Here is a 56,628-nt window from a genome sequence, read left to right as displayed (position 1 = left end):
CGCATCGTCGCCTCGACGCCCGCGAGCGGGCGGGCCACCAGGAAGCGGCGCAGGCCGAACAGCATGGCCTCGGTGAGGCCCACGCACAGCAGGACGATGCCGCCGAGCCACACCCCCGCCGAGTCGCCGTCGGCGACCGGGCCGTCCACGATCCACTTGAGGATCAGCGGCATGGCGAGGCCGAAGGACGACGCGACGATGGCGACGACCGCGGCGCCGAACACGCGGGCGCGGACGGGCCGGACATAGGGCCACAGCCGGAGGAGGGCACGGACGACGGAACGCTTGCGGGCGGGAGGGGGACTGTGGGCGGGGGCGGCGCTGGGTTCGGCTGAGGCAGACATCAGATCGAGAGTACGGACCGCCACTGACACTTTCCTACGGGTTTTCGCCCTACGTCCCAGGTCGTGGGTCCCGTGGTGCGGGTGAGACGCGTCACGCCGGGGCGCCCGCGCGGGGGCGCCCCGGCTGGTGACGCCGGACGTCACCGGCGTGTGGACCATGCCGGAGACGACGTTGCGCCACGCCCCGGCTCCTCGCCGGCGGCAGCCGGTTCGCGCGCTCCCGCGCCGCGGCGTGCCGCTCTGATCGATTCTGGTCAATGGCGCGCGCAGAAGAACAGAAGAAAACACGCCCGGGGCCGCTGTCAGAGGCAGGGCCTAGGGTGGCGGGCATGAGTCAGCAGAGCGAGTTGCGGGATCTCCAGGCGGCCCTGCGGACCGCTTCGGACATCGCCTTCGACCAGGAGATGCCGTCGGGAGAGCAGGCCGACGTCCTCGTGGACGCGCTGCGCCGCGCCCTCTCGGCGGCGCAGGCGCTCGGCGACGGGCCGGGCGAGACCGGCTGCCGGCTGCATCCGCGCGGCGCGGTGGACCCGTTGTACGGCGACAAGGACGACCCCCTGCCGCCCGGCTGGGGCAAGTGCCTGCTGTGCAACGACCGGCGCCGCCGCGCGTCCCGCGGCCTGGCGGGGCGCCGCTGATCCGGCGGGGGGCGTCAGCGCGGCGGCACGCGCATCTCGAACCAGGTGGCCTTGCCGTCCGGCAGCAGATCGACGCCCCACCGGTCCGACAGGTGGTGCACCAGGAACAGTCCCCGCCCGCTGACGTCGAGCTCCCGGACGGGCAGCAGGCACGGCAGGGCGCGTGAGGGGTCGCTGACCTCGACGCGCACCCAGCCTCGCCGGCGGCGGACACGCAGGCCGAACGAGGGCGCGCCCGCGTGCCTGACCGCGTTCCCGACCAGTTCGGAGACGAGCAGCACGGCGTTGTCCGTCAGTTCCGGCGGCAGCAGCCAGCGCCCGCCGAGGAGCCTGCGCGTGAGGCGCCGCGCGTGCCCGGCGGACTCGGGCAGCGAGGGGAAGACCACCTCGCCCGCCGACGGGTCGTCACAGGCGGCAGGTCCCGCCTCCCTGATGTCCCGGGCATCCGCCATCGCTGTCATGCGCCCCATCATGGCGCGCATATGCCGGACGCGTGGGCGCTTCCGGGGTATCGGGGGCGAACGGCACCCCCCGGGGTGACAGGTGCGGCTGTGACGGCCCGCATATGCCCTCGGCCAGGTCCCGCCCCGGACACCCGCCGCACGGCCCGCCTCCCGGCCCGCCGCGTGCGGCCGGCGACCTGGCCGACGGGGCCGCGGCGGGGCCCGGAGCGCCGGAGGGGGCGTCAGGGACGGGGCCAGAAACGGGCGTGGCCGGGACCCTCCGTCATGAAGCTGTCCATGCCGTACGCCCGGTCGTCCGTCGCGAACAGCCCGGCGAACCAGCTGCGTTCCAGCGCGAGCCCCGCGTCCACCCCGGCGTCGAGGCCCACGTCCACGGACTCCTTGGCCGCCCGCAGCGCGATGGCGGGCCCCGCCGCCAGCCGCGCCGCCCACGCGCGTGCGGCGCCGTACACCTCCCCGGCGGGGAGCACGCGGTCCACCAGGCCCATCGCCAGGGCCTCGTCCGCGCCGACCTGCCGCCCGGTGAAGATCAGGTCCTTCGCCCGCGAGGGGCCGATCAGCCGGGGCAGCCGCTGCGTGCCGCCCGCGCCGGGGATCAGGCCGAGCAGGATCTCCGGCTGGCCGAGCCTCGCGTCCGCCGCGGCGAACCGCACGTCCGCGCACAGCGCCAGTTCGCAGCCGCCGCCCAGCGCGTACCCCGTCACGGCCGCGACCACGGGCTTGGGGATGCGGGCGACGGCGGTGAACGCCTCCTGGAGCCCCCGCGCCCGCGTGACCATCGCGGCGTGGTCCATGGCCCGCATCTCCTTGATGTCCGCGCCCGCCGCGAACACCCGCTCACCGCCCCACAGCACGACGGCCCGCACGTCGTCCCGCCCGGCGGCCTCCTGGGCGAGGTCGCGCAGCCGGTCCTGCAAGGCGGCGTCCAGCGCGTTGAGCGGCGGGCGGTCCAGGCGCAGGGTGCCGACGCCGTCGTCGGTCACCTCCAGATGCACAGTCATGCGCGCCAGGTTATGCGGGGATCACTGACCCGCGCCCCACTCGTCCCAGTCCATGTTCCAGCCGTTGAGCCCGTTGTCGGGGGCGATCACGTCGTCGGCGGAGTTGACCACCTCGACCACGTCCCCGATCATCGACTCCCCGAAGAACCAGGCGCCGGGCGTGCCCGGGTCGTCCGCGCCCTGCTCGTCCTCCAGGCCCACGCAGCCGTGGCTCGCGTTGGTCTCGCCGAACGTGGCGGACGGCGCCCAGTAGTTGCCGTGGATGAACGTGCCCGACGTGGACAGCCGCATCGCGTGCGGGACGTCCTCGATGTCGTACTCGCCGTCGAAGCCGACCGTCGCGCCGTCCATGCGGGTCTCGGTGAACTTCTCGGTGATGACCATGCGGCCGTTCCAGGTCGGCGTGTCCGCCGCGCCCGTCGTCACCGGGAGGGTGCGCAGCGTCTCCCCGTCCCTGACGACCTCCATCGTCAGCGTGTCCACGTCCACGGTGCTGATCTGGGAACGCCCGATGGTGAACGTGACGTCCTCGCGCAGTGTGCCGTACACGCCCGGCGCGCCCTCCACGCCGCGCAGCCGGAACGCCACGGACACCTCGGTGCCCGGCTCCCAGTACTCCTCCGGCCTGAAGTCGAGCCGCTGCGTGCCGAACCAGTGCCCGCGCACCTCCACGCCCGGGTCGGCCGTCACTTGTATCGCGTCGCGTACGGCGGCGGTGTCCTCCACGGGGGTGTCGAAGGTGACCGACAGCTCCATGCCGACGCCGACCTCGGCGCCGTCCGGGATGTTCCACTCGGTGCCGAAGGTGTCCCCGGCCTCCACGGTGGTGAACGCGGCTTCCGCCCCGCCCTCCGCGCCCTCGGCGTTCTTCCCGGCGGCGGTGACGGTGTAGCGGGCGCCGTTGGCCAGGTGCTCCCGCGGTGTCCATCCGGTGCCGTCGTCCGACAGCTCGCCGGTGACCTCCTCGCCGTCCTCGCCCGTGACGGTGACCTCGGTGAGGGTGCCGTCCTCCGCGGACACGGCCAGTTCCCCCCAGGTCGCCACGTCCTGCGCGCCGTCACCCGGCGCGATCGCTATGCGGACCGGTGGTGCCTCCGGTTCCTGCACGGCGGCGGCCTCCTCCGGGCGTTCCTCCGCCCCGCCGGCTCCGCTGCACCCGGTCACCGCCAGCGCCAGTACCCCCACCAGCGCCGCTGCCGCCCTGACGGCCCGCCCACGACCCGAACTCGTCGCCACGTCCGGCTCTCTCCCCTCACGCGCGGGCATACCGCGCGGTTTTTGCGGCCAGGTAATCACACCGGTACGGGTGGGGGCCGTGGGAGAACGTCACCGTTCTGCTTCAGTTCGGGCGGGCGTCGCCCGGCCGACCCGCCCCAGGCCGTGCCAAAATGTCAGATTCCCGTCACAGTGACCCACCGTCATGTCATGCGCCTCGGCGCGTGAGCGGAGGCCCGAGCGCGGGAAGCATCAAGCGGAGAAGACTCCAGGGAGGGCGCGTGTCACAGGCACCCGAGCGCGTGAGGACCGAGGTATGGCCCGGTGGCCCCCAGCCGCTCGGCGCCCGCTTCCACGCCGGTCCCGACGGCGTGGAAGGCACCAACTTCGCCCTGTGGGCGGGCGGCGCCGAGGCCGTCGAGGTCTGCCTCTTCGACGACAGCGGCGAGGAGACCCGCTGCGCGCTCGAAGAGCTGACGCACGAGATCTGGCACGGCTTCCTGCCCGGGGTGCGCCCCGGGCAGCGGTACGGCTACCGCGTCCACGGGCGCTGGGACCCGCCGACCGGCGCGCGCTGGAACGCGGCGAAGCTCCTGCTCGACCCGTACGCCCGCGCCGTGGACGGCGACTACGCCACGGACGGCCCGCTGCCGCCCGAGGTGTACGGCCACGTCAGGGACTGGCCCAAGCAGGAACTGGCCGACACCGTCCGCGACGAGCGCGACTCCGCCCCGTTCGTCCCCAAGGGCGTCGTCGTCCACGACACCGAGTCCTGGGCCGACGACATCAGGCCGGGCACCACGTGGGCCGACTCCGTGATCTACGAGCTGCACGTCCGCGGCTTCACCATGCGCCATCCCGGCATCCCGCCCGAACTGCGCGGCACGTACGCCGGTCTCGGCCACCCGGCCGCCATCGAGCACCTCACCAGCCTCGGCGTCACCGCCGTCGAGCTGCTGCCCGTCCACCAGTTCGCGCACGAGGACCACCTGCTGCGGCGCGGCATGCACAACTACTGGGGCTACAACTCCATCGGCTACTTCGCGCCGCACGCCGCGTACAGCGCGTCCGGCAGCCGGGGCCAGCAGGTCGGCGAGTTCAAGAACATGGTGCGCGCCCTGCACCAGGCCGGACTGGAGGTGATCCTCGACGTCGTCTACAACCACACGGCGGAGGCCAACGAGTTCGGCCCCACCCTGTCCCTGCGCGGCATCGCCAACCCCGGCTACTACCGCCTCACCGACGACCCGCGCCGCTACGCCGACTACACCGGCTGCGGCAACACCCTGCACGTCGTCCAGCCCCAGGTCCTGCGCCTGATCACCGACTCCCTGCGCTACTGGGTGCAGGAGATGGGCGTGGACGGCTTCCGCTTCGACCTGGCCGCCGCGCTGGCCCGCTCGTTCCACGACGTGGACATGCTGTCGCCGTTCCTGGCCGTCATCGCCCAGGACCCGGTGCTGCGCCGCGTGAAACTGATCGCCGAGCCCTGGGACGTCGGCACGGGGGGCTACCAGGTGGGCGCGTTCCCCCCGCTGTGGACCGAGTGGAACGACCGCTACCGCGACACCGTCCGCGACTACTGGCGCGGCGCCCTGCCCGACGTCCGCGACCTCGGCTACCGCCTCTCCGGCTCCAGCGACCTCTACGCCTGGGGCGGCCGCCGCCCGTACGCGTCCGTCAACTTCATCACCGCCCACGACGGCTTCACCCTCCGCGACCTCGTCTCCTACGAGCGCAAGCACAACGAGGCCAACGGCGAGGACAACCGCGACGGCAGCGACGACAACCGCTCGTGGAACTGCGGCGCCGAGGGCGAGACCGACGACCCGGGCGTCAACGCCCTGCGCCGCCGCCAGCTGCGCAACATGCTGACGACCCTGCTGCTGTCCACCGGCGTCCCCATGATCGTCGCCGGTGACGAGACGGGCCGCACCCAGGGCGGCAACAACAACGGCTACTGCCAGGACAACGAGATCGGCTGGATGGACTGGGACCTCGTGTCCGACCCCGCCTGGCGCCCGCTGCTCGACCTGACCCGCCGCCTGATCCGCACCCGCCGCGACCACCCCGTGCTGCGCCGCCGCGCGTTCTTCTCCGGCCGCCGCCAGGGGCCCGAGGGGATAAGGGACCTGGGCTGGTTCGCGGCCGACGGCACGGAGATGACCGAGGAGGACTGGTACGCGCCCAGCCGCACGCTGGGCATGTTCCTGTCCGGCCGGGACATCCCGCAGCGCGACTCCCGGGGCCGCCCGATCGTGGACGACAGCTTCCTGGTGCTGCTGCACGCCGGTGAGGAACCGCTCAGCTTCCCGCTGCCGGGGCCGCCCTGGGCCGACAGCTACGAACTGCTCATCGACACCGCGCTGGAGGACCAGGAGACCGGGCCGGGCACGCTGCACCCGGCCGGCAGCGCCCTGGAGCTGCTGCCGCGTTCCGTCCTGCTGCTGCGGGCGGTGCCCCCGGCCGCCGCGTGACACACCGCCGCGGCGTTTCCCATGGTTGCCTCCTGGCCGAAACGCCTGGCCGGGGGGCGGGTCCCCCGGGATAGGCTCCGGTTCCGCCGAGGCGCGACCGCCCGGTGCCGGGGGGAACCACATCATGCCTATGCACCAGGAGTTGAGCATGTCCGGCAGATCGAAGAGCCCCGGGAACCGGCACCGCGACCAGGGCGTCGGCAACCCCGGCAGGCGCGCCCTGCTGGCCGGCGCGGCCGGTGCGGGCGGCATCGCCGGCGGCCTGGCCATCGGCGGCCAGGCGTCGGCGGCCGACACGAGCGCGTACGCGGTGGACGTCGTCGCCAAGGGCGCGGACCCGACCGGCGCGCGCTCCAGCGACGCGGCGTTCCGCGCGGCGGCCGCCGAGGTCCTCGGCTCGTTCCAGGCGGGGCCGATATCGGGCGCGATCCCGAAGAAGACGATCCTCGTCCCGCCGGGCAACTACCTGCTCGACCAGCCCGACTCGCTGCTGCCGAACGTCAACGGCAACGGGGGCGGCGGCATCGTGGACGGCATCGCGATCGTGGGCTACGGCAAACGGCTGTCCCGCATCACGTACGCCCCGTCCGCCAACGACACGACGCTGTGGACGAACAACCAGCGGTACAAGAACATCCGCATCAGCGGCCTCACGTTCACCAGCACCAACGCCACCTCCAGCTTCAACTACGCCTACTCCTCCGACACCCACGGCGTCCAGGACACCTGGTACACCGACGTCGAGTGGCGCGGCGCGTGGAAGCGCGGCATCGGCCTCGACGGCCCGAGCCCCAACTCGAACCTCAACAGCGAGATGGGCTGGGACCACTGCCAGGTCGGCGGCACGTACTCGGACGCCTTCCTCGTCACCGGCATGACGCCCGGGGTCACGCAGCAGGACCAGTTCCTCAACTACTGGTTCCGTGACTGCAAGGTCGAGTACACGTCCGGGGTCTTCGTGAAGAACCGGCGCGGCGGCTCGATGAACTTCATCGGCGGCTCCTACATCCTCACCAGCACGTCGGCCGCCGGAACGTTCTTCCAGCTCACCGGCGAGGGTTCCGCGAGGTCCAACTCGATGATGCGCCTGTACGCGGCCGGCATCCGCTTCGAACTGCGCAGCGAGGGCGCCAACCAGAAGGTCATCGACAGCGCCTGGCAGCGCGGCAACATCACGTTCGTCTCCTGCGACGACACCGCGCACGCCCACAAGGTCTGGGCCGCGGAGGCCAACTCGCACCTGTACACGTTCAACGGTGGCGGGCCCATGGTCCGTTACCAGGACTGCGCCCTGCTCGGCTACCACAAGGTGGTCACCTCCGGCTCGACCGCGACGGGCAAGGTCCTCTACGACGGCTGCAAGATCATGAACGAGTCGAAGGCGAGCGGCACCGACACCGGCTCGTTCTTCCGCTGGGAGGGCGCGCAGCCCGCGCACGAGCTGCGTGACTGCGTGATCAACAGCGCGCGGGCGGCCGACGTCAAGCGTCCCTGAGGACGGGCCGGGGACCGTGCCGCGCGCCCCGAAGGGCTCCGGTGGACGCGGGCACGGCCCTGGCTCCGGGCGGGGCGGCGGGTCAGCAGCCGCCGCAGTTGTAGTACGTCACGTCCCAGTGGTTGCCCTCGCGCGCGTAGATGTTGCCCGAGGCGGACCGGTACTGTGCCGCGCCGTCGCCGCGCTGCCCGATGTAGGTGAAGGCGCCCGTCACGTAGCTGTTGACGCAGCTGTTGAGGCCGAAGTCGAGCTTGTAGCCGTTCCAGTGGCTGTACGTGCCGCTCGCGTGCCCGGTCTCGGTGCCGCCGGTGATGTTGAGCGCGCAGCCGCTGGCCGAGCGGAGTGTCTGGGCGCCCTGCGCCGACTCCAGGTTGAGCTGGTCGAACGAGGTGCATGTCGCCACGTTGCGGTTCGAACAGCCGCCGGACGACGACCAGGTGATGCCGGACGCGCGGAACATGTCGGTCGCCCGCGCGTGCGTGATCTTGGTGACGGCGGGCGCGTACCCGCCGTCCGCGGACGCGGACGCGGACGCGGACGCGGCTCCGGCCCCGGCGGTCAGCGCGGCGCCGGTCAGCGCGAGCGTGGCGGACGCGGTGAGCGCGGCCCGTATCCGTCCGCGCCGCGCGGTGCGGGACGCGGTGGTGGTGTCGGTCATGCGAGGGGACCCTCCTGCTGATGGCCGGCCCGCGCGGACGGCGAGGGCCGGTCGTGCCTGTGGGGTTGGCCGTGCAGTCGGTGCACGCAGCATGGTGCCGCAACCTCTACGCGCGTCGCCAGAGCGTCCCCCGCTCTGTCGCCACGTCGTTTTTTTCCGGATCTCGCGCAGATTATTGCGCGTGCATGACGGCTTGATTACGCTGCGCCGCGCAGACCGCAACAGCCCCCCACACTGAGAGGTCAGCATGGCGCTATCCCGCCGCGCGTTCGTCGGCACGGCCCTGGCCGCCGCACCGGCCGCCGCCGCGCTCCCGTCGCTCACCACCCCCGCCGTCGCCGCCAGCCCACCGGGCGACGTGGTCGGCAAGATCACCGTCGGCTACCAGGGGTGGTTCGCCTGCGCGGGCGACGGCTCGCCCATGAACGGCAACTGGTGGCACTGGTCGCAGAACTGGGGCCAGCCGCCGTCCCCGTCCAACACCGCGATCATCAGCTGGCCCGACGTGCGCGACTACACCCACACGTACCCCAGCGCGTACCCCGACCTGGGCGGCGGCGGTACGGCCGACCTGTTCTCCTCGTACGACCAGCAGACCATCGACACCCACTTCCGGTGGATGCAGGAGAACGCGATCGACACCGCCGCGCTCCAGCGCTTCAACCCGAACGGCGGCGAGGGCCCCATCCGCGACGCGATGGTCCCGCGCGTCCGCGACGCGGCGGAGCGGTACGGCCGCAAGTTCTACATCATGTACGACGTCACCGCCTGGGTGAACATGCAGCCGGAGACCAAGGCGGACTGGGTGGAGAAGATGCGGCAGTACACCGCGTCGCCCGCCTACGCGCGGCAGAACGGCAAGCCCGTCGTCGGCATCTGGGGCCTCGGCTTCAACGAGCCCAACAAGGCCTGGCCGGCCGACGTCTGCCTCGACGTCGTCAACTGGTTCAAGGCGCAGGGCGTGTACGTCATGGGCGGCGTCCCCACCCACTGGCGGCGCGGCATCGAGGACGCGCGGCCCGGCTACGACGCGGTGTGGCGCGCGCTGGACATGCTCTCGCCGTGGATGGTCGGCCGCATCGGCGACATCGCGGGCGCCGACAACTTCTACCAGAACGTCAACACGCCCGACCAGGCGTGGTGCGACGAGAACGGCGTGGACTACCAGCCCTGCGTCCTGCCGGGCAACCTCCAGGACCGCGACCGCGCGCACGGCGACTTCATGTGGCGGCAGTTCTACAACATGTGCCGCATCGGCGTGCAGGGCATCTACATCTCGATGTTCGACGAGTACAACGAGGGCAACCAGATCGCCAAGACCGCCGAGAACGCCTCCCAGGTCCCGGCCGGTTCCGGCCTGTGGGCGCTCGACGAGGACGGCACGCCCTGCTCGTCCGACTACTACCTGCGCCTCACCGGCGACGGCGGCCGGATGCTGAAGGGACAGATCCCCCTGACGCCCAACCGCCCCACGCCCACCTGGATCTGACCCCCCGGCGCGCCACCGGCCCACCCCGGTGGCGCGCCGCACGGCCTCATGTCCCCGTGCTGGAATACCGGCCATGCCCTCACCCCGGCCGAGCCGACCCCGTTCGGCCTGCTCGCCGAACGACCGCGCCACGGCTGCGAACTGGAGGCCGCGCTCACCGAGCGCGGCATGCGCGAGTGGACGGAGACCGGCTTCAGCTCGATCCACCACCTGCTCAAGAGGCTCCGGGAACGCGGCCCGATCGCCCGCGCCGCCCCCGCGGCGGGCGGCAGGTCCCGCACGGTGTACGCCGCCACCGCCGAGGGCCACCGCGCCTGCGCGGACGCGGCGGAGGCGGCCATCGCCGAGGTGCGCCCCGTCTTCCCGCCGCTCCTCGTGGGCCTGGCCAACCAGCCCGCCCTCGACCACGCACGCCTGCTCGCCGCGCTCGACCGGCGCGCCGAGGCGCTCGCCGAACGCGTCGGGCACGTACGCCGCGCGGCCGAGGCGGACCGGGACGCGCCGCCGTTCGTCCGCGCCATCTTCGACCACGCACTCGGCCAGCTCTCCGCGGAACAGGACTGGCTGACCCGTTACCGCGCGTCACTCGCTCCGGCGCGCGCCCCAGGAAGCGAGAAACCCATGGCGCCCTACGACGTCAAGCGCGAGCGCAAGGAGCTGTACGCGCCGAAGAACACCGCCTGGGGGCTGGTGGACGTACCCGAGCAGCGGTTCCTCGCCATCGACGGCACCGGGAACCCGAACAGCGCCCCCGCCTACGCGAACGCGGTCGAGGCGCTGTACGCCGTCGCGTACACCCTCAAGTTCGCGGCGAAGCGCACGGACGGCGGCGACTTCGTCGTCGGCCCGCTGGAAGGGCTGTGGTGGGCCGACGAGTGGAGCGCCTTCACCGCCCGCGGCAAGGACACGTGGAACTGGACGATGCTCCTGGTCCTGCCGCCCTGGATCACCGGAACGATGGTCGAGGACGCGAAGACCGCCGCGCTGGCCAAGAAGAAGCAGCCCGCCATCTCCCGCGTGGAGCACCGCACGCTGCGCGGGGGCCTCAGCGCGCAGATCCTGCACACCGGCTCCTACGACGGCGAGACCCCGGTCCTCGCCGAACTCCACGACACGTACCTCGCCGCCAACTCCCTGCGCCCGACCGGCAAGCACCACGAGGTCTACCTCAACGACCCCCGCAGGACCGCTCCCGAGAAGCTGAAGACGGTCCTGCGCCAGCCGGTAGAACGCGTCCCGGACTGAGCGCCGCCGCCCGTACCGTGGGGCCCGGTCGCGGGTCACGGGGATGTCATATCCCGCCCGGTCCGGCTCCGTCCCGCCAGCGGTAGAGGTCGCGCAGCAGGGAGATCTCGGCGCCGTGGTGGATCAGCTCCCTGTTGACGTGCAGGACCCGGTTCTCCATCGGGAACCGCTCGGGACCCGCCGCGGGCGGATTCTCCAGGTCGGCGTCCGACAGCCCGCGGACCCCCGCGTTCCATCGCGCGTACATCCCGTCGAGCTGTTCCAGCGCCTCGGCGGCGGTCCCGGCGTAGGCGAACGTCCGGGCATCGACGTCCCCGCCGCCGAAGTACCAACCGACCCGGTAGCCCAGGCACGAGACGATGACGTGCGCCAGCCGCCACGCGATCGTGGTCACCGGCGCGGGCACCGGGTCGGGGGCGGCGAAGTCCATCGTCCACTCCCCGGAACCCGCCGGCATCGGCGCGGCCGACGTGCCGCTGGGGCGGATGCTCCAGCAGCCGCGCACCGGCTCCCAGAAGTACTCCTCGTCGGCAAGCCCGTCCAGCCGCGGCCGCAGATTCCTGTGCCAGTACCAGTCCAGCTGCTCCGCGAGCCGTTCGCTTCTCGTCATCTCCGCACACTACTCACCAGCGGGCGGACCGCATCCGATTGGGGTGGACGGCCCGGATGTGGCAGCCTCGGCCGATGACACGACGGACGCAGAAGAGATCAGCATGAGCACCCCGAGCGAACGCCACACCGGTGATCCCCTCCGCTTCACGGTGCTCGGCAGCGCGACGCCGTACCCGGCCGCCGACAACCCCTGCTCTGGCTACCTGGTGTCGGGCGGCGGCGCCCGCGTGTGGGTGGACGCGGGCAGCGGCACGCTGGGGCCGCTGCAACGGCACGTCCGGCTCGACCGGTTGGACGCCATCTGGATCTCGCACCTGCACGCCGACCACAGCGCCGACCTCCTCACCGCCTACTACGGCCTGCTCTACTCCGACATCCGGCTCGAAGCACCGATCCCCCTGTACGGCCCGCCCGGCATCGCGGACCGGCTGGCCCGCTACCTCACCAACGGTCCGGCCCGCAGCCCCGTCGAATCCGCCTTCGCCGTCGAGGAGTTGCACGACGGGCACCTGGCGCAGGCCGGGGGCCTGACGCTGACCAGCCGCGCCGTGGCGCACGGCATCCCGGCCTTCGCCCTGCGCGTCGAGGGAGGCGGCCGTTCGCTGGTGTACTCCGGGGACACCGCGCCCTGCGACGCCCTGACCGAACTTGCCGAAGGGTGCGACGTGCTGCTGTGCGAGGCGGAGAGCGACCTGGCGCCCGCCGACGGCGGCCAGGTGCACCACACGCCCGAGGACACCGGCGACACCGCGCGCGCCGCCGGGGCGGGACGCCTCGTGGTGACGCATGTCGGGCGCTCCCTCACCCCGGAGCAGGCGGTGGCCCGCGCGTCGGCCCGCTTCGACGGCCCCACCGCCTTCGCCACCCCTGGCACCACGTTCCCGCTCGCCTGACCGCGCCGGGAAAGCGGGGAACGTTCACCCGATGGTGCGTCTCCCGCTTTCATCGGCGACCTGTCGTCGGGCCAGTCGTTAACGTCATGCCTGCATCCGAACCGAGGAGGGCCAGTGAGCGGCGAACCCCTGCGTACCATCACCGGCGACGGCAGGGAGATCACCTTGCCTTCCACGATCCGGGGAATTCGCGACGCGCTCCCTCCCGATCGCCGCGCCGAGTTCACCGACGCGGTGGAAAACGTGAGCCTCCACGACATCCACGAGCTGATGCGTGCCTGGGTGATGGAACTGCTTGAGGCACGCGATCCCCAGATGGCCCGCGACCTTGACGCCCTCGCCCGGCAGGAGCGCGAACGCCGGGAGGGAGCCGGGTGAACAGCTACCGCATCGCTTACGACCCTATCGCCGAGAAGCAGCTCACTGCCGTTCCCGACCGGCGACGCACCCGATTCCTGAAGACGCTCGGGAGTACTGTCGCCCGCGATCCTTACGGTCACCGTTCGACCTCTGTGGGAGGAGACCGCGACCGCCGGGACGCCACTGTCGAAGGCATCATCATCCGTTATTACGTCAGCGGCTCGGTCCTGACCATCACGATCGTTCGGCTCCTGGCCGTCTGACACGCCTCCGCCGGGGCGCCGCCGGTCAGGTGCGCAGGCCCAGGTGGACGCCGCCGGTGGCGTCCAGCGTCCGGCCGGTGATCCAGCGGCCGGCGTCGGATGCGAGGAAGGCGACGGCGTCGGCGACGTCCTCCGCGCGCCCGAGGCGGCCGAGCGCGGTGCCCGCTTCGATGAACTCCCGGAGGCCCGGCGCCTCGAAGACCGCCGCGTTCGCGTCGGTCCTGGTCGCGCCGGGCGCGACCGCGTTGACCGTGATCCCGCGCCCGGCCAGCCCGCGTTCGAGTCCGGTGATCAGGGTGTCCACGTCCCCGGCGGTCCCCAGCTCCGCGTGGACGGCGAACGCGCGGCCGCCCGCCGCCGTGATGCGGGAGACCGTCTCCTCCGCCCCCTCCGCCCCGCCGCCGTAGTGCACCGCCACGTCCGCGCCGTCGGCGGCGAGGCGTTCGGCGATCGCGCGCCCGATGCCGCGCGACGCCCCCGTGACCAGCGCGGTCCTGCCGTTCCGTTCTCCCATGACGCCCACCCTTGGTTGTGTGAGCCACTCGCCAATTGTGAGTGACTACCAGGACGGTACCGTGTCACGTGTGGAGAACGGAAGACCGAACCTGCGCGAGCGCCGCAGGGCGGAGACCCAGCGCATGATCCAGGCGCACGCGATGCGGCTGTTCGGCGAGCGCGGCTACGACGCGACGACGGTCAACGACGTCGCCCACGTGTGCGGCGTCTCGGCCATGACCGTCTACCGCCACTTCCCGACCAAGGAGGACCTGGTCCTGCACGGCCGGTATGACTCCCTGATCGCCGCCCGGGTCGCCGCGCGCCCGGCGGACGAGCCGCCGGTGCGGTGCGTCGGCCTCGCCCTGGTCGAGGCGGCCCGTGTCCTCACCGGGCCCGGCGTGGACCTGCTCCTCGCCCGCCTGCGCCTGATGACCGACACCCCGGCGCTGCGCGCCCGCCACCTGGACGGCCAGCTCGCCACGCAGCGGGCCATCGTCGCCGCCCTGCCCGCCGAACCGGACGACGCGGAGGCCGGGTTCCGCACCTGGGTCGTGGCCGGCGCGTGCCTGGCCGCGCTGCACGCCGCCCTGACGCGCTGGGCCCAGGAGGACGGCCGCCAGGACCTGCCCGGCCTGATCGCCACGGCCCTCACCGCGGCCTTCGGCGGCGACTTCGACCCGGACCCGGACCCGGACCCGGACGCGGACCCGGGCACCGTCGCCTGAGCGCCCCGGGCCGGACAGGTGCGGCCGGGCCGCTCACCCGCCCGGCCCCGTGGCCTGGCTCACGGGCCCGGATCACCGGCGCGCCGCGTGCCGTGGCCGTGCGGTCAGCCGGCGGCGTCGCCGTAGGCGTGACGGGCGCGGACGTTGCCGCCGCTGTCGCGGAGTTCGGCGGTGTCGCCCTTGTCGTTCCAGATCGGACGCCCGCTGCGGAACGTGAGGCCGTACCAGCCGGCCGGCTGCTGCTGGTCGGAGGTGTAGACCCGGATGGTCATGGCGGGGGCGAGGTAGCCGTCCTCCGTGAAGGTGAAGTCCTGGCCCGCGTCACCGGCGTTGATCGTCCAGCCCTTCACCGGGACGATCACGCCGCTGCGGTTGACCAGCTCGACGTACTCGCCGTCCTGGGGGCGGCCGGTCTCGCCCTTGTGGTGCACGGAGCGGATGGCGATGTCGGGCCGGTCGGTGCGCACCAGCATGCCGAGCAGTTCGACCGTGGTCGTCCGGCCCTCGGGGCTGCTCGATGTGTTCCGGAGCGGCCCGTCGTCCACGCCGGGGAAGCCGGCGAGGACCAGGGTGTACGGGACGCCGTCGAGGGTGACGGTCTGGTTGCCGGGGAACGGCAGCGGCACGCTCAGCGTGTCGGGTACGTCGCGGTCCTCGTCGCCGAAGGAGTAGTGGGTGAAGGCGAAGGGGAACTCGGTCTCCGGGCCGTCCTGCACGGACAGCCGGACGGTCAGGTGCAGGGTGCTGGTGTGGTAGCTCAGGCCGCTGCCCGGCTCGCGCAGGTAGTTGTCGTAGGTGATCGTGCCCACCGTGAACTCGTGCCCGTCCAGGCGTGCTTCGGTGGTGTTGCCCGTGAACGTGTAGCCGGTCTCGCGGTTCTCGGCGTCAGGCGCTCCCCAGGCGATGCGGTCGGTGCCCGCCCCCCTCATGTCGCCGAACACCCGGCTCCGGGGCTCGGGCCTCCAGGTGGCGGATGTGGTCACCGTGACCATGGATCTCCGTCCGTCGCAATCGGCTGCGGGTGACTCCCGTAGTGGACCGACCGGTTACTGCCCCGGGGAGGCGAAACCGTGTGTGATCCCCACCGAACGGGCCTGATCCCGCCGGTGCGTGACCGGCGCCCCAGCCTTGCGCCCTGTGTGGCGCTCCCGGTAAGGCCCTGTCACCCCGCGGCCGTTGCCGCGCGGGGCCGGATCACCGGCCGGGTGTGCTCGGCGGCACGGTGACGCTGCGCGGCCTCGGCTGGGCCGCGCCCGCGGCGGCGGCGGACGGGCCGCTGTACCGCCCGGCCGGTGAACCGTGGCCGGACGCGCGGCCGGTGGACGTCACGGCCGTCCCTACTACCTGTGGGCGAACCGCGAGCCCGGTCCCACGCAGGTGTGGCTGCCGCCGGCGGACGGCGTGGACCGCCCGGCGGGGGGCCCACCGATGAGTTCACCGTGGTCGGAGGGTCTACCCGGCGACGCAACCGTTCTCCAGAGGAGTGCCATGTCCACCATCCAGCCGGTGATCGTGACAGCGAAACATGACCTACTGCTCAGCTTCTACACGCAGTTGTTCGGCGCCGAGGAGATCTTCCGGGTACCGGCGGAAGGCCCGGTCTTCTACCGCGGCCTGCGCATCGGCGACTCCGACCTCGGGCTGGTGGCCGATACGGCGCCGCGGACCGGGGCGGCGCCGCGGGTCCTGCTCAGCATCGGCGTGGACGACGTGGACGAAGCGCTCGGCCGGGTGGAGGCGCTGGGCGGCTCGGTCAGCGGCGGTGCCAACGACATGCCGTGGGGTCAGCGCGTCGCCCACATCAAGGACCCCGACGGCAATCCGGTGAACCTCACCCAGCCGATCCCGGCTTCGTGACGCTGGTCCCGGTGCCTGTGCCGGGCGCTGGCCGCGCGTGGCTCGCCACCGGCGTGCCGGTCAGGGCCTCGTCCAGGCGGCCGTGTGCTGGTGATCGAGTCCTGACCTGCGCGTTCAGCCGCGCACGGCGTGGCACGGGCGCCGTGCCACGCCGTGCGTCGGGGCCGAGTGCATCCTCTCCCGGTCCGGCGGCTCGCCGTCCTTGCCGCGGCTGAGGTGGAGGGCCCCGACCAGCGCGGGACGAGCCGAACGCGCTGGTCAGGGCACCTTTCTCAGCACTCGACGATGTTCACCGCCAGGCCGCCGCGTGCCGTCTCCTTGTATTTGACGGACATGTCGGCGCCCGTCTGCTTCATCGTGCGGATCGCCTGGTCCAGGGAGACGTGGTGGCGGCCGTCGCCGCGCAGGGCCATGCGGGCGGCGGTGATCGCCTTGACGGCGGCCATGCCGTTCCGTTCGATGCACGGGATCTGCACCAGGCCGCCGACCGGGTCGCACGTCAGGCCGAGGTTGTGCTCGATGCCGATCTCGGCGGCGTTCTCGACCTGTTCGGGCGTGCCGCCCAGGACCTCCGCGAGGCCGCCCGCGGCCATCGAGCAGGCCGAGCCCACCTCGCCCTGGCAGCCGACCTCGGCGCCGCTGATCGACGCGTTCTCCTTGAAGAGCATCCCCACCGCGCTCGCCGCCAGCAGGAAGCGGACGACGCCGTCCTCGTCGGCGCCTGGCACGAAGTTGACGTAGTAGAGGAGCACCGCCGGGATGATCCCGGCCGCGCCGTTGGTCGGGGCGGTGACGACGCGGCGCCCGGCGGCGTTCTCCTCGTTCACCGCCATCGCGTAGAGCGTCACCCACTCCATGGCCCGCGCCGCCGCGTCGCCCTCGCCGCGCAGTTTCCGCGCCGAGGCCGCCGCCCGGCGGCGCACCTTGAGCCCGCCCGGCAGGATGCCCTCGCGCGCCATGCCGTCCTCGGCACAGCGGCGCATCACCTCCCAGATCCGCAGCAGTCCGGCGCGGATCTCGGCGTCACCGCGCCAGGCCCGTTCGTTCTCCAGCATCAGACCGGAGACCGAGAGGCCCGACTCACTTGCGCGGGCGAGGAGTTCGGCGCCGGTGCGGAACGGGTGGCGCGGCTCGGTGGTGTCGGGCACGATGCGGTCGGCGCCCGCCGCGTCCTCGTCCACGACGAAGCCGCCGCCCACCGAGTAGTACGTCGCCTCCCGCAGCGTGCGCCCGGCCGCGTCGGCGGCGCGGAACGTCATGCCGTTGGGGTGGTACGGCAGCGAGCGCCGCCGGTGCAGCACCAGATCCGTGTCGGGGGCGAACGGCACGGGGTGCCCGCCGTCCGGTTCCGCGCCGAGCAGCCGCAGCGTGCCGGACGCGCGCACGGCGGCCACCTCCGCGCCCGCCCGGTCCACGTCCACCGTGTCCGGCGCGTGCCCGGCGAGGCCGAGCAGGACGGCGTCGGGGCTGCCGTGCCCGTGCCCGGTGGCGCCGAGCGAGCCGAACAGCTCGGCGCGCACCGAGGCGGTCGCGGGGAGCGCCCCCTCGCTCCGCAGCCGCCGCGCGAAGCGGCGCGCGGCGCGCATCGGGCCCACCGTGTGCGAGCTGGACGGGCCGATCCCGATGGAGAACAGGTCGAAGGCGGAGAGGGCCACCGCGGTCAGCCGTTCACTCGTTCGTGAAGGCGGTGTACTCGTCGGCCGTCATCAGGTCCGCCGGTTCGCCCGCCGCCTCGCCGGCGCGTACGCGGAACAGCCAGCCGTCGCCGAACGGTTCGGAATTGACCAGCGACGGATCGTCCACAACCTCCTGGTTCACTTCGGTGATCGTCCCGCTGACCGGGGAGTAGAGGTCACTGACCGACTTTGTCGATTCCAGCTCGCCGCACGGCTCGCCCGCCGTGACGGCCGTGCCGGTCTCGGGCAGCTGGATGTACACGACATCGCCCAGCTGGTTCGCCGCGTACTGCGTGATGCCGACCGTCGCCACGCCGTCATCGGCGGTCGACAGCCACTCGTGCTCCTTGCTGTAGCGGAGCTGCTCGGGGTTGCTCATGGGGTGATTCTCCTGGATCTGGACTACTTCTGGCGCTGGTAGAACGGCAGTGCGACCACGTCGTACGGCTCCCGCGCGCCCCGGATGTCCACATGGACGCCCCCGGTGCCGGGCGCCGCGAACGCGGGGTCGACGTACGCCATCGCGATCGGGCGGCCGAGCGTCGGGGAGGGCGCGCCCGAGGTCACCTCGCCGACGACCGCGCCCGCCGCGTCCACCACCGGGTACCCCGCGCGCGGCACCCGCCGCCCGCGCGCGACGAGGCCCGTCAGCACGCGCGGCGGGCGCGCGGCCGCCTCCTCCGCCGCCCTGGCGAGCGCGGTGCGGCCGACGAAGTCACCGGGCTTCGCGAGCTTCACGACCCGCCCGAGCCCGGCGTCGTACGGGGTGGTGGCGGTCGTCAGCTCGTGCCCGTACAGCGGCATGCCCGCCTCCAGGCGCAGCGTGTCGCGGCAGGCGAGGCCGCAGGGGACGAGGCCGTCCTCGTCGCCCGCCGCGAGCAGCGCGGCCCACAGGGCGGGGGCGTCGGCGGGGTCGCAGAACAGCTCGAAGCCGTCCTCGCCCGTGTAGCCGGTGCGGGCGATCATGACCGGGCGGTCCGCGACCGTGCCGGGCAGCCCGGCGTAGTACTTCAGCCCGGCCAGGTCCGCGTCCGTGCGGCGCGCCAGGATGCCGGGGGAACGGGGGCCCTGGACGGCGATCAGGGCGTACGCGTCGCGGTCGTCCCGTACGGCGGCGTCGAAACCGGCGGTGCGGGCGGTCAGGGCGGCGAGGACCGTCTCGGCGTTCGAGGCGTTGGCGACGACCAGGTAGCGCTCGCCGTCGAGCCGGTAGACGATCAGGTCGTCCAGGATGCCGCCCGCCGCGTCGCAGATCATGGTGTACCGCGCGCGGCCCACCGCCAGCGCCGACAGGTGCCCGACGAGCGCGTGGTCGAGGAACGCGCCCGCCTCCGGCCCCGTCACCGTCAGCTCGCCCATGTGCGACAGGTCGAAGAGTCCGGCGGCCCCGCGCACCGCCGCGTGCTCGGCGCGCTCGCTCCCGTACCGCAGCGGCATGGACCAGCCGGCGAAGTCGGTCATCGTGGCCCCGAGCGCGCGGTGCGCGGCGTCGAGCGCGGTGGTCCTGAGGGGCGCCGGGGAAGGCGCGGCAGAGGTGTCGTCCGTCATGTGCGGGCTCCCGGGGGCGGATGGGGGATGGAGGACGGCGGGACGGCGTACGGCCCGGTCCTCCCCATCTGTCATCTGCACCTGAGAGGTTCGCCGCGGCCGGGGGCCGGTGGCTTGCACCGTGGGTGGGAACGCGCCCGGCGGGGGCGCGGTCCGCTTTTCAGATTCGCCTTCCGCACGCGGTATCGGGGCCTGAGAGATTCAAGGGAGGACTTGCTCCTTCGGCGCCCCGCACGGCGGCGGGAACTCTCCCGCGCGCGGTCGAACGGCTGGTATGCGGTTGTCGGCACATCATCGCACGAACCTGCGGGCACGGCCGGACGGGCGCAGCCGTTAGGGTGCGTGCATGACCGTACCCAGGCAGCAGCCCGGCTTCGGCGGAGGGTGGCCGAGCAACGAGCTGGAAGAGACGCTCGCCGTGTCCCTCGGCGTCGCCGACGCGGGCCCGAGACTGCTGAAGGTCCTCGCGCGCAGCGCCCTGTGGGTGCCGCTGCCCGAGGGCGGCAGCCGCGAGAGCACGCACCTGGACCTGCCCACGGTCCAGCTGAACGGCGGCCCGTACGTCCCCGTCTTCAGCTCCGCCGAGCAGCTGCACCTGGGCGGCGCCTCGCACCTCCCGTTCGCCGTCGCGCCCGCGTGGGAGTTCGCGCGTGGCCTGCCGCCGGGCGTCGGCGTCGCCCTCAACCCGGGCGGGACCGTCGGCGTGCCCGTGCCGCCCGTCGCCGTCGCCGAGCTGTGCCGCGCCACCCCGGGGGAGCGCGCGCCCGGCGTGCCCAGCGGCGCGCGGATGCGCCTTTTCCAGCCGGACTGGCAGGACGACCCCATCGACTTCCTGCGCGCCGTCACGGGCGAGCTGGCCGTCCTGCCCGCCGTACGGTCCGCGCGCCGCGGCCTGGCGAGCGCCGAGGGCGGCGCGCCGGCGCTCTTCGTCGGCATAGAGATGGACACCCTGGAGGAGACGCAGCGCGCCGTCGTCCACGACGCGCTCGGCCGGGCCCTGGCGCGGCAGCCCGTCGTCTGGCCGGTACAACTGGTCCTGCTGGATGCGGCCGACGACCCTGTGGTGGACTGGCTCCGGGCGTGCGTGCAGCCGTTCTACACCCGCGATGCCTGAGGCGCCGGGGACCAGGTCACGCGGGGGCACACCTCGCACGCTGCCGAGCCTGGCGTGCGCGGCGCCGTCGAGAGCGAGGAGGACAGGCCCAGGTGAGTGCGGTGCGAGGCGTTGAGGAACTGCTCCCCCGGATCACGGCCGACCGCCTGGACGCCTACGAGGAGCTGCTGGCCGCCCTGGCCGCCGGAGACGTCTGGATGCTGCTGTGGCACGGCCGCCCCGGCGAACCGGAGGCGCAGTACGGCAGCATCGAGGTCGCTGGGCACGGCTACGCCCCCTGCGTCACCTCGGAACGCGAACTGGCCGCCAGCGGCTGGAACCGCGAGCACGAGGTCGTCAGCGGCCTCGACATCGCCGCCGCCCTGTACCCCGACCACTGGGGCCTGTGGCTCGACCCGCACGCCCCCGGCGGCGGCCTCGGCGTCCCCTGGCTGGACCTGCGGCGCATAGCGGGCGGCCTGGACCGGCTGCCCGCCGGGCCGCTGCGCATCGGCGAACCGGCCGTGCGTGCCGACGCGTTCTACGCGCAGCTCGTCGCGCTCGCGGGCCGTACGCCCGTGGTGCGCAGCCTGCGGCGCGGCTGGGTGCGGCCCGCGCTGGGGGAGGCGTACCTCGTCATCGGGCTCGACGTGGACGACCCGGGGGAGCGGACCGCCGAGGCGGTGCGCCAGATGATGCTGGAGGCGATCGGCGCCGTCCCGGACGGCCTGCCGGTCGGCACGGTCGCCATGGCGGACGGCTACGACCCGGTGGCGATGTGGCTGCGGGCGAACGCGCGCCCGTTCTACGACCGCGACGCCCCGGGCGGCGGCGGTCACGGCTACCCGCGCCCGTACTGAGCCCCCGGTTGCCCACCCGCATCCGGGGTAACCGGAGCGAGGCAGGACACCGCAACATGAAAGGGGACGCCGTATGAACGCCGTGAAGAGCACGCTGCCCGACGCCGCTCGGAAGACCGTCGGGGAGGCGTTGCAGGGCGCGCTCGTCGACCTGGTCGACCTGTCGCTGGTCGCGAAGCAGACGCACTGGAACGTCATCGGCCCCCGGTTCCGCTCGGTGCACCTCCAGCTGGACGAGGTGGTCGACTCGGCCCGTACGCACTCCGACACCGTCGCCGAGCGCGCGGCGGCCCTGGGCATCTCGCCGGACGGGCGGGCCCACGCCGTGGCCGCCGGGACCGGGATCGCGAAGGCTCCCGAGAGCTGGCAGCGGGACACCGAGGCCGTGGGCACGATGGTGGACGCGCTGGGCGCGGTCATCGTGCGGATGCGGGACCGGATGGCGGAGGTCGCGGAGGCGGACCGGGTGACGGAGGACATCCTGATCGCGGTGACGCAGGACTTGGAGAAGCACCACTGGATGTTCCAGGCGGAGAACGCCTCCTGACCCACCCCACCCGGCGTCACCCCCGCCCCTGCCGGAACCCCGGCAGGGGCGCCCGCACGCGCCCCGGTCACTCACGCCGGCCACCATCCCCCTACGGGCGGATGTACGGGCCGCGTCACGCGCGCCGCGTACGAAAGGCCGGGGACGGGCACGCCGCGGCGCGGCGTTCGGTGCAGCTGAGCAAAATCCGCCCCGCCACCACCAGACCAGCAGTACAAAGACTCTGCTCCCCGCACGCGCGGGGAGGGTCCGTCGCCCGGCAGCGGTGCCGTGAAGCCGAAGAAGGTGTCGTCGCCGCGCGTACGGGAGTGCGGGCCGGAGGCCGTCCGGCTGTTGCGTGAGGAGCCAGGACCGGGCGGGGAGGCGGAGGTCGCGCGGCTCACCGGCTGGGCGCCCGACGTCGTACGGCGGCTGACCGTCTGACGGTCACTCGTGCCGCGGCGTGCAGCGCGGCGTCGCCTGGCAGTAGTGCCCGAGCCCCTTGCAGTGCCAGCACAGGTGCGGCGCCGCCACCCCCTGCCCCGGCCCGGACGCGGGCACGTACAGCGTCTCGCGGAACTCGACGCGCTGCCCCGTGCACGCCTGGCACTGCCGGTGCGGTCCGGGGCAGTCGTCCGCCGTCTCAGCCATCCAGTCGTTCCCTCGCTCGCGCGGTCCGCCGGGCGTCTTCAGGGTCTCTCCGCGGGCGGTGGTGAAGCCAGGCCGCGGCGGTTTCCGTCACAGCTTCCGCACGGTACGTTACCCGCCCGGGTGCGAAGCCGCAGGGGTGCCGGGCTCCCGCGTACGGGACCTACGCGGCGAGCGTGTCGAGCGAGACCTGCCACAGCAGGGCCGCCGCCTCGGGGTCGAGGGCGTACGGCGCGACTCCGCGCGCGGCGCCGGGCTCGGCGTGCGCCGCCTCGTTGCAGTCCTCGAAGTACCGGCCGGACACCCCGGCGAGCAGCGGGGAGGCCGCGAGCAGCGCGGACGTCGCGGCGCCCTGCTCCGGCGTCTTCCAGTCCGGGGCCCCGGCGCCCACGCGGGCGCGCATCCGTTCCAGCTCCTCGTCGCTCACATGCCGCTGGAGGCGGGTCCTGATGCCGCCGGGCATCAGGGAGTTGACGAGGATGCCGTCGTCCACCCAGCGGGCGGCGGCGGCGACCGCGAACAGGACGTTGGCCGTCTTCGACTGGCCGTACGCCGCCCACGGCTCGTACGCACGCTCGCGGAAGTGGATGTCCTCGAAGACGACGGGCGACCGCAGGTGCGCGCTCGAACTGACCGACACCACGCGCGCCCCGTCAGCCGCCGCGAGCGCCCGGTGCAGGCCGGTCGTCAGCGCGAAGTGGCCGAGGTGGTTGGTGGCGAACTGCAACTCCCAGCCCTGCGGGGTCCTGGTCTCGGGCGCCGCCATGACGCCCGCGTTGTTGACGAGGATGTGCAGCGGCCCCTCCCACGCGGAGGTGAACGCGGCGACCGACGACGGGTCGGCCAGGTCGAGGCGCGCGACGCTGACGTCCCCCGCGCCGCTGGTCGCGCGGATGTCGTCGGCGGTGCGGTCGCCCGCCGCCGCGTCGCGGACGGCGAGCGTCACGGCCGCGCCCGCGCCGGCCAGGGCGCGCGCGGTCTCGACGCCGATGCCGGAGGCGCCGCCGGTGACGACGGCGCGGCGGCCGGTGAGGTCCACGCCGGCGAGGACCTCGGCGGCGGTGGAGGAGGCGGAGAACGGGGTGGTGAGCGGGGTGGTCACGCTGCGGGTCCTTCCGGGGGCGTGGGGTGCGGGGCGGTACGGGGCGCCGGTCCGGCCGGTACGATGGAACGCGTATTCAACCGGAGGGTCCTCCGCTACCGCCTTCCGACTGTAAGCGGAGGATGCTCCGGTAAGCAAGCTCGCCCGAGGAGTGCCGCCGTGCCGCCGCCGCCAGACGCCGCCCGCCCGATGCGCGCCGACGCCCAGCGCAACCGCGCCCGCCTCCTGGAGTGCGCGGTCCGCGCCTTCTCCGAGCAGGGCCCCGACGCGACGCTCGACGCCGTCGCGCGCGAGGCGGGCGTCGGCATCGGCACGCTCTACCGCCACTTCCCGACCCGCGAGGCGCTGATCGAGGCGGCCTACCGCAACGAGCTGGCCCGCCTGTGCGACGCCGTCCCCGGCCTGCTCGCCGAACTGCCGCCGGACCGTGCCCTGCGCGTGTGGATGGACCGATTCATCGACTATGCGGCCACCAAGCACGGCATGGCGGACGCCCTGCGCGCGGTGATCGCGTCGGGCGGCGACCCGTTCGCCACCAGCCGGGCGCGGCTCGGCGAGGCCGTCGGCGCGCTGCTCGGCGCGGGAGCGGCGGCGGGAACGGTGCGGGACGACGTGGACCCGGTGGACGTGCTCACCGCGGTCAGCGGCGTCGGGCTGGCGACCGGCCCCGAGGGGCGTGCGACGGCGGGCAGGCTGCTCGACCTGCTGATGGACGGCCTGCGCCCGCGCACGGGCTGAACGCCCCTTCCGGACGCACGACGAGACCGCCCGGCGGCCGTGGGGGCCGCCGGGCGGGGGAACCCGTGGGGTCCCGGCGCCCGCCGTGCGGCGGGGACCGGGACCGGGGCGCGATCCGCCGGTGGGGGAGATCAAGGTCCGACGGCCCGCCCGGGGTCCGTGGGGGGTGTCAATCGCTTACCCGCGCCGGCCCGAAGACAACATTTTCCGCCGGCGAATCCCCCGGACGAGGGAGCGCGCGGACCTCCGCACGCGCTGCCGCGCCGCTCAGCGCAGGCGTACGAGCGCGTGCACCGGCGCGTGGTCCGAAGGGTAGCGCCCCGCCCGCGAACGGTAGGTGTTGATCGCCGCGCGCTCCACCTCCACCCCGTCGTCGACGAGGAGCCAGTCGATGCGGTCGCCGCCCTCCGGTCGCCGGTCGCCGGGCCGATCAGCGGGCGCCCGGCGCGCGCGCCGGTGGCGTCCGCCGTGCCCGTCATCGCCAGCAGCCCGGCCGCCGCGCCCGTCGCTCCCAGTACGCCCCGTCGTGTCACAGCCATGGGTGCATCCCTTCGATCGCACATGTGTGGTGCCTGCCTGTCGCGCGGACGACTCTGACCGCCGCCCGTGTGTCCCCCGGAGAGGGCGGGCGACGCGGTGCCGAACGGCGGACGAATTACCGATGGCGCCCCGCGCGCAAAACCCGTGCACCGGTCGCCTGTTGAATCCACCGGTCGCACGAGTCGTTTTCACATTCCGGTCCCCGGTGCCAACTACCGGTAAAGAACGGTTGATTGGACAATCATCGCAAGGGCCGCCGGACCGGCGCTCTTGCGCGTCGGCGCGCCCACGCCGTACATCTCGTACGGCGGCACGCACCGGACGATCGGGGGATTACGCGACATGGCCACTCCGCTTTCCGCCGACAAACTCCTGAAGGCCCTCAAGGACGAGGGAGTCAAAGTCGTCGAACACAAGAATTGGCGAACAAACAATCGGAACAAGGTCGGTTCGTGGGGTCCCGTCCACGGAGTGATGGTGCACCACACGGTGACCACCGGGACCAGCGGAACCGTCGATCTCTGCTACGGGGGCAGGTCCGACCTCCCCGGGCCGCTGTGCCACGGGGTGATCGCCAAGGACGGCACGGTCTACCTCGTCGGCCACGGCAGGGCCAACCACGCGGGCGCTGGCGACCAGGACGTGCTGAACGCCGTCGTCGCCGAGAAGGCCCTGCCCGCCGACAACGAGACGAACGCCGACGGCAACACGCACTTCTACGGCTTCGAGGCCGTCAACCTCGGCGACAACAAGGACCCCTGGCCGCCCGAGCAGGTCGAGGCGATCGTGCGCGCGTCGGCGGCGCTGTGCCGCGCGCACGGCTGGGGCAAGGACGGCGACACCAGCGTCATCGGCCACCTGGAGTGGCAGCCGGGCAAGATCGATCCGCGCGGCCCCGGCATCACCATGAAGGACGTCCGGGCGCGGGTGGCCGAACGTCTCAGGCACTCCGCCGGGTGGAGCCCGGAGCCGCCCGCCGAGGAGGACGAGATGCCCCAGTGGTCCGTCTACGGCACCACCGACTACGTCAGGACCGTCCCGCCGGGCGCCTGGACCACGCTCCGGTTCAACCGGCGGCACGACGGCAAGAAGTGGGTGGACAAGGAGGCCGAGCCGTCGATCCTGTTCGGCACCTGCCACTACACGGCGTCGGTCGGCGTGCGCGTCGTCGGGCTGGCGAAGGGCCAGGAGTTCCAGATCAGGCTCGCCGAGTACCGGGCCGGCGCGGACGGAAAGTACGAGCGCACCGGCAGCATGCCGATCAACTCCCCGGTCCACGACGGCGGCGACGGCCACTTCACGTACACCTGGACGGGCTTCATCTCCGCCACCGACAAGGGCCGCGTCCGCGTCGAGGTCATGCACTACGGCGACGGGCCGCTCACCGTGGACTGGGCGCGCGCCGAGTCCCTGTACTGGCCCTCCTGAGCGGCGGCCGTAACGTTCTCCTGTCCCCCTGCCAAGTACAGGTGTTCAGCAGGACGAGGACGGGAGAGTCCCGCACGTGAAGATACCCAGCACGAGCCGCGGCGGTCCCGCCGCCGTGGTTCGTGACCCCGCGCTGTTCGAGGAGTTCTACCGGCGGCATGTGGACGCGATGACGCGCTTCCTGGCCCGCCGCGTGGACGACCCGCACACCGTGGCCGACCTGACGGCGGAGGTCTTCCTCGCCGTCATCGACTCGGCCCACACGTACGACGCCGCGCGCGGCAGTGAGACCGCGTGGCTGTACGGCATCGCGCGCAACACCGTCTCGGCCGAACGCCGCCGCGCCGCACGGGAGTCGGCGCTCAGCACGCGCATAGCGGGCCGCAGGCTCCTCGAACAGGACGACATCACGCGCCTTGAGGAGAAGCTCGTCGCCGAGAACGAGGGCCGCCGCGCCCTCCTCGCGATGGCGGAACTCCCGGACGGCGAACGGGCCGTCCTGGAACTGGTCGCCGTCGACCAGCTCACCGTCACCGAGGCGGCGCGCGCCCTGGGCATCCGCCCGGTCACCGCGCGGGTCCGCCTCCACCGCGCGCGCAAGTCCCTCACCCGCGCGGCACGCCCCACCGCCGAGCGGGAGACCGATGTCCCGCCGCACCCCGTCACCGACACCTCCACCCTGGCCGCCGGGAGCACCGCATGACCAGCACCTTCGAAGACCGCCTGCTCACCGAACTCCAGCGCGAGGCCCACCTCGCCGCCGCCGAGAACCCCGCGCCCGCCCGCCGCGCGCGGCGCACCCGGCTGCGCGTCGCGACCGGCCTGGCCGCCGCCACGGCCATCGCGGGGAGCACGCTCGCCTTCCCGGGCGGCACCGCGCCCACCGCGTACGCCGTGGAGCACAACGACGACGGGACGGTCAGCCTCTTCCTGGTCGACGAGCTGACGGTGGACGCCCAGCAGCAGGCCGCGCTGGCCGACGAACTGCGGGCGGCCGGAATCGCCGTCCTGCTCGATCCCGCCGGGGAGGACGGGTCCTGCGACTGGCCCGAGCACGGTGTCCTGAACGGCAACGGCGAGCCGATGAGTGGTTTCGGGAACTCCGTCTCCTCGGAGCCCGAAGGACCGGTGGAGATGAACCAGGGAGGGCCGCTCGACCTCGAAGGGGAGGACATTCCGCAGCCTGCGCAGCTCGAAGAGCAGCCGGCGCCGACCGAGGAGGACGAGGCGTGGGCCAGGCGGGAGTTCAGCGCGATCCTGGAGCCGGGAAACGTGGTCGTCATCGACAACATGTCCGCGCCGTACGAGGGAGTGAGGATGGAGTTCTTCGAAACCGACCCCGGCCCCTGCGTCCCCGCGGACTCTCCGACGGAGTGACGACACCGCCCCCGGGCCGCCGTCCTGCCGCTAGCGTGGTCCCATGCGCTACGAGGCACGGCACAACGAGGAGCGCGGCTGGTATGTCGTCTCCGACGAGGGGCACCTCGCCCACGTCCCCGACCCGGACACCCACCACCTCCGGGCGGCAATCTTCGAACGCGAGGCGGACGCCGAGCGCTGCGCCCAGGAACTGAGCAGGCTCGGCACCCTCAGCTGACGCCCGCCGCCGACCGGACCATCGCCATGTACCGGTCCCAGTCCCAGTGCGGCCCCGGGCAGATCCGCACCACGTCCGGCACCTCGTTGTGCCCCACGATGTGCTGCCGGTCCACCGGTATGCCGTACCGGGCGCAGATGCCGGCCACGAGGCGGGCCGACGACTCGTACATCGTGTCCGTGAGGTACGACGGGTCGTCGGCCCAGCCCTCGTGCTCGATGCCGACGCTGCGCTCGTTGAACTCCCGGTTCCCCGCCTGGTACGCGACGTCCAGCTCCCGCACCATCTGCGCGACATGGCCGTCCCCGGACCGCACCACGTAGTGCGCCGCCGCCCCGTGCGACGAGTCCTGGAACACCCGCAGCGTGATGTCGTACGTCGCCTCCGGCATGTGGATCACCACGCGGTCCACGGTGTAGTCGCGCGGCCTGCTGGCCCGCCGGTAGTTGGCGGACGAGGCGGGCACCCACTCCGCGCCCTCGTGGTCGACCTCGCCCTCGTCACGCGGCACGGCGGGCGCCCCGTACCGCCACCACGCGTCCTCCAGCGCCTCGCGCCCCAGGAAGCCGCCGACACCGACCGCCGCCACCGCGCCGCCCGCGACCAGCAGCCGTCGCCGCCGCACCGCCGCGCCGCCCTCCGGCTGCCGATCCGTAGTCAGATGTTCACTCATCGTGGCCTCCCGTCCCCCTACAACGCTCGCCGCCCGCCGGGGGTTCCGCCCCGGCTCGTAGAATCGGCTCACCATGCCGTACTTCGATCACGCCGCCACCACCCCGATGCTCCCCGAGGCCGTCGCGGCGATGACCGCCCAGCTCACCGCCACCGGCAACGCCTCGGCGCTCCACGGCTCGGGACGGCGGGCGCGCCGCGTGGTCGAGGAGGGCCGCGAGGCCATCGCCGCCGCGCTCGGCGCGCGCCCCAGCGAGGTCGTCCTCACCGCCGGGGGCACCGAGGCGGACAACCTGGCCGTCAAGGGCCTCTACTGGGCGCGCAACGCCGCCGACCCCCGCCGTACGCGCGTCCTCGCCAGCCCCGTCGAGCACCACGCCGTCCTCGACCCCGTGCGGTGGCTGGCCGACCACCAGGGTGCCACGGTCGAATGGCTCCCCGTCGACGCCCACGGGCGCGTGCACCCCGAGGCGCTGCGCCTCGTGCTCGCCGACGACCCGGGCAGCGTCGCGCTGGTCACCGTCATGTGGGCCAACAACGAGATCGGCACCGTCCAGCCCGTCGCCGAACTCGCCGCCGTCGCCGCCGGCCACGGCATCCCCCTGCACACCGACGCCGTCCAGGCCGTGGGCCAGCTCGACGTGGACTTCGCCGCCAGCGGCGCCGCCGCCCTCACCGTCTCCGCCCACAAGATCGGCGGCCCGTACGGCATCGGCGCGCTGCTGCTCTCGCGCGACCAGACGCCCGTCCCCGTCCTCCACGGCGGCGGCCAGGAGCGCGAGGTGCGCTCCGGAACGCTCGACGTGCCCGCCGTCGCCGGGTTCGCCGCCGCCGCCGCGCACGCCGCCGCGCACCGCGACGAGTTCGCCCGTACGGTCGGCGCGCTGCGCGACGACCTGGTGGCCGCCGTCACCTCCGCCGTGCCGGACGTGGTCCTCGGCGGCGACCCCGACCCGGCGGGCCGCCTGCCCGGCAACGCGCACTTCGCGTTCCCCGGCTGCGAGGGCGACTCGCTGCTGCTCCTGCTCGACGCGCAGGGCATCGAGTGCTCCACCGGCTCCGCGTGCACGGCGGGCGTCGCCCAGCCGAGCCACGTTCTGCTCGCCACCGGCGCCGACGCCGAACTGGCCCGCGGCACCCTGCGGTTCAGCCTCGGCCACACCACCACCCCCGCCGACGTGGCCGCCGTCGCCACGGCCATCGGCCCTGCCGTGGAAAGGGCCCGTGCGGCGGGCCTCAGCTGACCGTACCCTGGAAGGCGCTATGACTGAGACCCCTCGCGCGGGACGCCCCCTGAAGGTCCTCGCCGCCATGTCGGGCGGTGTGGACTCGGCGGTCGCCGCCGCCCGCGCCGCCGAGGCCGGGCACGACGTGACCGGCGTCCACCTCGCGCTCTCCGCGAACCCCCAGTCCTTCCGCACCGGCGCCCGCGGCTGCTGCACGGTCGAGGACTCCCGCGACGCGCGCCGCGCCGCCGACGTGATCGGCATCCCGTTCTACGTGTGGGACCTCGCCGAACGCTTCCGGCAGGACGTGGTCGAAGACTTCATCGCCGAGTACGAGGCGGGCCGCACGCCCAACCCGTGCCTGCGCTGCAACGAGAAGATCAAGTTCGCCGCGCTGCTCGACAGGGCGCTCGCCCTCGGCTTCGACGCCGTGTGCACCGGCCACTACGCCAGCGTCGTGACCACGCCGGACGGCACCCGCGAGCTGCACCGCTCCGCCGACCTCGCCAAGGACCAGAGCTACGTCCTCGGCGTCCTCGACCAGCGGCAGCTGGCCCACGCCATGTTCCCCCTCGGCGACACCGGCGCCACCAAGCCGGAGATCCGCGCCGAGGCCGAACGGCGCGGCCTCGCCGTCGCCGCCAAGCCCGACAGCCACGACATCTGCTTCATCGCCGACGGCGACACGCAGGGCTTCCTCGCCGGCCACCTCGGCACGGCGGAGGGCGACATCGTGGACGAGGACGGCGCCACGGTCGGCACGCACAGCGGCGCGTACGGTTTCACCATCGGCCAGCGGCGCGGCCTGCGCATCGGCCGCCCCGCACCCGACGGCAAGCCGCGCTACGTGCTCGACATCTCCCCGGTGGACAACACCGTCACGGTAGGCCCGGCCGAGGCGCTCGACGTCCTGGCACTCACCGCCATCCGCCCGCGCTGGTGCGGCGCCGCCCCCACCGGGCCCGGCGCGTACACCGCCCAGCTCCGCGCGCACGGCGGCGAGGTCCCGGTGACGGCCGAGCCCACCGGGGACGGGCTGCGGGTCCGTTTCACGGAGCCGGTGCGCGGTGTCGCGCCGGGGCAGGCGGTCGTGCTGTACGACGGCCCCCGCGTCGTCGGCTCCGCGACCATCGCCACGACCGAACGGGCCGCCGCCGCGGGGCGCCGCTGACCCGTCACGCGCGCCCCCGTCACAGGCCCGCGACGTCCACCCTGTTGGCCAGCACGGGGACCGCCGCGCGTGCCGCGTCCGCCTCCGCCGGGTCCAGGTCGAACACCAGCCGGCCCGGCTCGCCGCCGAGCCTTGCCCGCACCTCACCCAGCGGTGAGACGACCATGCTGTGCCCGATCCCTGTGGGCGCCTCCGTACGCGGCGGCTCGCCCACCGTGGACGGGTCCGCCTGCCCGGCCGCGACCACCCAGCACGTACTGTCCAGCGCACGCGCCCGCACGAGCACGTCCCACTGCTCCGCCTTCCCCGGCCCCGCGCCCCACGACGCGGACAGCAGCACCACGCGCGCGCCCTGCCCGGCGAGCCGCGTGAACAACTGCGGGAACCGCACGTCGTAGCACGTCGCGAAGCCGAGCCGTACGCCGTCCACATCCGCGACCACGGTGCGGTCACCAGGAGCCACCGTCTCCGACTCGGCGAACCCGAACGCGTCGAACAGGTGCAGCTTGTCGTAGGAGGTGTCCACGCCGCGCCCGGTGACCAGCAGCGTGTTCCGCACCCGCCCGTCCCGCGCCGGGGTGAACATGCCCGCCACCACCAGCACGCCCGCCCGTTCCGCCGCCTCCCGCACGCCCGCCGCCCACGGCCCGTCCAGCGGCTCCGCCACCGGCCCGAGCGGGATGCCGAACCGCGCCATCGCCGCCTCGGGGAACACCACGACGTCCGCGCCCTCCGTCGCGGCCTCGGCCACGCGGCCCGTGACCGTCTTCAGGTTCTCCACCGGCGAGACCCCCGACGCGAACTGCTCCACGGCGACCCGCATGCCCGTAACCCCTCTCCCTGTCCGCCTGCCCTCCACCACCGTACGAGAGCATGTCCCCATGGCAACACATGTGATCACCGGCGCGGGCTCCGGCATCGGCGCCGCCGTGGCCAGGCGCCTCGCCGACCGCGGCGACGAGCTGTGGCTGTGGGCGCGCGACGCGGGCCGCGCCAGGGAACTGGCCGCCCAGCACCCCGGCGCCCGCACCCTCGTCGGCAACCTCGCCGAGCCCGAGCGGCTCTCCTGGGCGCTCGGCCACCAGTCGCCGCCCGACCGCATCGACTCCCTCGTGCACAGCGCGGGCGTCGTCGAACTCGGCCCCATCGGCGAACTGACTCCCGCCGTCTGGCGCTCCACCCTCGCGGCCAACCTCGTCGCCCCCGCCGAACTGACCCGCCTCCTCCTGCCGCAACTGCGCGCCGCACGCGGCCACGTCGTCTTCATCAACTCCGGCGCGGGCCTGCGCGCCAACGCCCAGTGGGGCGCGTACGCAGCCAGCAAGCACGGTCTCAAGGCCCTGGCCGACGCGCTGCGCGCCGAGGAGGCCGGACAGGGTGTACGCGTCACCAGCGTCCACCCTGGCCGCACGGCCACCCCCATGCAGGAGAAGGTCCACCAGCAGGAGGGCCAGGTCTACGACCCCGACCGCTGGATGACCGCCGACGCCGTCGCCACCACCGTTCTCACCGCGCTCGACCTGCCGCGCGGGGCGGAGGTGACCGACCTGTCGGTGCGCCCCGCCGGGTGACTTACGTTGTCCCCGTGACCGACACGACGACCGCCACGACGACCGCCACGACGACGCGACCGACCGCCGGCGAGCAGCCGGGCACCGCCTTCCCCTGGGGCCCGGCCGCCGCCACCGGCGTCGGCTCGATGCCGGGCGAGGACGCCCGCGAGGCCGCGCGGATCGCCACCGGCTCCCTGGAGAGCCTGCTCTTCCTGCCGGAACTGCCCGCGCGCGGCCCCGGCGCCGACATGATCGGCCGCACCGCGGGCCTGCTCGCCGAGCTGTACGCGCGGGTCGAGCCCAGCGGCTGGCGCCTCGGCGACCGGCCGGGCAGGGACACCCGCCGGGCCCACGCCTGGCTCAGCCAGGACCTCGACGCCCTGGAGGAGTTCACCCAGGGGTACACGGGCGCGCTCAAGGTCGCGGCGGTCGGCCCCTGGACGCTGGCCGCCGCCCTGGAGCGGCGCAACGGCGAGGCCATGCTGGGCGACGCGGGCGCCGTCCGCGACCTCGCCGCCTCGCTCGCCGAGGGCCTGCGCGGCCACCTCGCGGACGTACGGCGGCGCGTGCCGGGCGCCCGTGTCGTCCTCCAGCTCGACGAGCCGTCGGTCACGGCCGTGCTCACCGGCCGCGTCCCCACCGCGAGCGGCTACCGCACCCACCGCGCGCCGGACCGCGCCGTGGTCGAGGACACCCTGCGCGGGGTGATCGCCGCCGCCGGGGACGACCCGGTGGTCGTGCACAGCTGCGCGCCCGGCGTCCCGTTCGGCCTGCTGCGGCGGGCCGGGGCGACGGGCGTCTCCTTCGACCTCGGGCTGCTCACCGAGCGTGACGACGAGGCGATCGGCGAGGCGGCCGAGGGCGGGACGGCGCTCTTCGCCGGAGTCGTGCCCGGCACCGGTTCCACGGCCGGTGAATTGTCAGACCCGGCCGGTACTGTCTCAGGAGTCAGAACGCTCTGGCGCAGGCTGGGGCTGTCACCGGCGCTTCTCGCCGAGGCCGTGACGGTCACCCCGGTGTGCGGACTCGCGGGCGCCTCACCGGCGTACGCGGCGGCAGCCCTCACGCACTGCGTCCGTGCGGCGCGATCCCTCGCGAACGACCCTGAGTGACGGGAGACGAGAAGGTGGCTGGCGAACGGTCCGGCGGTGGCGGCGCGGAGTCCTCCGTGCCGCCGGAGGCGCGCGAACGGCACGCGCGCCTCGCCGAGCAGGTCGAGGAGCACCGCTTCCGCTACTACGTGCGGACGCCCGTGATCAGCGACGCGCAGTTCGACGCGCTGATGCGGGAGTTGCAGGGCCTTGAGGAGGAGCACCCGGAGCTGCGCACGGCCGACTCGCCCACCCAGGCGGTCGCCGGGAGCTACGAGACGGAGTTCACCGCCGTCGAGCACCGCGAGCGCATGCTCTCGCTGGACAACGCGTTCGACGACGAGGAACTGTCCGCCTGGGCCGACCGCGTCGCCGCCGAACTGGACGGCATCCCCTACCACTTCCTGTGCGAGCTGAAGGTGGACGGCCTCGCCGTCAACCTCACGTACGAGCACGGCCGCCTCACCCGCGCCGCGACCCGCGGGGACGGCCGCGTCGGCGAGGACATCACGCCCAACGTCCGGACGATCGACGAGATCCCCGACCGGCTCGCCGGCGACCGCGTGCCCGATCTGGTGGAGATCCGCGGCGAGGTTTTCTTCGCCATGGAGCGCTTCGAGGAGCTGAACGCGCGGCTCGTCGAGGCGGGGGAGAAGCCGTTCGCCAATCCGCGCAACGCCGCCGCCGGTTCGCTGCGGCAGAAGGACCCCAAGGTCACGGCGGGCCGCGCCCTCCAGATGGTCGTGCACGGCATCGGCGCGCGCGAGGGCTTCGCCATCGACCGGCTCTCCGACGCGTACGGGCTGCTGAAGGAGTGGGGCCTGCCCACCGCGCGCGCCGCCCGCGTGGTGGAGGACCTGGACGGGGTGCGCGAGTTCATCGCCCACTACGGCGAGCACCGGCACGCCGTCGAGCACGAGATCGACGGCGTCGTGGTCAAGGTGGACGAGATCCCCCTCCAGGGCCGCATGGGCAGCACCTCCCGCGCGCCGCGCTGGGCCATCGCCTGGAAGTACCCGCCGGAGGAGGTCAACACCAAGCTGGTCGACATCCGCGTCGGCGTCGGCAGGACAGGGCGCGTCACGCCGTACGCGGTCGTGGAGCCGGTGACGGTGGCCGGGTCCGAGGTCGAGTTCGCCACGCTGCACAACCAGCAGGTCGTCAAGGCCAAGGGCGTGCTGATCGGCGACACGGTCGCGCTGCGCAAGGCCGGGGACGTCATCCCGGAGATCCTCGGGCCGGTCGCCGACCTGCGGGACGGCAGCGAGCGCGAGTTCGTGATGCCGGAGAAGTGCCCGGAGTGCGGGCACACGCTCCAGCCCATGAAGGAGGGCGACATCGACCTGCGCTGCCCCAACGCAAGGTCGTGTCCCGCCCAGCTGCGCGAGCGTGTCTCCTACCTGGCCAGCCGCCGGTGCCTCGACATCGACCACTTCGGGTACGTCGCGGCGACCGCGCTCACCCAGCCGCTCGAACCGGCCGAGCCGCCGCTGCTCGACGAGGGCCGCCTCTTCGAGCTCACGGTGGACGAACTGCTGCCCATCAGGTCCTACGTCCTGGACCAGGACACCGGCCTGCCCAAGCGCGACCCGGAGACCGGCGAGCCCAAGATCGTCACCTTCTTCGCCAACCAGCGCGGCGAACCGAAGAAGAACACCCTCGCCATGCTGGAGAGCATCGAGCAGGCCAAGACCCGGCCGCTCGCCTCCCTGATCACCGGCCTGTCCATCCGGCACGTCGGACCGGTCGCGGCACGGGCGCTGGCCCGCGAGTTCGGCTCGCTCGACCGCATCGCGGAGGCGGACGAGGAGGAGCTGGCGGCCATCGAGGGCGTCGGGCCGACCATCGCCGCCTCGCTCAAGGACTGGTTCGCGATCGACTGGCACCGCGACATCGTGGAGCGGTGGCGCGCCGCCGGGGTAAGGCTCACCGAGGAGACCGGCAAGGACACGGCGCCGCGCGCCCTCGCGGGCGTCACCGCCGTCGTCACCGGCACCCTCGCGGGCTGGACGCGTGACGCCGCCCGGGACGCACTTCAGGCCCAGGGCGCGAAAGTGACCGGATCGGTTTCGAAGAAGACCGACTTCGTCATCGTCGGGGACAGCCCGGGGTCGAAGTACGACAAGGCCGTGCAGCTCAAGGTGCCCGTCCTGGACGAGGACGGGTTCGCGGTCCTGCTCGCCGACGGGCCGGACGCGGCGCGTGCCGCGGCCGTCACCGCGGGAGCCGAAGCCGACGGGGACGTGCGGGAAGGGGCGGAAGGGGCGGAAGAGCAGTCAGACTCCTGAGGTGACACAGGAGTTGACGGGCATGGGCGGCACAGGGCTGTGGCATATACCAGAGGCACGTCACGCCGTGAGGTGCTTTGGGCAAGCAGCCGGGTTGGCTGACACCCGGCCCGCCGGGACGCCTAATGTGGGGCGGACACGTCCGCCCCGGGCGCGGCGGACACGGCCGTGAGAGGGACCCGCATGCACCAAGCTTCCGGGGGAGGACGGCCACTGCCCCGTGGATACGCGCGGCTGGCGCGCCACACGGGCACGGCCGTCCTCGCCGCCGCAGGAGTCGCCCTGCTCATCGGCGTCTGCCGCCTCCTCGGCGGCGGCCACGCCCTCTTCCCCGGCGACCGGCCGGGCTGGGGCTTCGCCGTCCTGACCGGGCTGATCGTCGCCCACCTCGTCGCCCTCGGCGGCGACAGCTGGTGGGGCGGCGGTTCCGGCTCGGGCGCCGCCCTCGCCCTCGCCATGCTGCTGCTCTACGGCTGGGTCCCCGCCATGCTGGTCAGCCTCGCCGTGGTGACGCTCGCCGGCATCGCCCGCCGCGAGAGCCGCCTCCAGGCCACCCGGCACGGCGCCATCGACATCCTCGGCGTCGGCGGCGCCGCGCTGACCCTCGCCGCCTGGGGCTCCCGGCCCAGCGTCGAACACCCCTGGGAACCCGGCGACTGGCAGGCCGCCACGATGCCGCAACTCGTCCTCGGCGCCTGCGCGTACCTCGTCATCACCCGGCTCCTCCTGTGGCTCGTCAGCGACCCGCCCGGCGGCCTGCCCTCCCTCGCCTGGGGCGCGCTCCTGAAACAGGGCCTCGTCGCGACAGCCCTCCTGTGCATAGCCCCCCTCATAGCCGTGGTCGCCGCCCACGCCCCGCTGCTGCTGCCGCTGTTCGCCGTCCCGCTCATCTCACTCGACTCCACCTTCTGGATGGCACGCGCCCGCGCCGAGGACCAGCTCAGCGACCCCCTCACCGGCCTCCCCAACCGCCAGTGGCTCCTGGAACGCACCCGCGCCGCCCTCGCCGACGCCGGACGCGGCGGAGAACGCGCCGCCCTCGTCCTCATCGACCTGGACAGCTTCCGCGCCGTCAACGACACCCTGGGCCACCTCGCCGGCGACCGCCTCCTCCTCCAGATCGCCGACCGCATCAGGACCGGACTGCCCGCCGGCGCCGAGCCCGCCAGGCTCGGCGGCGACGAGTTCGCCGTCCTGCTGCCCCGCGTCGCCTCCGCCACCAGCGCCCAGCGCGTCGCCCGCTCCCTCGTCGGCTCCCTCGGCGCCCCCCTCGACCTCGACGGCCTCACCATCGTCGTGGAGGCGAGCGCGGGCGTCGCCGTCTTCCCCGACCACGCGCCCGGCGCAGAGGACCTGCTGCGCCGCGCCGACGTGGCGATGTACGACGCCAAGCAGGACCGCAGCGGCGTCGAGGTCTACGACGCCACCCGCGACAGCAACACCCCCGACCGCCTCGCGCTCCTCGGCGACCTGCGGCACGCGCTCGACGCCGGGCAGGTCGAGCTGCACTACCAGCCGAAGGTCCGCTTCGACGGCGAGGTCGCCGGTCTCGAAGCCCTGATCCGCTGGGAGCACCCCGACCGGGGCCGCGTCCCGCCCGACGAGTTCATCACCATGGCCGAGACGTCGGGACTGATGCCGCGCCTGACCGAGTACGTCCTGGAGACCGCGCTGCGGCAGGTCGCCCGCTGGCGCGCCCACGGCCTCACCGTCCCCGTCGCCGTCAACGTGTCGCCCCGCGACGTCTACACCCCCGGGTTCGCCGGGGCGGTCGCCGCCCGCCTCGCCCGGCACGGCGTCCCGGCCGGCTCGCTCCAGCTGGAGATCACCGAGCACGTCATGCTGGAGGACCCCCAGCACGCCGCCGACACCCTCGCCGGGCTGACCGGCCACGGCGTCCGCATGTCCCTGGACGACTTCGGCACCGGCTACTCGTCCCTCGTCCACCTGCGCCGCCTGCCGGTGAGCGAGCTGAAGATAGACCGCTCGTTCGTCGCCCGCCTCGCCGTGGACGCGCAGGACGCCGAGATCGTCCGCTGCACCGTCGAACTGGCCCACTCCCTCGGCCTGGTGGTCGTCGCCGAGGGCGTCGAGGACGACGAGACGTGGGAGCGGCTGCGCGACCTCGGCTGCGACGCCGTGCAGGGCTGGCTCGTCGCCGCCGCCATGCCCGCCGCCGAGACGACGGCCTGGCTCCGCGCCCGCGACAGCCGCCCCGCCGAGGAACTGCCGGGCGGCGCGGTGCCCGCCGGGCTGCCCCTGCCGGCCGAGGCGGCGGCGACCCGTACGCTGCCCGCCGAGGCCTGAGCGCCCCCGCCGGGAATCGGTGCGCGGGCCGCAGCGCGCCCGCCATAGGATTGGGCGCGGAAACCCAAGCCCGCGACGAGCAAGAGGATCGCCACATGCCCGGCATCACGCGCGAGGAGGTCGCCCACCTCGCCCGGCTGGCGCGTCTGGAGCTGACCGACGAAGAGCTGGAACACTTCGCCGGACAGCTCGACGACATCATCGGCGCGGTCGCCCGCGTCGCCGACGTCGCCGCTCAGGACGTCCCGCCGACCTCCCACCCGCTGCCGCTCACGAACGTCATGCGCGAGGACCGCGTCAGGCCGAGCCTGACCGCGCGACAGGCGCTCGCCGCCGCCCCCGCGCAGGAGCAGCAGCGTTTCAAGGTGCCGCAGATCCTGGGGGAGGAGTGACCGTGAGCGACCCGACCGACCTGACCAGGCTCACCGCCGCCGAGCTGGCGGCCCGCGTCGCCGACGGCTCCGTCAGCGCCGCCGAGACGGCCGAGGCCCACCTCGCGCGGATCGAGGCCGTGGACGAGAAGGTCCACGCGTTCCTGCACGTGGACCGCGAGGGCGCGCTCGCGCAGGCCCGCGCCGTCGATGAGCGCCGCGCGGCCGGGGAGCGGCTCGGCCCGCTGGCCGGGGTGCCGCTGGCCCTGAAGGACATCTTCACCACCGAGGGCGTGCCCACGACCGTCGGCTCCAGGATTCTCGAAGGCTGGCTGCCGCCGTACGACGCGACGGTCACGCGCCGCCTCAAGGACGCCGGGATCGTCATCCTGGGCAAGACGAACATGGACGAGTTCGCCATGGGCTCGTCCACCGAGAACAGCGCGTACGGCCCCACCGGCAACCCGTGGGACCTCACCCGCATCCCCGGCGGCTCCGGCGGCGGCTCCGCCGCGTCCCTGGCGTCCTTCCAGGCGCCGCTCGCCATCGGCACCGACACCGGCGGCTCCATCCGGCAGCCCGCCGCCGTCACCGGCACCGTCGGCGTCAAGCCCACCTACGGCGGCGTCTCCCGCTACGGCATGGTGGCGTTCTCCTCGTCCCTCGACCAGGGCGGCCCCTGCGCCCGCACCGTGCTGGACGCGGCGCTGCTGCACGAGGCCATCGCCGGGCACGACCCGCTCGACTCCACGTCCGTCGACGCCCCCGTCCCGCCCGTCGTCGAGGCGGCGCGCAACGGAACGGTCGCCGGGCTGCGCGTCGGCGTCGTCCGCGAGTTCAGGGGCGACGGCTTCCAGGCCGGTGTGCTCCAGCGCTTCGACGAGTCGGTGGAGCTGCTGCGGAGCCTCGGCGCGGAGGTCGTCGAGCTGTCCTGCCCGTCGTTCGACAGGGCGCTGGCCGCGTACTACCTGATCGCGCCGTCCGAGTGCTCCTCCAACCTGGCCCGCTTCGACGCCATGCGCTACGGGCTGCGCGTCGGCGACGACGGCACCAGGTCCGCCGAGGAGGTCACCTCCCTCACCCGCCAGGCCGGCTTCGGCCCCGAGGTGAAGCGCCGCGTCATGCTCGGGACGTACGCGCTGTCCTCCGGCTACTACGACGCGTACTACGGCAGCGCCCAGAAGGTCCGCACCCTCGTCGCCCGCGACTTCGAGGCGGCCTTCGGCCAGGTCGACGTGATCGTCTCGCCGACCACGCCCACCACCGCGTTCCCCATCGGCGAGCGCGTGGACGACCCCGTGGCGATGTACCTGGCGGATCTGTGCACCATTCCCGTGAACCTCGCGGGTAACAGTGCCATGTCACTGCCCTGCGGTCTGGCACCGGAGGACGGTCTGCCGGTCGGGCTCCAGATCATCGCGCCCGCCATGGCCGACGACCGCCTCTACCGCGTCGGAGCCGCGGTCGAGGCCGCGTACCAGGCACGCTGGGGTCACCCGATCCTTGAGGAGGCACCCGCGCTATGAGGAAGAAGCAGAAGCAGAAGTCGAAGGCCAGCATGTACCTGTCCATCGGCACGACCCTGTTCGGCGCCGTCAGCGTCACGCGGCAGCTGCGCGAGGCCCGGGTCGACAAGGACAAGCTGCGCATCGCCGACGGCGTGGTCCACGGCGCCGCGATCGTCACCGGCGTCGCCCTGCTGATCCGGGAGATCCGCCGCATGACCACCGACGACTGAGCACCGAGAGGGAACCGTGACCGTCACCGACCTGGTGTCGTACGAGGACGCGCTCGCGTCCTACGACCCCGTCATGGGCCTGGAGGTCCATGTCGAGCTTGGCACCGCCACCAAGATGTTCTGCGGCTGCGCCACCACCCTGGGCGCGGAGCCCAACTCGCAGACCTGCCCGGTCTGCCTCGGCCTGCCCGGCGCGCTGCCCGTGGTCAACGCCACGGGCGTCGAGTCGGCCGTCCGCATCGGTCTCGCCCTGAACTGCGGGATCGCCGAGTGGTGCCGCTTCGCCCGGAAGAACTACTTCTATCCGGACATGCCGAAGAACTTCCAGACGTCCCAGTACGACGAGCCCATCGCGTTCGACGGCTACCTGGACGTCCAGCTGGAGGACGGCGAGGTCTTCCGGGTCGGCATCGAGCGCGCCCACATGGAGGAGGACACCGGCAAGTCCACGCACATCGGCGGTGCGACGGGCCGCATCCACGGCGCGTCGCACTCGCTGCTGGACTACAACCGCGCCGGTATCCCGCTGATCGAGATCGTCACCAAGCCGATCACCGGCGCGGGCGACCGCGCCCCGGAGATCGCCCGCGCCTACGTGGCCGAGCTGCGCGAGGTCATCAGGTCGCTCGGCGTCTCCGAGGCGCGCATGGAGATGGGCCAGCTGCGCTGCGACGTGAACCTGTCGCTGCGTCCGCACGGCCGGGAGAAGTTCGGCACGCGCAGCGAGACGAAGAACGTCAACTCGCTGCGCAGCGTCGAGCGCGCCGTCCGCTTCGAGATCCAGCGGCACGCGGCCGTCCTCGACGACGGCGGCGTCATCGTCCAGGAGACCCGGCACTTCCACGAGGAGGACGGCAGCACCACCTCGGGCCGCGTCAAGGAGGAGGCGGAGGACTACCGCTACTTCCCCGAGCCCGACCTCGTCCCCCTCGCCCCCGCCCGCGCGTGGGTGGAGGAGCTGCGCGCCGGGCTGCCCGAGCTGCCGCTCGCCCGCCGCAAGCGGCTGCGCGACGAGTGGGGCATCTCGGCGCACGAGATGCAGTCCGCCCTGAACGCGGGCGCCGTCGACCTGATCGTCGCCACCACCGAGGCGGGCGCGGACGCGGCCGCCGCCCGCAAGTGGTGGCTCGGCGAGCTGGCGCGCCGGGCGAACGAGCAGGGCACCGACCTGTCGGCCCTGCCCATCACCCCGGCGCAGGTCGCGCGGGTGGCCGCGCTGGTCGCGGAGGGCGCGCTCAACGACAAGCTGGCCCGCCAGGTCATCGACGGTGTGCTCGCGGGCGAGGGTGGCCCCGACGACGTCGTGGAGAAGCGCGGCCTGCGGGTCGTCTCCGACGAGGGGGCGCTCGGCACGGCCGTGGACGAGGCCATCGCGGCCAACCCGGGCATCGCCGACAAGGTGCGCGGCGGCAAGGTCGCGGCGGCGGGCGCGCTGGTCGGCGCGGTCATGAAGGCCACGCGCGGCCAGGCGGACGCGGGGCGGGCGCGCGAGCTGATCCTGGAACGGCTCGGCGTGAGCGCCTGAGGTGCCTTACGGCGCGACCGCCCGGCGCGGCGGCGCGCGGCCGGATCTAAGGCCCCGGTCCATCCCGTGAACGGGGTGGGCCGGGGCCTTCTGAGGTCCCGGGGGGTGCGTGAACAGGGCTGTTGCCCGATGCGGGGGAGGGGCCCCCGGCGCGAAGCTTGATGCATGTTCACCTTGGATCTGCACCGACAGCGCGCCGCCGAGCTGGAGCGGGCGGCGCGGGAGCACCGAGCCGCCAGGAAGGCCCGCCGCGCAGGCACCGGCACCACGACGACCACCACCGACGGCGCGCCCACCACCGGCACCCCGGCCACCACCGGCACCACTGGGCCCACTGGTCTTTCCTCCGCCGCCGGGCGTCCCGGGCCCCGCTGGGCCGAGGCGGCGTGACGCCCGTCCGCCCCGGGCACGGCCCCGTCTGCCGGACTCGGCCGCCGGCCGGCGGGAGAGACTGATGTCAGTGCCCCGTGTCATGCTCGGCCTCGTGGAGAATCTGCCTGTCAGTCCCGTGTTCGTCGGCCGCTCCGCCGAGCTGGCCGAGCTGGGGGACTGTCTCGAACGAGCCGCGGGCGGCGAGACGCAGGTGTGCGTCGTCGGCGGCGAAGCCGGGGTCGGCAAGTCGCGGCTGCTGGAGGAGTTCCTTGCCGAGCTGCCGGAGGACGAGGTCGTCACCGCCGTCGGCGCCTGCGTCGAACTGGGGGCGGACGGCCTGCCGTTCGCGCCCGTCGCCGCAGTCCTGCGCGCCCTCCGCCACCGCCTCGGCCCCGACCGGACGGACGCCGTGGGCGGCGTGGACGGCGAGCTGGCCAGGCTCCTGCCGGAGCTGGGCGAGGCACCCGCCGCCGTCCCGGACGGGCAGGAGCGGGGCCGCATGGCGGCGTCGGTCGCCCGCTTCCTGGAACGGGCGGCCGCCCACCGCCCGCTCGTCGTCGTCATCGAGGACCTGCACTGGGCCGACCGCTCCACCCGCGAACTGCTCGACTACCTCATACGCTCCCTGCCGGCGGCGCGCCTGCTGGTCGTGGCCACCTACCGGTCGGACGACATCCACCGCCGCCACCCGCTGCGCCCGTTCCTGGCCGGGCTCGACCGGCTGCGCACCGTACGGCGCGTCGAGCTGAGCCGCTTCAGGCGCGACGAGGTCGCCGCCCAGCTGGCCGGCATCACGGGCAGCGCACCGCCCGCCACCCTCCTGGACGAGGTGTTCGACCGCTCGGAGGGCAACGCGTACTTCGTCGAGGCGCTGGCGTCCGCCGGGTTCGGCGGCATCAGCGAACCCCTGCGTGACCTGCTGCTCGTCCGCCTGGAGGCCAGGCCGGAGGCCGAGCAGGACGTGCTGCGGGCCGTCGCCGTGGGCGGCGCCATGGTGGAGCACGCGCTGCTCGCCCGCGTCGCGGACCTGCCCGAGGCCGACCTGCTGGCGGCGCTGCGCGCGGCGGTGGGCGCCCGGCTGCTCGTGCCCGTGCCCGAACGTGACGGCTACCGCTTCCACCACGCCCTGATGCGCGAAGCCGTCCTGGACGACCTGCTGCCGGGCGAACGCGCGGGACTCAACCGCCGGTTCGCCGATGCGCTCGCCGAGGACCCCGCCCTGGTGAGCCCCGACGAACGCGCCGCGCGGCTCGCCAGCCACTGGTACCACTCGGGCGACCGCGCCGAGGCCCTGCCCGCCGTCCTCGCCGCCGCGACCGAGGCCGGGCGCCGTACCGCGCAGGCCGAGCGGCTGCGCCTGCTGGAGCGCGCGCTCGAACTGTGGCCCGCCGTCCCCGAGGAGGCCAGGGCACGCCTGCGGCCCGCCGAGCCGATGTGGGCCTACCCCGTCCCTGATCCCGCCGACCGTCCCCTGGACCACACCGACCTGCTCGCCGAGGCCGTCACGGCGGCCTCCCTCGCCGAACAGCGCGACCGCGTCCTGGCCATCAGCCGCCGGGCGCTGCGCGACCTGGACGAGGACGCGGACCCGCTGCGCGCCGCCTGGTTCCTGCTGCAACGGTCGCGCTACGGCGCCCAGGACACCGACAGCGACAGCGGATGGAGCGAACTGCTGCGCGCCGAGCACCTGCTCAAGGACCTGCCGCCGTCCGTCGTCCACGCGCAGGCCCTCGCCCAGATCGCCAGCCGCAGGCTCATGGAGCAGCGCCCGGAGCCGGAGGCGTTCGAGATGGCCCGGCACGTGATCGGACTGGCGCGCGAGGTCGGCGCCGAGGACACCGAGCTGTACATGCGGTTCTCCCTCGGCAGCCTGCTGGCGGACTCGGGCGACGTGACCGGCGGCCTGGCCGAGCTGGCCGAGCTGACGGACCGCATCATCGCGGACGGCAGGATCGAGCTGCTGGGCCGCTGCCTGGTCAACTACGCGGCGACGCTCGGCGAGGTCGGCCGCCTCGACGAGGCGCTCGCCGCGGGCGACCGCGGTCTCGTCCTCGCCGACCGGCACGGCCTCCACCGCACCAGGCAGTGGCTCCAGACCAACCGCGCCGACTCGCTCATCGCCCTCGGCCGCTGGGCGGACGCGGACGCCGCGCTCGCCGAGGGACGGGCGTCGGCCGGCCTGCGGCCGCGCGCCGGGGCCGTCTTCCTGACCGGACACCTGGCGGTCCTGCGGGGCGACCTGACGCAGGCCCGTGCCCGTCTCGACGAGGCGGACGCCGAGTTCTTCGCGACGAACGGGTACGGCCCCAACACCCTCCACCGCGCCAGGCTCGCCGTGGGGCTCGCCGCGGCGGAGGGCCGGTACCCCGATGTCAGGCGGCTGGCGGCGGAGGCGTTCACGGCGGGGGTGCCGCCGTACACGTCCTCGCTGGCCTGGCAGGTACTGGTGGCCGCCGCCGGCGCCGAGGCGGACACGCGAGGCATGCCCGCCGCCGCCCCCGGCCGCGCCGACGCACTGGGGCTCCTCCGCGAGGTCAGGGAACGGCTGCCAGGACTGATGCCCGCCTGGGCGGCCGTCGGCGTGCTGGTGGACGCCTGGCTGCTGCGCGCCGAAGGACGCGACACCCCGGCGGACTGGAGGGCGGCGGTCGAGGCGACGACATCCCTCGGCATCCCCTTCCTCCTCGCCCAGGCACGCTGCGGCCTGGCCGAGTCCCTGCTGACGGCGGGCGGCGCGGCGGACCGCGCGTCCGCCGCCGACCTGCTGCGCGAGACCGTCCGGGTAGCGGGCGGACTGGGCGCGGTGCCCCTGCGCACCCGGGCCGAACGGCTCGCCACCTCGGCCAGGCTGACGCTCGACGAGCCGCCGGCCGGCGGGGGCGCCCCGGCGTCCCCGCCCGCCGACCCGTTCGGCCTCACCGCCAGGGAACGCGAGGTCCTCGCCCTGGTCGCGGCGGGCCGCAGCAACCGGCAGATAGCCGAGGAGCTGTTCATCTCGCCGAAGACCGCGAGCGTCCACGTGTCGAACATCCTGGCCAAGCTGGAGGTGACCGGCCGCGTCGAGGCGGCGGCGCTCGTGCACCGCCTGGGGCTCGTCCCGCTGCCAGGGGACTGACCGCCCCACCGGTCCGCGCCGCCGATGAGACGAGAAGGCACGGGCCGGCGGCGGCGGGAGGGGCCAGGCCACGCGCGCGGCGGGCGCTCGACGCCGACGGGTTGTCCGCAGCCTGGCCCGTGGCCGCCGTGCTGATCACGACCACCCGCACCCGGCGGCCCTGGTGGCTCAGCCTCCGGGCCGACGAGACAACCAAGGCACCGGATCGCCACGCATACCGGGCGTCCCCGGGCTATGCGGTGACGCGGCGAGGCGCGGTGGCCGGCGGCGCGCGCCAGGCACGATCCGAACGGACACGACCTAAGGCACCTCAGAGGGTCCTCAGACGCCGGGTGAGGCGCGTCTGAGGCGCGTCTGAGGCCGTCCGAGCACCGGAAATGCGCCGTCCTCCCCAGGCGCCCGACCCGCCTTGGCGAGGAGTCTTGAGCTCACCGGGAGACACCCGGAGAGCCGAAGGCCCCCGGGCCGAGCGAGGGAGCGGGAACCATGTCCATCGAACTCAGCCTGATCGAACTGCGCCTCGCCGCGCTGCGCCGCGAGGCCGACGACGAGCGCCTGGCGCGCGATGTCCGGCGGGCCCGCGCCACCCGCCGCAAGGCGGAGAGCACGTCCGCGACCGCCGCCGGCGTACCCGGCGCGACGGGCAGCCGCTGGATCCCCTGGCGGTCGGCGAAGGCCTGACGGCATTCGCCCCCTCTCGGATGTCAGTGGGATATGCGATGCTTCGCGACATGCTCAGCAGGACAGTCAGCCCGGTGTTCGTCGGACGCCGCACCGAACGGGAAGCACTCTCCGCCGCCCTCGCCGAGGCGGCGGAGGGGCGGCCCCAGGCCGTCCTGATCAGCGGCGAGGCGGGCGTCGGCAAGACGCGGCTGGCCGAGGAGTTCCTGGCGGGCGCGCGGGCCTCCGGCGCCGTCACCGCCATCGGCGCCTGCGTCGAGGCGGGCGCCGACGGCCTCCCGTACGCCCCCTTCGCCGCCGTCCTGCGGGCCCTGCACCACCGGCTCGGTGACGAGCTGACGCGGGCCGCCGCGGGATTCGGCGGTGAGCTGGCCAGGCTGCTGCCCGAGCTGGGGACGCAGGTGGCGACCCCGCCCACCCGCGAGCAGGAGGGCCGCACCCGGCTGTTCGAGCTGACCGCGCGGCTGCTGGAGAACCTGTCCGAGACCACCACCCTCGTGCTCGTCATCGAGGACCTCCACTGGTCCGACCGGTCCACCCGTGAACTGCTCGGCTATCTCTTCCGATCACTCCAGCACGGCCGCCTCCTGCTGGTCACGACCTACCGGTCGGACGACATCCACCGCCGCCATCCGCTGCGCCCCTTCCTGGGCGAGCTGGACAGGCTCAGGTCCGTCCGCCGCCTCGACCTGGCCCGCTTCACGCGCGACGAGGTGCGCGGCCAACTCGCCGGCATCCACGGCGCCGAGCCCTCCCTCGCCGAGCTGGACGAGGTGTACCGCCGCTCCGAGGGCAACGCGTTCTTCGTCGAGGAGCTGTGCTGCCTCTCCGGGCCGGGCTCGCTCAGCGACTCCGTCCGCGACCTGCTGCTGATGCGCGTCGAGGCGCTGCCCGACGCCGCCCAGCGCGTCATCGCCATCGCCGCCCCCGGCGGGTCGCACGTCGAGCACCGCCTGCTGCGCGCCGTCACCGGCCTGGCGGACGACGAACTGATCGACGCCGTCCGCACGGCGGTCAACGCCAACATCCTGCGGGCCCGCGACAACGAGACCTACAGCTTCCGCCACGCCCTGCTGCGCGAGGCCGTCGAGGAGGACCTGCTGCCGGGCGAGCGCACGCGCGTGAACCGGCGGTACGCCGAGGCGCTGGAGGCCGATCCCACCCTCGTCTGCGTCGACGAACTGGCCGCCCGCCTCGCCGGCTACTGGTACCGGGCGAACGACCCCGAGCGCGCCCTCCCCGCCGTCATGGCCGCCGCTGAGGACGCCAGGTGCCGCTGGGCGTACGCCGAGCAGCTGCAACTGCTCGAACGCGCCCTGGAGCTGTGGGACAGCGCCCCGGCCGAGGTCCGCAGGCGGCTGCCGCTCGCGGAGGACGCCGAGGCCTACCCGCTGTGCAAGTGCGACGACGACGACCTGCTGTTCCTCGACCTGCTCGCCGAGATGACGCTCGCCGCGCGCTACGCGGGCGAGCCCGAGCGCGGTGTGTCCGTCGTACGGCGCGCCCTGCGGGCGCTTGAGGGGATGGGGCACCCGCTGCGCGAGGCGTGGTTCCGGGCCGAGCAGTCGAAGCATGTGCGCAACTTCGGGCGCGGCACCGGCGCCGACGAACTGGCCGCCGCACGCGACCTGCTGGGCGGCCTGCCGCCCTCCCGCATCCACGCCAAGGTCATCGCCGAGTCCGCGCTGTGGAACTCGATCTTCGACCCCCGGCCGGAGAATCTGGCGGTGGCCGAGTCCGCCATGGAGGTGGCCCGCCAGGTCGGCGACCGCGAGACCGAGCTGAACGCGCGGATGAGCCTCGGCGGGCTCCTCGTCGAGATCGGGCGGGGCGACGAAGGGCTCGTCCACCTGCGGGCCGTCACGGAGACCGTCACGAAGGACGGGATGCACGCGCTCGTGGCGCGCTGCCACGTCAACCTCCAGTCGCTCCTCGAATCGCTCGGCCGCTCCGCCGAGTCGCTGCGGGTCGGCGAGGCGGGACTGCGCATCGCCGACGCCTACGGCCTGCGGGAGAGCGTCGCGTGGCTCCAGGGCAACCAGGCCGACGCGCTGTTCTCGCTCGGCCGCTGGGCGGAGGCGCACGCGGCGGCCGAGGAGGCGCGCCGTCACGCGCAGACCCCGGTCGGGCGCGCTCTCGCCGCGCAGCGCCTGGCACGGATCGCCCTGGCACGCGGCGACCTCGCCACGGCCAGGACGGAGGTCGCCGAGGTCCTTCAGCAGCACAGCCCGTACGGCTGGGCGCCGCAGTACGGCCATCCGCTCCTCGAATACCGCCTGGCGCTCGCGGCCGCCGACGGCCGGGTCCTGGAGGCGCGGGAGATCCTCGCCCCGGCCCACGCGGAGCGGGCGCGCGCGGGCAACGGCAGGTACACGTGGCCGCTGCTGGTACGGGCGGCCGAGGCGGAGTCCGACAGCGTGGGCAATCCGGCCGCCGATCCCGGGCGGGCCGAGGCGATCGCCGCCATCCGGGATCACGCGGCGGGCCTCCGGCGCGACTACCCCGTGTGGGAGGCGCACGCCGCGCTGCTCGACGCGGAGCTGCGCAGGGCCGAGGGCACGGCCACGGCGGCCGACTGGGCCGCGGTGGCGGAGGCGTTCGCGGGTCTGTCGCGCCCGTTCGAGACGGCCAGGATCGCCGCCCGGCACGGCGAGGCGCTGCTCGCGGAGGGCGACCGCGACGCGGCGGCCGAACGGCTGGCGGCGGCCTGGGCCGGCGCCGTCGAGCTGGGCGCGGGCGAGCTGAGGGAGCGGCTCGCGCGGCTGGCCCAGCGCGCCCGGCTGTCCCTGGCGACGGCGGGCCCCGCCGCGCCGTCCGCCGGGACGGTGCCCGGCCTGACGCCGCGCGAGCGCGACGTCCTGGCCCTGGTCGCGGTCGGCCGCAGCAACCGGCAGATAGCCGAGGAACTGTTCATCTCGCCGAAGACCGCGAGCGTCCACGTCTCCAACATCCTGGCGAAACTGGAGGTCTCGGGCCGGGGCGAGGCCGCCGCGGTGGCCCACCGCCTCGGCCTGCTCGACCAGGCCGCGGCCTCCTGACCACGCCCCGCGGGGGAGCGGCCTCCAGCGGGCGCTTCTCCGGGCGTGCGCGGTGAACGGTTCGCCGCAGCCGTGAGCGACGCCCTCCACAGGGCGGCGGGGCCTGGCCGGGGGGACGGCAGTGCCGCCGTGCGCCTCCGGCCCGCGGAACCTCGCCGTCCCGCCGTGGCACGTGCGGTCCGGCGCTGTACGCCGCACCGCGTCCGGCATCGTCAGGCCGCGACGAGACCGCCGGTCATGTGGTCGCCTGCGGGCCGTGCCTGGGCGCCGACCGCGCTGTCGTCGCCTCGGCGTGCCGGGTTCGCCGCCGGGGGCGGGATCACCGGCGGGTTCCGGCTCCCGCCGTCATCCGGTCCTGCGTCAGCACCACGGCCGGCCGGCCGCCGGTGCCGGGATGTCCACGCCGACCGGCCACTCCGGACGGCACCACCCGCTGCTGGTCCCACTGGGCGCGCCGGGGCGCCGACAGCACTTCCGAGCGACTTTCCGACCTGGCGTCGGTGGACTCCATGACCGTGCGGGCCCATCAGCACACAGCCGCCGAGAAGGCCGGGGCCGATCCGCCGGCTTCCCGGTCATCCCCGGCGCGCGTGACGACCGCCTCCATGCCCGGCCGTCGTGGTCCACCGCTGCCGCGACGCCGGACGACGGCGCGGTACCGCCACCCGCCGCCGCGATCGCGCGCACCAGCGCAATGCGCGCGGCCCGGCACGCGATCGACAAGTCGCCTCCCGCGCGTGGGGCGCGGGGCGCGGGGCGCGGGTCAGCTCACCCGGACGCGGAGGACGCGGTCGTCACCGTCCTCGGGGCTGCCCCGGCCGTCCGTCTCGTTGGTGACCAGCAGCAGTTCGTCGTCCCCCACGGGCAGGACCGTCCGCAGCCGCCCGTACGCGCCTTCGAGGAACGCCCCCGGCTCCGCCACCGGCTCGCTCCCGTCGAGCGGCACACGCCACAGCCGCTCCCCGCGCAGCCCGGCCAGCCACAGCGAGCCGCCCTGGAACGCCATGCCGCTCGGCGACGCCTCCGCCGGAGGCCACTGCTCGACCGGATCGACGAACCCCTCCGCCGCGCCGCCGCGCCCCTCCTGCTCGGGCCAGCCGTAGTTCCCGCCCGGCTCGATCAGGTTCAGCTCGTCCCACGTGTCGTCGCCCAGCTCGGTCGCCCACAGCGCGCCCTCCGAGTCCCAGGCGAGCCCCTGCACGTTCCGGTGCCCCAGCGAGTACACCAGCGAGTCCGGGTCCGGGTTGTCCGGCGGTGCGCCGCCCGTCGCCGGGTCGATGCGCAGGATCTTCCCGGCGAGCGACCGCTCGTCCTGGGAGAGCCGCCCTGAGTTGTCGGTGTCGCCGGTCGCCGCCCAGAGCATCCCGTCGGGTCCGAACGCGAGCGCGCCGCCGTGGTGGATACGGTCGCCGCGCGGGATGCCGGTGACGAGGTCGCCGTCCGGCGTCAGCTGCTCCCCGGCCGGGGCGGAGGCGTCGTAGCGGAACATCGAGATCCGGTTGTCGTCGTCCGCCGTGTAGTACGCGTACAGGCGGCCCGAGTCGGGGAAGTCGGGCGCCGGCGCGAGCCCGAGCAGTCCGCCCTCGCCCGCGCCGCCCGCCACACCCGGGATCTCCCCGGCGTCCGTCACCCCGCCCCCGTCCGCCGCGATCCGCCGGACCGCGCCGCCGTCGCGCGAGCCGACGAGCAGGTCCCCGTCCGGCAGCGCCACCAGGCCCCACGGCGCGTCCAGGTCCTCGGCGACCGTGCCCACCACCTCGGCCGACCCCTCGGCGGGCGCCACCGAGGCCACCGGCGCCGACGCCGACTCCTCCGGCGGCGGCTCCCCGCCGGGCGCGGGCGGCGCCGAGGCGGACGGCGCCGAGGCGGACGGCGTGCCCCCGCCCTCCTCGCCGTCCCCCTCGTCCGGCGAACAGGCGGGCAGCAGCAGCGCCAGCGCGGCGAGCGTCGCGTACGCGGTGCCATGGCGGAACGTCATCAGCACACCTCCGGCAAGCGCCGTACCCCGCCCCGCGCCGCTTGATGCCTGCCGCGTCACACCCACGACTCGCGGGCGGGCGGCAGGGCGGCGATCTCCGCCAGATCGCGCGCCGTCAGCTCCAGGTCGGCCGCCGCCGCGTTCTCCACCGCCCAGCGCGGCTTCTTCGTCCCCGGGACCGGGATGACGTGCGGCCCCAGCGCGAGCAGCCACGCCAGCGCGACCTGCGCCGGGGTGGCGCCCGGATGCCGGGCCGCGACGCGGCGCAGCCCCGCCACCACCGGCTGGTTCGCCGCCATCATCTCGGCGGTGAACCGCGGGTGCCGCGCCCGCAGGTCGGCCGGTTCGAAGCCGCCGCCCGGCACGAGCGTGCCCGTCAGGAAGCCGCTGCCCAGCGGCATCGCCGCCAGGAACGCCACCCCCCGCGTCGCGCACCACGGCACGAGCCGCGACAGGGCCCCGGTCGCCCACACCGACAACTCGGCCTGCACCGCGCTCACCGGGAACACCTGCTGCACCCGGTCCAGCAGCCGCAGCGTCCCCGCGTGCGGCGGCTCACCGGCGCCGCGCCGCCGTTCCGCGCCCGGCACGGCGCACAGTCCCAGCGCCCGCACCTTCCCCGCGCGCACCAGGTCGGCCATCGCGCCCCACGTCTCCTCCACCGGGACCTCGGGGTCGGGCCGGTGCAGCTGGTAGAGGTCGATCACGTCCGTCCGCAGCCGCCGCAGCGACGCGTCGCAGGCCCGGCGCATCGACGAGGGGCGGCCGTCCGTCACGAGGTGCTGCTCCCCGGCGAGCAGGCCGCCCTTGGTGGCGACGAACGCGTCGGCCCGCCGCCTGCGCAGTACGCGGCCGAGCAGCAGCTCGTTGGTGTACGGCCCGTACATGTCCGCCGTGTCGAGCAGCGAGCAGCCCGCGTCGAGGGCGGCGTCCACGGTGCGCAGTGACGTTTCCCCGGAGCGTTCCGAGGCCGAGTAGCCCCAGCTCATGGGCATGCAGCCAAGACCGACGGCCCCCACGCGCAGGGCTGACGCCCCGACCGTCCTGTACCGCACCCGCCGCCGTTCCTTCCCCTGGCCCGCCGCCCCGCACGCCCGCACCGCCCGCGCACCCGCCCGCCACGGCCCTCCCGCCGGGCGCCGGGAACCGGGTCATAGCCTGGCGGCATGACCCCACAGGACGTATGGCTGCCCTTCCCGCCCTCCGACCCGGCCGCGCTGCCCGACTCGCTCACCTACCACCACTGGGACGGCTCGGGGGAGTTCCCCGGGGACCCGGCGCGCTGTGCGTTCTACGTCGTCCCGTACATGCGTCCGCAGGAGGAAGTGCTCCGCCCCCTGCCGTACATGACGGGTGTGCGCGTCGTCCAGACACTCACCGCGGGCATCGACCATATGCTGCCCGCCGTCGCCTCCCTTCCGCAGGGGGCGCAACTGTGCAACGCGGGAAGCCTCCACAACACCAGCACGGCCGAACTCGCGCTCGCCCTCACCCTGTCCGCGCTGCGCGGTATCCCCGGCGCGGTGCGCGCGCAGGCCGAAGGCCGCTGGCAGCCGGGCTTCCACACGGCGCTGGCCGACCGCACCGTGCTGATCATCGGTTACGGGGGCATCGGCGCCGCGATCGAGAACCGCCTGCTGCCGTTCGAGGTCGCCGGGGTGCTGCGCGTCGCGGGCAGCGCCAGGGACACCCCGCGCGGCCCCGTCCACACCACCTCCGACCTGCCGGAACTCCTGCCCGCCGCCGACGTCGTGATCCTGGCGGTCCCGCTCAGCGACGCCACGCGCGGCCTCGTCGACGCCGCCTTCCTCGCGCGGATGAAGGACGGCGCGCTGCTGGTGAACGTGGCACGCGGCGCCGTCGTGGACACTGCGGCGCTGCTGGCCGAGACGAACGCGGGACGGCTGCTCGCCGCGCTGGACGTGACGGACCCCGAGCCGCTGCCCGCCGGCCACCCCCTGTGGCGCGCTCCCGGCGTCCTGATCACCCCGCACGTGGGCGGTCCGAGCACCGCCTTCAGGCCGCGCGCGGAACGGCTGCTCCACGCCCAGCTCGGCCGGTTCGCCGCGGGGGAGCCCGTCCACCACGTCAAGGCGACGGGCACCGGAGCCGCCCCGGCCGCCTGACCAGGCCCCGCCCCCTCCGGCCTCCGTACCGCACAGGGTGCGCACGGAAGGGTGGGGCAACAGGTCCCCCCTATAGTCACTTTAAGTGAGGTAGCTATGTCGCTGAGTGACTGTTCTGGTGTATCGTCCGTCCGGGGCGAGCCCGAACGAGAGGGGGGCGACACGCGCATGCGCCACCGAGAGACCTTCCCACGGCCGTCACCTGACCGGCGGCCCCCACGGAACGCGCGGTCCCCCCTTCTCCGCGGCGCCGCCCCCCGCCTGGCGTTCGCCGCCGTCTGCACCGGGTACGCCGCGGGCGCCGTCCTCGGCTGGGGATCGACCGGGGTGGCCCTGGTCATGGGGGACTTCGGCCTCAGCGCCGCCGCCTTCCTCGCCGCCGGGTCGTGCCTGTGGTTCGCGCACGGGCGGGCGGGCGACCTCCGCCCCGGCTGGGCCCTCATCGGCCTGTCGTCGCTGATGATCGGCCTGGGCAACGCCGTCTGGGCCTGGTACGAGGTGGTGCTGCGCCAGCCGGTGCCGCGCACCTCGGTCGCCGACCTGTGCTACCTGCTGTTCGCGCCGCTGGCCATCGTCGGCCTGCTGATGCTCGCGAAGCGCCCGGTCACCAGATCGGGCTGGATCTGCCTGGCGCTCGACGCATGGCTCATCGGCGGCTCGCTGATGACGCTGTCCTGGAGCCTCGCGCTCGCCCACACCGCGCAGTGGCACGGCATCACCGTCACCCGCGCCGCGCTCGCCCTGGCGTACCCGCTGCTCGACATCGCGCTCGTGAGCATCGTCCTGGTGCTCCACTTCCGGCGCTCCGCCGCCCACCGGGCCGCCATCAACACCGTCGTCGGCGCCCTCGTCCTCACGGTCCTGTGCGACGCGCTCTTCACCTCGCCGCTGCTGCGCGAACGCTACAGCTCGGGACGACTCCTGGACGCCGGGTGGTTCGCCGCGTCCCTGCTGCTCGCCGCCGCGCCCTGGCTGGTCGTCCGCGGCGAGGAGCCCCCGGACGGCGCGCCCGCCCTACCGCCGGGACCGGCCCGCGCGGCGGACGCCCTGGTGGCCGGGTTCGAGACCCCCGTGCGGCCGCTGCGCCCGCTCGCCGGCTCCCTGGCCGCCGTGACGCCCTACCTGGCGGCGGCCGTCTGCGTGCTCGGCATCCTGATCACCATAGTCAGCGGCCGTGACGTGGACCGCGTCGTCGGTTTCACGGCGTGCGCCGTCGTCCTCGCCCTGCTGGTACGCCAGGGCCTCACCCTCCTCGACAACGTCCAGCTCACCCGCGAGCTGGCGCAGAAGGAGAACTGGTTCCGCTCCCTCGTCCAGGGGTCGAGCGACGTCATCATGATCGCGGACCCGGACGGCACGCTCCGCTACGTCAGCCCGGCCGCCAGCGGCGTCTACGGGCAGCGGGCCGACCGTCTCATCGGCGGCGCGCTGGCCGCCCTCATCCACCCGGACGACGAGTTGCGCGTCCGCCGCGAACTGCGGCGCTTCCTGTCCGTCCCGCCCGCCCGCGAGCCCGCCACCCGCATCGAGTGCCGCGTCCGGCACGGCGACGGCCGCTGGCTCAACGTCGAGTCCACCGTGAACCGCCACGCGGGCGGCCTCATCCTCAACAGCCGCGATGTCACCGAGCGCGTCAGACTCCAGGCCCAGCTGGAGCACAGCGCCACGCACGACCCCCTCACCGACCTGCCGAACCGGGCCCTGTTCACCGAACGGGTACGCCGCGCCCTCGCCGCCGAACGCCCCGCCGACCGGGCCGCCGCCCTCTTCTTCATCGACCTCGACGGCTTCAAGGCGGTCAACGACTCGGTGGGGCACCAGGCCGGGGACGAACTGCTCATCCAGGCCGCCGCCCGCCTGCGGGAGTCCGTCCGCGCCCAGGACACCACGGCCAGGCTCGGCGGCGACGAGTTCGCCGCCCTCATTGCGGGCGACCCCGCCGGACCCGGCGGCACCGACAGGACCGGGCGCGTCCTCGCCGTCGCCGAACGCGTGCGCGCCGCCGTGTCCCGCCCCTACCTCGTGAACGGCCGCGAGCTGCGCATCGCCGCCAGCATCGGCGTCGCCCTCGCCGAGCCAGGCGCCACCCCCACGGCGCTGATGCGCGACGCCGACCTCGCCATGTACCGCGCGAAGCAGTCGGGCAAGGACCGCGTCGAGCTGTACGTGCCCCACCGCCACCCCGGTTCCCCGCCCCACGGCGGCACGGTCCGCACGGCCCCGTCGGCGAACGCGCTGCACGCGGGTCACCCCGTGCTCCCGGCCCACCCCGCGCACCCGGTGCGTCCGGCACGCCCGGCCCACGACCCCTGGCCCGAGCGCCACAGACACACCGCGCGCCCGCCGGAGCCGCTGACCCTGCTGCACCAGCCCATCGTGGACCTGGCGGACGGCCGCGTCACCGCCGTCACCGCGACCGCGGGACGCCCCCGCGGCCACGGCGTCCCGGCCCAGTTCCCCGGCCCGGACGGCGCACGCCACGACCCCGCCGCCGACGCCGCGCACCACCCCGGCCCGACAGGCCGCCTGCTGGAACGCGCCATCGCCGAGGCGGCCAGGCGCCACCTCGACGGACTCACCGTCCCCGTCGCCGTCCGCGTCCCCGGCCCCTGCCTGGCCGACAGCGCCCTCGCCGCGCCCCGCCTGGAACGGCTCCTCGGACGCCACGGGCTCGCCCCTGACGCCCTCATGATCGAGATCCCCGAGGCGGGCGCGGTCCTCGCGGCGGCGGACGTGTCACGCCGCGTCGCCGACCTGGGCCGGCTCGGGATCACCCTCGCGCTGAGCGGCCTCGGCGGCGGCAGCGGGATCGCGGCACTCCAGCGGCTCCCCGTACGCCTGCTGCGCCTCGACCGGTACCTGGTGGACGGTCTGCCGGGCTCCGCCGTCCTGCGCACCGTCGCGGGAGCCCTGCTGCGCATGGCCGCCGACCTCGGCATCGACAGCCTCGCGGACGGCGTGGACACCGCCGACCAGGCGGCGGAACTGCGCGCCCTCGGCTGCCGCGAGGCGCAGGGCCTCGCCTTCAGCGCACCCCTCGACGCGGGACGGCTCCACCGCGTCCTGACCGAAGGCCGCCTTCCCGTGCCCGGCACCGGCCACACGACCAGCCCTCCGCCCCACACCCCGAAGGCCACGACCCCGGCCCCGCCGGAACGCGCCCCCCGCCAGACGCCCCCCGAGTCCCCGGCCGCTCCTGTGATCCGCACCGCACCCGGCACCGCCCTGCCCACCGTCACCACCGCGTCCGCCGCCCTGGCCGGACCACCCGCCACCCGCCGCACCCCCCGGGAAATGCCCCGTGACCTGCCCCTCGAAATGCCCGCCGGAGCCGCCTCCCGCCACCGTCACGCACCCCCCACGGGCGCCCCGGATACTCGGCCCAC

The 56,628-nt window shown here is 74.2% G+C and carries 52 protein-coding genes and 1 riboswitch (1 of these 53 only partly in view); of the genes, 35 read left to right on the top strand and 17 right to left on the bottom strand.

The features are described from left to right. A protein-coding gene (locus tag ACL02R_RS18910) for an ABC transporter ATP-binding protein (protein WP_412798118.1) crosses the window boundary here: on the bottom strand, positions 1-344 show its 5' end (the start). 1,486 nt of this gene lie to the left of the window's left edge; the window shows 344 of its 1,830 coding nt (coding positions 1-344); it begins with the start codon at positions 342-344; the stop codon falls past the left edge of the window. 329 nt (positions 345-673) lie between these two features. Between ACL02R_RS18910 and ACL02R_RS18905 the strand changes: the two genes are divergently transcribed. Further along, on the top strand, positions 674-982 hold the full coding sequence (locus tag ACL02R_RS18905) for a hypothetical protein (protein ID WP_362964463.1): 309 nt from the start codon (positions 674-676) through the stop codon (positions 980-982). 14 nt (positions 983-996) lie between these two features. Here the strand turns inward: ACL02R_RS18905 and ACL02R_RS18900 are convergent, their stop codons facing one another. The 3 genes from ACL02R_RS18900 to ACL02R_RS18890 all read right to left on the bottom strand — a co-directional run bounded on the left by ACL02R_RS18900 (position 997) and on the right by ACL02R_RS18890 (position 3,683). Then, complete coding sequence (locus ACL02R_RS18900; RefSeq protein ID WP_412798117.1) at positions 997-1,443, bottom strand: ATP-binding protein; 447 nt, start codon at positions 1,441-1,443, stop codon at positions 997-999. A gap of 224 nt (positions 1,444-1,667) precedes the next feature. Then, complete coding sequence (locus ACL02R_RS18895; protein WP_412798116.1) at positions 1,668-2,447, bottom strand: enoyl-CoA hydratase/isomerase family protein; 780 nt, start codon at positions 2,445-2,447, stop codon at positions 1,668-1,670. Between the two features lie 21 nt (positions 2,448-2,468). Beyond that, positions 2,469-3,683: a L,D-transpeptidase gene (locus ACL02R_RS18890; RefSeq protein WP_412798115.1), complete on the bottom strand. Its 1,215-nt coding sequence runs from the start codon at positions 3,681-3,683 to the stop codon at positions 2,469-2,471. A gap of 152 nt (positions 3,684-3,835) precedes the next feature. Here ACL02R_RS18890 and glgX point away from each other — a divergent pair, with 152 nt between their 5' ends. Both glgX and ACL02R_RS18880 read left to right on the top strand, forming a co-directional pair. After that, positions 3,836-6,139 (top strand): glycogen debranching protein GlgX, encoded by a 2,304-nt coding sequence (glgX, locus tag ACL02R_RS18885; RefSeq protein WP_412798114.1) that lies wholly within the window; start codon positions 3,836-3,838, stop codon positions 6,137-6,139. A gap of 148 nt (positions 6,140-6,287) precedes the next feature. Continuing rightward, entirely contained in the window at positions 6,288-7,634 is a 1,347-nt protein-coding gene (locus ACL02R_RS18880; RefSeq protein WP_412798113.1) for a hypothetical protein, read from the top strand. An 82-nt stretch (positions 7,635-7,716) separates the two neighbouring features. Here ACL02R_RS18880 and ACL02R_RS18875 read toward each other — a convergent pair whose 3' ends face one another. Continuing rightward, positions 7,717-8,292, bottom strand: a complete 576-nt coding sequence (locus ACL02R_RS18875; RefSeq protein WP_412798112.1) for a hypothetical protein — start codon at positions 8,290-8,292, stop codon at positions 7,717-7,719. A gap of 247 nt (positions 8,293-8,539) precedes the next feature. On the opposite strand from ACL02R_RS18875, the gene ACL02R_RS18870 reads away from it, so the two are divergent. Next, entirely contained in the window at positions 8,540-9,781 is a 1,242-nt protein-coding gene (locus ACL02R_RS18870; RefSeq protein WP_412798111.1) for a glycoside hydrolase family 71/99-like protein, read from the top strand. 48 nt (positions 9,782-9,829) lie between these two features. Then, entirely contained in the window at positions 9,830-11,026 is a 1,197-nt protein-coding gene (locus ACL02R_RS18865) for a GyrI-like domain-containing protein (protein ID WP_412798110.1), read from the top strand. A gap of 46 nt (positions 11,027-11,072) precedes the next feature. On the opposite strand, the gene ACL02R_RS18860 is transcribed toward ACL02R_RS18865, so the two are convergent. After that, positions 11,073-11,636, bottom strand: a complete 564-nt coding sequence (locus ACL02R_RS18860) for a DinB family protein (RefSeq protein WP_412798109.1) — start codon at positions 11,634-11,636, stop codon at positions 11,073-11,075. Positions 11,637-11,739: 103 nt separating this feature from the next. On the opposite strand from ACL02R_RS18860, the gene ACL02R_RS18855 reads away from it, so the two are divergent. The 3 genes from ACL02R_RS18855 (at position 11,740) to ACL02R_RS18845 (ending at position 13,154) form a co-directional block, all read left to right on the top strand. Further along, entirely contained in the window at positions 11,740-12,531 is a 792-nt protein-coding gene (locus tag ACL02R_RS18855) for an MBL fold metallo-hydrolase (protein ID WP_412798108.1), read from the top strand. A 114-nt stretch (positions 12,532-12,645) separates the two neighbouring features. Beyond that, positions 12,646-12,909, top strand: a complete 264-nt coding sequence (locus tag ACL02R_RS18850; RefSeq protein WP_362964484.1) for a hypothetical protein — start codon at positions 12,646-12,648, stop codon at positions 12,907-12,909. After that, a complete protein-coding gene (locus tag ACL02R_RS18845) occupies positions 12,906-13,154 on the top strand; it encodes a hypothetical protein (RefSeq protein WP_362964486.1) in 249 nt (82 codons plus the stop codon). Before ACL02R_RS18850 ends, ACL02R_RS18845 begins: the two co-directional genes overlap by 4 nt. A gap of 25 nt (positions 13,155-13,179) precedes the next feature. On the opposite strand, the gene ACL02R_RS18840 is transcribed toward ACL02R_RS18845, so the two are convergent. Further along, complete coding sequence (locus tag ACL02R_RS18840) at positions 13,180-13,668, bottom strand: SDR family oxidoreductase (RefSeq protein WP_412798107.1); 489 nt, start codon at positions 13,666-13,668, stop codon at positions 13,180-13,182. A 70-nt stretch (positions 13,669-13,738) separates the two neighbouring features. Here ACL02R_RS18840 and ACL02R_RS18835 point away from each other — a divergent pair, with 70 nt between their 5' ends. Further along, positions 13,739-14,377, top strand: a complete 639-nt coding sequence (locus ACL02R_RS18835; RefSeq protein WP_412798106.1) for a TetR/AcrR family transcriptional regulator — start codon at positions 13,739-13,741, stop codon at positions 14,375-14,377. Between the two features lie 104 nt (positions 14,378-14,481). Here ACL02R_RS18835 and ACL02R_RS18830 read toward each other — a convergent pair whose 3' ends face one another. After that, positions 14,482-15,369: a choice-of-anchor K domain-containing protein gene (locus ACL02R_RS18830; RefSeq protein ID WP_412798105.1), complete on the bottom strand. Its 888-nt coding sequence runs from the start codon at positions 15,367-15,369 to the stop codon at positions 14,482-14,484. A gap of 496 nt (positions 15,370-15,865) precedes the next feature. Between ACL02R_RS18830 and ACL02R_RS18825 the strand changes: the two genes are divergently transcribed. Continuing rightward, positions 15,866-16,234: a VOC family protein gene (locus tag ACL02R_RS18825; RefSeq protein ID WP_412798104.1), complete on the top strand. Its 369-nt coding sequence runs from the start codon at positions 15,866-15,868 to the stop codon at positions 16,232-16,234. A 272-nt stretch (positions 16,235-16,506) separates the two neighbouring features. Here the strand turns inward: ACL02R_RS18825 and ACL02R_RS18820 are convergent, their stop codons facing one another. Genes ACL02R_RS18820 through gcvT form a run of 3 tightly spaced genes read right to left on the bottom strand, consistent with a single transcriptional unit; the run spans position 16,507 to position 19,458 of the window. Further along, a complete protein-coding gene (locus ACL02R_RS18820; protein ID WP_412798103.1) occupies positions 16,507-17,889 on the bottom strand; it encodes an L-serine ammonia-lyase in 1,383 nt (460 codons plus the stop codon). A 13-nt stretch (positions 17,890-17,902) separates the two neighbouring features. After that, positions 17,903-18,289 (bottom strand): glycine cleavage system protein GcvH, encoded by a 387-nt coding sequence (gcvH, locus tag ACL02R_RS18815; protein WP_412798102.1) that lies wholly within the window; start codon positions 18,287-18,289, stop codon positions 17,903-17,905. A gap of 23 nt (positions 18,290-18,312) precedes the next feature. After that, a complete protein-coding gene (gcvT, locus tag ACL02R_RS18810; protein ID WP_412798101.1) occupies positions 18,313-19,458 on the bottom strand; it encodes a glycine cleavage system aminomethyltransferase GcvT in 1,146 nt (381 codons plus the stop codon). 170 nt (positions 19,459-19,628) lie between these two features. After that, positions 19,629-19,722, bottom strand: a riboswitch (glycine riboswitch). An 82-nt stretch (positions 19,723-19,804) separates the two neighbouring features. On the opposite strand from gcvT, the gene ACL02R_RS18805 reads away from it, so the two are divergent. From ACL02R_RS18805 to ACL02R_RS18790, 4 genes are all read left to right on the top strand, one after another. Then, positions 19,805-20,572: an enhanced serine sensitivity protein SseB gene (locus ACL02R_RS18805; RefSeq protein WP_412798100.1), complete on the top strand. Its 768-nt coding sequence runs from the start codon at positions 19,805-19,807 to the stop codon at positions 20,570-20,572. 92 nt (positions 20,573-20,664) lie between these two features. After that, positions 20,665-21,411, top strand: a complete 747-nt coding sequence (locus tag ACL02R_RS18800; protein WP_412798099.1) for an enhanced serine sensitivity protein SseB C-terminal domain-containing protein — start codon at positions 20,665-20,667, stop codon at positions 21,409-21,411. Between the two features lie 73 nt (positions 21,412-21,484). Continuing rightward, positions 21,485-21,958 (top strand): Dps family protein, encoded by a 474-nt coding sequence (locus ACL02R_RS18795; RefSeq protein ID WP_412798098.1) that lies wholly within the window; start codon positions 21,485-21,487, stop codon positions 21,956-21,958. Positions 21,959-22,228: 270 nt separating this feature from the next. Further along, a complete protein-coding gene (locus ACL02R_RS18790; RefSeq protein WP_412798097.1) occupies positions 22,229-22,381 on the top strand; it encodes a hypothetical protein in 153 nt (50 codons plus the stop codon). A gap of 3 nt (positions 22,382-22,384) precedes the next feature. Here ACL02R_RS18790 and ACL02R_RS18785 read toward each other — a convergent pair whose 3' ends face one another. Together ACL02R_RS18785 and ACL02R_RS18780 are read right to left on the bottom strand one after the other, a co-directional pair. Next, on the bottom strand, positions 22,385-22,588 hold the full coding sequence (locus tag ACL02R_RS18785) for a hypothetical protein (protein ID WP_412798096.1): 204 nt from the start codon (positions 22,586-22,588) through the stop codon (positions 22,385-22,387). A gap of 160 nt (positions 22,589-22,748) precedes the next feature. Then, the gene (locus tag ACL02R_RS18780; RefSeq protein WP_412798095.1) at positions 22,749-23,687 is read right to left on the bottom strand and encodes an SDR family NAD(P)-dependent oxidoreductase; all 939 of its coding nucleotides are present in this window, start codon (positions 23,685-23,687) and stop codon (positions 22,749-22,751) included. Positions 23,688-23,876: 189 nt separating this feature from the next. On the opposite strand from ACL02R_RS18780, the gene ACL02R_RS18775 reads away from it, so the two are divergent. The 5 genes from ACL02R_RS18775 to ACL02R_RS18755 all read left to right on the top strand — a co-directional run bounded on the left by ACL02R_RS18775 (position 23,877) and on the right by ACL02R_RS18755 (position 27,990). Continuing rightward, positions 23,877-24,425: a TetR/AcrR family transcriptional regulator gene (locus ACL02R_RS18775; RefSeq protein WP_412798162.1), complete on the top strand. Its 549-nt coding sequence runs from the start codon at positions 23,877-23,879 to the stop codon at positions 24,423-24,425. Positions 24,426-25,454: 1,029 nt separating this feature from the next. Then, positions 25,455-26,393, top strand: a complete 939-nt coding sequence (locus ACL02R_RS18770; RefSeq protein WP_412798094.1) for an N-acetylmuramoyl-L-alanine amidase — start codon at positions 25,455-25,457, stop codon at positions 26,391-26,393. Positions 26,394-26,469: 76 nt separating this feature from the next. Further along, entirely contained in the window at positions 26,470-27,096 is a 627-nt protein-coding gene (locus tag ACL02R_RS18765; protein WP_412798093.1) for an RNA polymerase sigma factor, read from the top strand. Next, positions 27,093-27,770: a hypothetical protein gene (locus ACL02R_RS18760; protein ID WP_412798092.1), complete on the top strand. Its 678-nt coding sequence runs from the start codon at positions 27,093-27,095 to the stop codon at positions 27,768-27,770. Before ACL02R_RS18765 ends, ACL02R_RS18760 begins: the two co-directional genes overlap by 4 nt. 43 nt (positions 27,771-27,813) lie before the next feature. Beyond that, positions 27,814-27,990, top strand: a complete 177-nt coding sequence (locus tag ACL02R_RS18755; protein WP_362964544.1) for a hypothetical protein — start codon at positions 27,814-27,816, stop codon at positions 27,988-27,990. Here the strand turns inward: ACL02R_RS18755 and ACL02R_RS18750 are convergent. Beyond that, complete coding sequence (locus ACL02R_RS18750; RefSeq protein ID WP_412798091.1) at positions 27,983-28,663, bottom strand: N-acetylmuramoyl-L-alanine amidase; 681 nt, start codon at positions 28,661-28,663, stop codon at positions 27,983-27,985. The two genes, ACL02R_RS18755 and ACL02R_RS18750, sit on opposite strands and share 8 nt — an antisense overlap. Before the next feature lie 73 nt (positions 28,664-28,736). Between ACL02R_RS18750 and ACL02R_RS18745 the strand changes: the two genes are divergently transcribed. Together ACL02R_RS18745 and mnmA are read left to right on the top strand one after the other, a co-directional pair. Continuing rightward, complete coding sequence (locus ACL02R_RS18745; RefSeq protein ID WP_412798090.1) at positions 28,737-29,906, top strand: cysteine desulfurase family protein; 1,170 nt, start codon at positions 28,737-28,739, stop codon at positions 29,904-29,906. 19 nt (positions 29,907-29,925) lie between these two features. Beyond that, entirely contained in the window at positions 29,926-31,059 is a 1,134-nt protein-coding gene (gene mnmA, locus ACL02R_RS18740; RefSeq protein WP_412798089.1) for a tRNA 2-thiouridine(34) synthase MnmA, read from the top strand. Positions 31,060-31,078: 19 nt separating this feature from the next. On the opposite strand, the gene ACL02R_RS18735 is transcribed toward mnmA, so the two are convergent. Beyond that, a complete protein-coding gene (locus tag ACL02R_RS18735) occupies positions 31,079-31,882 on the bottom strand; it encodes a carbon-nitrogen hydrolase family protein (RefSeq protein WP_412798088.1) in 804 nt (267 codons plus the stop codon). A 58-nt stretch (positions 31,883-31,940) separates the two neighbouring features. Here ACL02R_RS18735 and ACL02R_RS18730 point away from each other — a divergent pair, with 58 nt between their 5' ends. From ACL02R_RS18730 to ACL02R_RS18675, 12 genes are all read left to right on the top strand, one after another. Beyond that, the gene (locus tag ACL02R_RS18730; RefSeq protein WP_412798087.1) at positions 31,941-32,630 is read left to right on the top strand and encodes an SDR family oxidoreductase; all 690 of its coding nucleotides are present in this window, start codon (positions 31,941-31,943) and stop codon (positions 32,628-32,630) included. A gap of 14 nt (positions 32,631-32,644) precedes the next feature. Then, a complete protein-coding gene (locus ACL02R_RS18725; RefSeq protein WP_412798086.1) occupies positions 32,645-33,724 on the top strand; it encodes a methionine synthase in 1,080 nt (359 codons plus the stop codon). 14 nt (positions 33,725-33,738) lie between these two features. Further along, entirely contained in the window at positions 33,739-35,991 is a 2,253-nt protein-coding gene (ligA, locus tag ACL02R_RS18720) for an NAD-dependent DNA ligase LigA (RefSeq protein ID WP_412798085.1), read from the top strand. A gap of 183 nt (positions 35,992-36,174) precedes the next feature. After that, positions 36,175-38,298, top strand: a complete 2,124-nt coding sequence (locus ACL02R_RS18715; protein ID WP_412798084.1) for a putative bifunctional diguanylate cyclase/phosphodiesterase — start codon at positions 36,175-36,177, stop codon at positions 38,296-38,298. A gap of 95 nt (positions 38,299-38,393) precedes the next feature. Further along, positions 38,394-38,690 carry an Asp-tRNA(Asn)/Glu-tRNA(Gln) amidotransferase subunit GatC gene (gatC, locus tag ACL02R_RS18710; protein WP_412798083.1) on the top strand — a complete coding sequence of 99 codons (297 nt, stop codon included), beginning with the start codon at positions 38,394-38,396 and terminating at the stop codon, positions 38,688-38,690. Between the two features lie 2 nt (positions 38,691-38,692). Next, positions 38,693-40,195 carry an Asp-tRNA(Asn)/Glu-tRNA(Gln) amidotransferase subunit GatA gene (gene gatA, locus ACL02R_RS18705; protein WP_412798082.1) on the top strand — a complete coding sequence of 501 codons (1,503 nt, stop codon included), beginning with the start codon at positions 38,693-38,695 and terminating at the stop codon, positions 40,193-40,195. Beyond that, positions 40,192-40,407, top strand: coding sequence for a hypothetical protein (locus ACL02R_RS18700; RefSeq protein WP_412798081.1), 216 nt, complete (start codon positions 40,192-40,194; stop codon positions 40,405-40,407). The genes gatA and ACL02R_RS18700 overlap by 4 nt, the downstream gene beginning before the upstream one ends. Before the next feature lie 16 nt (positions 40,408-40,423). Continuing rightward, entirely contained in the window at positions 40,424-41,932 is a 1,509-nt protein-coding gene (gene gatB, locus ACL02R_RS18695) for an Asp-tRNA(Asn)/Glu-tRNA(Gln) amidotransferase subunit GatB (protein ID WP_412798080.1), read from the top strand. Positions 41,933-42,097: 165 nt separating this feature from the next. Then, on the top strand, positions 42,098-42,322 hold the full coding sequence (locus tag ACL02R_RS18690; RefSeq protein ID WP_412798079.1) for a hypothetical protein: 225 nt from the start codon (positions 42,098-42,100) through the stop codon (positions 42,320-42,322). A 64-nt stretch (positions 42,323-42,386) separates the two neighbouring features. After that, positions 42,387-45,419 (top strand): helix-turn-helix transcriptional regulator, encoded by a 3,033-nt coding sequence (locus ACL02R_RS18685; RefSeq protein WP_412798078.1) that lies wholly within the window; start codon positions 42,387-42,389, stop codon positions 45,417-45,419. A gap of 486 nt (positions 45,420-45,905) precedes the next feature. Continuing rightward, a complete protein-coding gene (locus tag ACL02R_RS18680) occupies positions 45,906-46,100 on the top strand; it encodes a hypothetical protein (protein WP_412798077.1) in 195 nt (64 codons plus the stop codon). 50 nt (positions 46,101-46,150) lie between these two features. Further along, positions 46,151-49,138, top strand: coding sequence for a helix-turn-helix transcriptional regulator (locus tag ACL02R_RS18675; RefSeq protein WP_412798076.1), 2,988 nt, complete (start codon positions 46,151-46,153; stop codon positions 49,136-49,138). Between the two features lie 763 nt (positions 49,139-49,901). Here the strand turns inward: ACL02R_RS18675 and ACL02R_RS18670 are convergent. Together ACL02R_RS18670 and ACL02R_RS18665 are read right to left on the bottom strand one after the other, a co-directional pair. Next, the gene (locus tag ACL02R_RS18670; RefSeq protein ID WP_412798075.1) at positions 49,902-51,116 is read right to left on the bottom strand and encodes a PQQ-dependent sugar dehydrogenase; all 1,215 of its coding nucleotides are present in this window, start codon (positions 51,114-51,116) and stop codon (positions 49,902-49,904) included. A gap of 56 nt (positions 51,117-51,172) precedes the next feature. Further along, positions 51,173-52,171 carry an aldo/keto reductase gene (locus tag ACL02R_RS18665; protein WP_412798074.1) on the bottom strand — a complete coding sequence of 333 codons (999 nt, stop codon included), beginning with the start codon at positions 52,169-52,171 and terminating at the stop codon, positions 51,173-51,175. Positions 52,172-52,282: 111 nt separating this feature from the next. On the opposite strand from ACL02R_RS18665, the gene ACL02R_RS18660 reads away from it, so the two are divergent. Both ACL02R_RS18660 and ACL02R_RS18655 read left to right on the top strand, forming a co-directional pair. Beyond that, the gene (locus ACL02R_RS18660; protein WP_412798073.1) at positions 52,283-53,242 is read left to right on the top strand and encodes a 2-hydroxyacid dehydrogenase; all 960 of its coding nucleotides are present in this window, start codon (positions 52,283-52,285) and stop codon (positions 53,240-53,242) included. Between the two features lie 168 nt (positions 53,243-53,410). Continuing rightward, positions 53,411-56,628: diguanylate cyclase domain-containing protein (locus ACL02R_RS18655; protein WP_412798072.1), on the top strand; the 3,218-nt coding region annotated here is incomplete at its 3' end.

Source organism: Streptomyces sp. MS19, from assembly GCF_047200595.1.
GTDB lineage: Bacteria > Actinomycetota > Actinomycetes > Streptomycetales > Streptomycetaceae > Streptomyces.
This window is presented reverse-complemented; position numbering and strand designations above follow the sequence as displayed.

Bases quoted from the DNA above. Each gene is read 5' to 3' on its own strand.
- ACL02R_RS18730 (WP_412798087.1), top strand. From the start codon at position 31,941: ATGGCAACACATGTGATCACCGGCGCGGGCTCCGGCATCGGCGCCGCC.
- ACL02R_RS18900 (WP_412798117.1), bottom strand. From the start codon at position 1,443: ATGACAGCGATGGCGGATGCCCGGGACATCAGGGAGGCGGGACCTGCC.
- ACL02R_RS18660 (WP_412798073.1), top strand. From the start codon at position 52,283: ATGACCCCACAGGACGTATGGCTGCCCTTCCCGCCCTCCGACCCGGCC.
- ACL02R_RS18675 (WP_412798076.1), top strand. From the start codon at position 46,151: ATGCTCAGCAGGACAGTCAGCCCGGTGTTCGTCGGACGCCGCACCGAA.
- ACL02R_RS18775 (WP_412798162.1), top strand. From the start codon at position 23,877: ATGCGCGCCGACGCCCAGCGCAACCGCGCCCGCCTCCTGGAGTGCGCG.
- mnmA (WP_412798089.1), top strand. From the start codon at position 29,926: ATGACTGAGACCCCTCGCGCGGGACGCCCCCTGAAGGTCCTCGCCGCC.
- ACL02R_RS18670 (WP_412798075.1), bottom strand. From the start codon at position 51,116: ATGACGTTCCGCCATGGCACCGCGTACGCGACGCTCGCCGCGCTGGCG.
- gcvT (WP_412798101.1), bottom strand. From the start codon at position 19,458: ATGACGGACGACACCTCTGCCGCGCCTTCCCCGGCGCCCCTCAGGACC.
- ACL02R_RS18785 (WP_412798096.1), bottom strand. From the start codon at position 22,588: ATGGCTGAGACGGCGGACGACTGCCCCGGACCGCACCGGCAGTGCCAG.
- ACL02R_RS18715 (WP_412798084.1), top strand. From the start codon at position 36,175: ATGCACCAAGCTTCCGGGGGAGGACGGCCACTGCCCCGTGGATACGCG.
- ACL02R_RS18830 (WP_412798105.1), bottom strand. From the start codon at position 15,369: ATGGTCACGGTGACCACATCCGCCACCTGGAGGCCCGAGCCCCGGAGC.
- ACL02R_RS18685 (WP_412798078.1), top strand. From the start codon at position 42,387: ATGTCAGTGCCCCGTGTCATGCTCGGCCTCGTGGAGAATCTGCCTGTC.
- ACL02R_RS18795 (WP_412798098.1), top strand. From the start codon at position 21,485: ATGAACGCCGTGAAGAGCACGCTGCCCGACGCCGCTCGGAAGACCGTC.
- ACL02R_RS18690 (WP_412798079.1), top strand. From the start codon at position 42,098: ATGTTCACCTTGGATCTGCACCGACAGCGCGCCGCCGAGCTGGAGCGG.
- ACL02R_RS18680 (WP_412798077.1), top strand. From the start codon at position 45,906: ATGTCCATCGAACTCAGCCTGATCGAACTGCGCCTCGCCGCGCTGCGC.
- ACL02R_RS18865 (WP_412798110.1), top strand. From the start codon at position 9,830: ATGTCCCCGTGCTGGAATACCGGCCATGCCCTCACCCCGGCCGAGCCG.
- ACL02R_RS18750 (WP_412798091.1), bottom strand. From the start codon at position 28,663: ATGAGTGAACATCTGACTACGGATCGGCAGCCGGAGGGCGGCGCGGCG.
- ACL02R_RS18825 (WP_412798104.1), top strand. From the start codon at position 15,866: ATGTCCACCATCCAGCCGGTGATCGTGACAGCGAAACATGACCTACTG.
- gatC (WP_412798083.1), top strand. From the start codon at position 38,394: ATGCCCGGCATCACGCGCGAGGAGGTCGCCCACCTCGCCCGGCTGGCG.
- ACL02R_RS18870 (WP_412798111.1), top strand. From the start codon at position 8,540: ATGGCGCTATCCCGCCGCGCGTTCGTCGGCACGGCCCTGGCCGCCGCA.
- ACL02R_RS18760 (WP_412798092.1), top strand. From the start codon at position 27,093: ATGACCAGCACCTTCGAAGACCGCCTGCTCACCGAACTCCAGCGCGAG.
- ACL02R_RS18855 (WP_412798108.1), top strand. From the start codon at position 11,740: ATGAGCACCCCGAGCGAACGCCACACCGGTGATCCCCTCCGCTTCACG.
- ACL02R_RS18840 (WP_412798107.1), bottom strand. From the start codon at position 13,668: ATGGGAGAACGGAACGGCAGGACCGCGCTGGTCACGGGGGCGTCGCGC.
- ACL02R_RS18700 (WP_412798081.1), top strand. From the start codon at position 40,192: ATGAGGAAGAAGCAGAAGCAGAAGTCGAAGGCCAGCATGTACCTGTCC.
- ACL02R_RS18875 (WP_412798112.1), bottom strand. From the start codon at position 8,292: ATGACCGACACCACCACCGCGTCCCGCACCGCGCGGCGCGGACGGATA.
- ACL02R_RS18905 (WP_362964463.1), top strand. From the start codon at position 674: ATGAGTCAGCAGAGCGAGTTGCGGGATCTCCAGGCGGCCCTGCGGACC.
- ACL02R_RS18745 (WP_412798090.1), top strand. From the start codon at position 28,737: ATGCCGTACTTCGATCACGCCGCCACCACCCCGATGCTCCCCGAGGCC.
- ACL02R_RS18895 (WP_412798116.1), bottom strand. From the start codon at position 2,447: ATGACTGTGCATCTGGAGGTGACCGACGACGGCGTCGGCACCCTGCGC.
- ACL02R_RS18880 (WP_412798113.1), top strand. From the start codon at position 6,288: ATGTCCGGCAGATCGAAGAGCCCCGGGAACCGGCACCGCGACCAGGGC.
- glgX (WP_412798114.1), top strand. From the start codon at position 3,836: ATGTCAGATTCCCGTCACAGTGACCCACCGTCATGTCATGCGCCTCGG.
- gcvH (WP_412798102.1), bottom strand. From the start codon at position 18,289: ATGAGCAACCCCGAGCAGCTCCGCTACAGCAAGGAGCACGAGTGGCTG.
- ACL02R_RS18755 (WP_362964544.1), top strand. From the start codon at position 27,814: ATGCGCTACGAGGCACGGCACAACGAGGAGCGCGGCTGGTATGTCGTC.
- ACL02R_RS18805 (WP_412798100.1), top strand. From the start codon at position 19,805: ATGACCGTACCCAGGCAGCAGCCCGGCTTCGGCGGAGGGTGGCCGAGC.
- ACL02R_RS18735 (WP_412798088.1), bottom strand. From the start codon at position 31,882: ATGCGGGTCGCCGTGGAGCAGTTCGCGTCGGGGGTCTCGCCGGTGGAG.
- ACL02R_RS18860 (WP_412798109.1), bottom strand. From the start codon at position 11,636: ATGACGAGAAGCGAACGGCTCGCGGAGCAGCTGGACTGGTACTGGCAC.